Genomic DNA, 57,584 nt, shown 5'->3' with positions numbered 1-57,584 from the left:
AAACGGCCGTCCTGGGAGCGCCAGGACGCCCCTTCCAACAAAATCCTTTGCCGAGCCGATACGTCGGCAAGGGATTGCCGACCTACGTTCTTCCCGCCCGAACACGAATCCGTACACCGGGATGAAAAACGCTCTAAGTACATTCAGGGAAGTCTTGCGGCATAGGCAACCTGCAGGACAACCCCGCCAATCAAGCCAATCTGTCGAGATTCCGCAAGTATTTGCGGAATGTACTTAGCAGCAATAGGCCGTGCGGCAAATCCCGCAGTACGTTGCGGGATGCCACCCATTTATTGTGAACGCCGGGCGGGGAAGTGGGCATGCAAAGCAGTTCTTTTCAAATCAAAACTGCTTTAACGGAACCGAGAATGCATGGCCCGCCGAGAGGAGGCTATGCCGAGCTAGAAAGCCTCCCAAGCTCGGGGCGGGCAATGCCAAAGTGCAGGAAAAAAAGTCGGGGCTGATGCGATCAGTGCAGTTGTTTCGGCCACTTCAGACGCACGATTCCGCTCTGCTCGCTATCGAGCTCGCCTAGAGACTCATTCGCCAAATAAATTCCGTTTTCCGCAGGTACGGCGGAAGCTATGGAGGCAAGCGGAAGGCCCTTATACATCGCCGCATAGAGAGGCTTGCTTCCATCAGGGCTCACGACGATCACACCCGTACGCTGCGTCTGACGCAGCAGCAGTCGGGGCGGCAACCGCAAGAGCAGCGGTTTGATCCACGCGTTTTCGTGGGCCCAGGTCAGGATGGGGCTTCTCTCTGTGAACAGGGCAAGCCAGATACGCCCGGACGCATCGCGGTCCATCCCGTCGTCCATGCCCGTAAGCCCATCGAGCACAACCTCGTAGCTCCCCGCTTTCGGACCCCGAAGATAGAAACGCGCCAGACGGAAAAGAGAGGTCTGGGTGACCAAAACCGACTCCTCCCGCGGCTGGCCCGGATGCAGGTCGTATAGAACGCCGTTGATGAAGTGGAATCCCTCCGCGACAAGGCGGGTGGTTCCGGTATCCAGGTCGTGCCGCCACAGGCGCCCATTGGGAGGTAGGGCAATGGCTTCATCTACCGCGTCGTCTAGCGAAGCGTCTCTGTACGAGAACGGTTCGGAGAAATAGATGCGCCGGCCGTCCTCGGAGACTTCCAGGTTGTCGCAGACCACCAGCGGACGATGATCTCCGCCGCTGCCGTCGCGCCTCAATTCGGGCGCCTTGGGATCGTTGTCCGCATAGACGACCGGGTGATCGGGATCGATCAGCGTTGCCGGCACCTCGAGAACGATGGGCTCGATTTTCCGGGTGTCGAGCGCGAGACGGTAGAGTCCGACAGCCTCGCCCGGAAACGGCTCGCCATAGGCGTTGGAGGAGCAAAAATAAACATGGTTCGGGTCGCCGGGCGCTTCGTGTATGCCGAACGCCATCAGCGGCGCATCCACGAACGGCTCAACCGCGTGTGTGGCGAGGTCTACGCTCCAGATTTTTCCGTCCGTCGCTGTAACCAGGGCCCTGGTTCCGCCGGTGAGTAACACGACATCGTCGTAACCCGGTAGGTCGGACCGAAAATGCTCCAGACCGGCAGCGAAGTCGGCGGAATGCTCGACTGCGGTGATCGCCGCTGCCGTCTTTGGGTCGAAGGAAATCGACTCGGCGACGCAGCAGCGAATTTCCGGTCTGGGGGCTGCGGCGATCCACCAGATTACGATGAGTAACACAAGGCCTATACCGATCCATTTCTTCATGAGCCTGATCCTCAAGCATTATGAGACGTTATCTATCCAACCTTACCGGGTTATGGCGATAGCCCTTTATCGCCGGCTCAGCGGCGTTTCATCGCAGCGGCGGCAAACCGGCGTTCGGCGGCTTGTAATTGCGGTCTTTCTTGCGCCGTCTTTGTGCCGAGTCGTCGATCACCTCGTTGCCGAACCTGGCGGTACCTAAGGCGCGATAATGACGCTGTTGTGTGTGGGCATAAACCCCGTTGAGGAATTGTGCGTAGGAATCGGTAATCGCTCCGAGGTAATTATCGGCTCCCACGTCTATCGGAGTAACCCCGAGGCCCGCCGCCATGGCTTTATCTTGAATCCAACGCAACGTTAGGTCGGACAGGCGCCGATCCGGATATCCCCCGCCGACATCGCTGTGCGCACCGACAAACCAGCGCTGTTCCAGGTTTTGTTGGGGACTCGCATCGGGCGTCCATAAACAGATATCGTAATCCATTCGATGTTCGTCGATCGCGATGGCTTGGTAACCGTTTTCGACGATATGGCTCAATCTCGTGTCGTGGAACTGGTAAAAATACATGTTCAGGCGCTTCAAGATATCCAGCGGAATACCCAGTGCGCCGACCGTATCCCACACGCCGAGAAACTTAATTTTGATTTCCCGAGAAAACCTTGCCCTAAAGTCCAGAGCGGTCGAAGAATCGGGACCGTCGTCTCTGGTACGGTAGATGCCATAGGCCATGGCCATACGCAGGGAAAGCTGCTTGTTTTTCACCAGACCGCAATTGCGAATGAGTCCGGCCAAACTCCTGGCGGTATAGGCGCCGCGGCTGAAGCCGAGAATATAAACCTCGTCGCTTTCCCGATATTCCTTGGCGAGAAACTTGTAACCGTCGAGGATATTTTTCTCCAGTCCCGCTCCCGTGGAGCCGCCAATAAAGCGGTCATACCATTTTGTGCCTATGCCTTCGTCATACCATTTAACTTGCCGGATACCATCTGCCGCAGTGTCCGTGACCGATTTATAAAACCGGCAAACATTGGTCTCGATCTGCCGGTCGGCGGGCAAGCGTTCGTCGGCGGGTTTGTTCCATGTGCCGTCGAAGCAAATGACGATCCGTTTCATATCAGCCCCCTCAATAAAACTCTTTATTGATTCGATTTTTCGCCGTAATTCCGCCGCGCGCTGGACGGTAGGGGTAAGTTTCGACCCCTTGCCTTACGTGGTCACATCGAAAAGGCATTCAAGGCTATTTTTGAGAAAACAATGCGCTTGCGCCGAGCCGTTGTCAATCGATTAAAGCGGGTGGAAATGCGGCCCCGCGTACGGCAAAACCCCGGTCGACGGAAGGGTTTTAGCCGGATATGGGCATGTGTGCTGCATAGGGGGCGTTTTGTACCTTTTCAGTGGTTATCCTTGAAATGTCTTGCTGTTACGGGATTGCGTGAAACATAATGCCGGCTGCGCCATGGAAAACCTGTGTAATTCCAAATCGCTTTCAATCAGGCATTCATTTTGTAGGATGGGTAGAGCGAAGCGAAACCCATCGATGGTGGGTTAGGCCGCGAGGCCGTAACCCGCCGAGCGACTCCCAATCGGCGGGTTACGCGGAGCCTGTCCTGAGCTCCGTCGAAGGGCGTGTCCCAAGCGGAGCCGAGGGGCTAACCCACCCTACGATGAGTGTTCACGCGAAAGCCGAATGGAATAAATCGGATAGAGCGAGGCGGAAACCATAAGAGATTCAGGATTGTGGGATTATCGAGATCTTACGGCTTTCCATATCCTGAATGTATTTCGAATAGATTCTGAATTTACGTCCTCCTCCAGCGGCGCAGCCTTTTCGATATACCCGCCCGTTCCCGTAATTCCAAGAATAAGGGGGTTGTGATCGCTATGAACGAGATACTGAATGCAAAGAGCAAGGTCCTCGTCACCGGACCGACCAGCTTTCTCGGTTACCATGTCACCAAGCGTCTGAATGAAAAGGGTATCCGGCCGCGTGCGCTGATCCCGCAAGACACCGATCCGTCCACCTTGCGGGATTTGGATGTGGACATCGTCCGAGGCTCGGTCGAGGATGCGATTTCCTTGCGTGCCGCCTGCGACGGGGTGGATACGATTTTTCATCTGGCTTTTCTGGTCAGCATCGGTGGAGGGCTAGAGGAGCGTATGCAGCAAGTGAACGTGGTCGGAACGCGCAATCTCCTGGATGTGTCCGCGGACTCGGGCGTTACGCGGGTGGTCGTGACCAGCAGCGCGCTCACCGTGGGCGTCAACCGGAAGCCGGAGCCGCTCGACGAGACGGCGGACGGCACCGTTCACCGCCTGGATCTCCCGTATGCGGCAAGCCGGCGACAGGCCGAAGAGGAGGCGCTCGGACGATCGAGCCCCAGTATGTCGGTAGTCGCCGTCAATCCTTCTTTTACCATGGGGCCCGAGGATTACGTCGGCGCGCCCGCCAATAAACTTCTCAAGGCGGTCAGCGCCGGCAAGCTTCCCTTCACTGTTCCGGTCGGTTTCGGCTGTCTGGACGTTCGCGATTTCGCGGACGGAATGCTGTTGGCTGCCGAACGCGGCCGCCCCGGCCAGCGCTATCTGCTCAACGGCCACAACGTGACGGTGGACGATCTTTTGGGACAAACCGCCGCTATCGCGGGCGTGCGGCCGCCCCGTTTGCGGCTGCCGGTCTGGGCGGCCTATGCCCTGGTTACGGTGATGCAGGCCGGTTACGCCCTGCTCCGAAAACCGTTCCCGGTTACCCGCAGCGTGCTCCAAATCCTGGGCCGCTACGCTTGGTACGACACCGCCCGTGCGCGCGAGGAACTCGGCTGGACGCCGCGTCCCTTGCAGCAGACGCTCGAAGATACCCTTCGTTGGCTACGCCAGAGCGAAGCCGGATAGGAGTCAAAGTCGGGAGTACTAGGATATGGAATCAAGCATGGCAGAAGCCGAGAGCGGCCTGTCGCCAACCACGTTCGAAATCGGGTTGGTCATGGCTGGCGCGGTGTCCGCCGGCGCATACACGGCCGGAGTCATCGATTTCCTGACCGAGGCGCTGGACTCTTGGTATCGGGCGAAGCAAAGAGGAGTACCCGATACGCCCCCGCACGACGTGAAGATCTCGGTGGTAACCGGCGCCTCGGCCGGAGGCGTTACGGCGGCCGTGCTGGCGTCGGAGCTGCGCGGCGGTCTGCTGCATATGAATTCGCAAACCGGCAGCGCGCGAAACAAGCTTTACGAGACCTGGGTCGAGCGGGTCGATATCGGCCCATTGCTCGACGCTCGCGATCTGGAGCGGCCGGGTGCCAAGGTGCCTTCGCTGCTGGATTCGACCGTACTCGACGATGCGGCTAGAAACGCCCTGGCCACCGCGTGGTCCGGAGCCCCGTGGCCCGAGTACATGGCCGATCCACTGGATGTGATCCTGTGCGTCACGAATTTGAGAGGCGTGCCTTATTCCATTCGTTTCTCGGCCGAGCAGGACCGCGACTACGGCATGTCTCAGCACGCCGATTACATGCATTTTTCGCTCAGCCCGACCGACAAAGCGTCGAAGTGGAACGATTCCGTGCCGCTCGGGCGGGACGACCAGGAAGAGGGCAATTGGAGGCTCTTGAAAGAAGCCGCGCTGGCGAGCTCGGCGTTTCCCGCCGCTCTGGCGGCTCGCAGCCTGACGCGCTCGGCGGGCAACTACAACCGCCGCCGCTGGAGCATTCCCCAGGAGCCCAAGTGCGACCGGAGCCAGCGTTGCGTGTGCGAAGTCGAAAAGGAAATTCCGCCGATGTGGCCGGACGAGTTGAAGGAGACGGACATCGATCGCTGGGAGTATCGGTTCGCCAATATCGACGGAGGTCTCGCCAACAACGAACCCTTCGAGATCGCGCGCCGCTGCCTTGCCGGCTCGGCGAATCGCAGCCCGCGCGGGGCCGAGGATGCGAAGCGTGCGATTCTTATGATCGATCCGTTTCCGAATCAGTCGGTTTTGGATCTCCGCTACGACCCGGAGCCCAGTCTTCGCCTTTTCGGAACGCTGCCCGCATTGATTTCCGCAGTTTTGTCGGAGCTGCGATTCAAGAAAGATGAGTTGGAGCTGGCTCGGGATCCGAGCGTCTTCAGCCGTTTTCTCATCGCGCCTACGCGCACCGAAATCAGGGATGGCAAGGAGCAGCGCGCGCGTTATCCGCTCGCCACCGGCGGACTGGGTGGATTCGCCGGATTTCTGAGCGAGGCGTACCGGCAGCACGATTATCGCCTCGGTCGCCGCAACTGCCAGCAATTCCTCCGGCGGACGTTCGGCCTGGCGTACGACAACCCGCTGTTTCGGGATTGGCCGCAGACGCTCAAAGAAAAACTCCGGTTCAAGAACGAAGCGGGTATGGACCTCCTGCCGATTATTCCATTGACCGATTCTCTCGGCGTCGAGGAACCTTTGCCGGAATGGCCGGTGAACCGACGTCCGGACATGACCGTCCTGGAACGATTGTTAAGACGCCGGACCGACGCGGTGGTGAAGCGGCTCATCGACACCGAGCTCGAGCGTCTGTCCATGAACTGGATCGTGAGCCGCGTCGGCTGGGACGTGATCAAGCTCAACGAACGCTTGTTGAACCTGATCCGAAGTCCGCACAAAGGACCCATCGGCGCCATGCTGAAGATCGTACGGGACGATTTGAGCGAACGCGGATTATGAGGTGCGGAAGGAGGCGGACGCAGCGCATCCGCCTTTGTGGCGTCTAGCGGAATCCGATCCGTAGACTCATCGCATACAAATTCTGCTCATCCATCTCGAGCGAGCCGCGGCGTTCCAGCGAGCCCAGACGCAGCATGGCGCGCAGCGATTCGCGCATGGTTATCTCCGAGGCATAGCGTCCGAGGCATTTATGCCGTCCGTAGCCGTGCTGCAGATAGATCTGACTTTGCGGCGCCTCATGGGCGCGTTCGCGATCGCCGAGGTAGGGGACCAGCCGTTCGTCGCGGGTAATGTCGAAGGCTGACGGGTTCGGCACCGTCTCGGGATCCCGCATTGCCGCGGCATAGGCCGCGAACACGAGGGTTCCGGCGCGAAGGGGAACGCCGCCGAGTTCGGTATTGTCCTTCACGCACAGCCGCAACAAGACTTCGCCCTGCGGCTGCAGGCGCAAGGCTTCCAGGGCGTATTTGTGCAGTCCCGCGAGGCTTTCGGCATAATCCGGGCTATCCGGCTCGATGTTCGCCAAACGTACGGCCTGTTCGTAGCTGGAACCGTTCAGCACCTCGTATTCGCCATTCTTCAGGCGGAGCATGGAGTCGAGGATCCGGACTGTGGCTTCCTGGGGATTCACCACCGCGCCGACTGCCGTGCCGAACACGTTGGACCGGATCATCGAATCGGAAAGGCGTTTCGCCAGCTCGTCTTTCGTCAAGGGCGTGCCGAGGCGGGCTGCGAACTCGTCCGTCAATGTCTCGCCGTCCCGCTCGAGCTCGAGCTGCATTCGCAAGAGCCGCGTCAGCATGGTATCGGGGACTGTTTCGCCCTGCCGCAGCCGTTCCTTGTAGTGCTTGAGCAAGGCAAATACGTAGGCGCTCAGATACTCGGTCGCGATCACGCCGCGTTCGCGGAATTCGGCGAATAAGGGATGGGCCGGGCTGAAGTTGTTGAAGATGTTGCGGAATGCATCCTTGACCCAGATGAACAGGTCGTCCGCCGTGGGTACGATGCCTTCCGTAATCTTGCCGAACGAGAACACGGCTTGCAGGTCCGGGTCCAGCGGAAAGCGGTCGCCCCCGCGAAGGCCGGGCAGCACGGACGGCGTTCCGAAATCGTAATAGTGGACTCCCAGATAATCGCCGACGATCCGAAGCGGCACGAATTTCGCGAGCGTCGGTACCACGTCGATTCCGCCGATCCCCTCGGCTTGCGCCCGATGCGTCCAGCGTTCGGCCTCGTCGCGAGTCAGGCGCGAAAGCGTTTCCTCGTCGGAGCGCGACACGGCGCGGCGCAGGATCACGTCGTCCAGCCGGTAGAGATCGTCCCGGTCGGTGCCGAGCATGAAGTGGGAGTATGCTTCCGGGTGTTTGGTCTTGTCGTCCGTGGCGCGCGCCATCTCCGCCGCGTAAGGGTCCACGGTGAACAGGTCGGTACGCTCCAGGCAGCGGATGACTTCCGGATGCCGCATGACGATCACGGGACCGATGGCCGGCTTGAAGATCGGCATGGCGTCCCTAGGTTGCGCCAAGAGCTCCTGGAACATCGCATAAGGCGCGGTCACCAGCCATTTGGAGATCACCTGCGCCACGGCCCCGCCCCGTGCCTTCGCCGCCGTGGCGAAAGCCGCGGCGGCCGTCTCCGCCGCTTGCTTGTCCTTCTCGTAGGCGCCGGGATCGTCCGCGTATTTTGGATCATTCGGGTTCGGCATCGGCGGCGGCGGAGACGGCAGGGGAGTGCCTTCTTCGGCACCCGCCACTTCACGCAAAAAGCTAGTAGCCGGTGGCGGAGTCGGGGCCGGTGTCTTTCCCGGCCCGGAGTCACTCGGCGTGTTTCCCAACGCCGCCTTGATCAGTTTGATGAGCCTGCAGCCCTGTCCATAGAGCTGCTCCCGTATCGTCATCCAGTTCGATCCGGCCATGAGTCCTTCTTCCCTACAGCGTTTTCATGTACTCGATAACGGCGCGGACCTGGTCGTCCGACCATTCGCTACCGTAGGTATGGCCGGCATTCGAGTTGCCGCGGAGCGTCGTATCGTGCTCGGCGAAGTGCACCGTATCGCCGGCTCCGTATTCGTCGAGCTGCGGCGCTTTGTCCCAGACGAAGCCGACCTTGGTTTCGTCGTACTTGATGTTGCCGCGAATGAACTTCTCCGGCCGCTCGGCGGGGCGGAAAAGATGCCACAGGGTCGGTACCGAGCCGTTGTGAAAATAGGGCGCCTGGGCCCAAATACCGTGGAGGACATCGGCCTTGTAGCCCGACTTGTCGCCGCGCGGCATGCCGAAATAGGCTTCGTCGTCGCCGGCGCGGCTGCCGCGTTTCGGCCGGCACCAGTCGCTGCCGCCATTTTCCACGTACAGCTCGCAGGCTTCACGGGTCAGTTCGAGCAGCCCGAGGCGCGCCGTCGGCGTGATCTGCGTCGCCCGATTCATGTCGCTGCCGACGTTGTAAACCTTCTCGTTGCGCGCATGGTGACAGGCCGACGCGCATTTTTCCTCGAACAGCGGCTTGCCTTTGGCCGCCAGGTCGAGATCGACCGCAAAGGGATAGGGCGTAGGCGGCAGATTGTCGATGAACGGATTCATGGGTTCATGGATGCGGACATCGACTTTGGACGGATCGCCTCCCGAGGAAACCCCCGAGGCGATTACCCGGGACTCGGCGGCCTGGTTGGCGTCCCAATTGGCGGCGGCATGGTCGCGAGAGAACCACAAGCTCTTGATGTCGGATGCGCCGGGATCGTGAGGCATCCACTCGGGCGCGGTCGCGAATAGCCGCTGACCGGCCTGCTTCAGGCGCTCCTCGCGGGGCAGATTTTCCAATCCCGCGAAGAACGGGTGATCGTCGGGCAGGCGCGCAAAGAAACCTTCCCGCTTGGCATGCAGTGCGACCAATCCGGCGGCGATGCCGAAGGCGTCCATGCGGCCGGGGCGCGGGCCGAACACCCCCGGCGCCTTTTGGCCGTTCTTCTCGGTGTAGGAAAGCTTCGAGGTCAGCGCGTGATACATCAGTTCCGTTTTCTTGGCCGAAGCGATCAGTCCGGCCACGGCGCCCGGCAGATTGTCCAATACGCGCGCCACCTGCACCCTGGCGCGTTCGGCGCCGGCCGAGCGTTCCTCGGGCGTCCGTCCGCCGTAGAACCAGGCGGGGTCGGTTTCGGCCTTGGTCTTGAGGAAAGATGCGATCTTGGCGACCTGATCCGGATCGGCTTTTATCTGGCTCGGATCGGGGCTGTCGACCTTGATGAACATCTTGCCGCTTCGGTAGAGAAGCTGAGCGTAGGCTTGCGCGTCGATTTCGGTATTGGGAGCGCCGACGAGATACTGGACCCGGTCTTTGACATACACGCGCCCCGTATGACAGGCCCCGCACGAAAAGAATACGTTGTCCGTACGCTTGTCCTCGGGAACGGCGGGGTCCTGGACGGTGAAAAGCCCGTAAGGCAGGGGATGGCGCTGTTCCGGAGGAAGCAGCTGGCCGGTTGCGGGATCGTAGTCGTCCGGATGGGGACCGAATCCCAGATTTCCCAGCGAGCCTTCCCCGTTCCAGATTTCCGGATAGGTTTCGATCAGGGCGCGCAGGAAGACATAAGGTATGCCGTTGACGCTGAGAGGGTAGGCCTTGAACCACTCGTATCCCAACCGGTTGCTGTACCAGGGCGTGCGAGCGGCGTCGTCGGTCGAGATTCGCTTGACGGTGGAATCGTTCAAATAGGCCGTCTGAAGCTTTTCCCGCTCCGAGCGTTCGTCCGCCCAGCTGCGTGTTTGCTTCTCGGGCGGTTTTCCGCCCTGTCCGGATTCCGTACAGGAAATCAGCGTGGTGAGGATGATTGCGGCCGTTCCGCAGCCAAGTACCGAGCGAAGGGATGAGGTCAGTGTCTTCATGATGTCCTCGCGAGCATTATTATTCTGGCGAATGTCCGTTCATAAGGTCCGGGAAGGCAGCCCCAAGTTGCGCATTTGCCGTCGCCGAGGAAGCGAAAGCGTGTAAACCTGACTTAAAGGGCGGGTGGCATCGTCGCCATCCAAGCCGTCGTAACTTATGGCGCTTTATTGTTCTTACCAGAAGCCGACGGTGCGCACATCGAGCCGTGCGCTCGATACATTTCTGATTTGTTCGAGACTGATGGGGGACTCACCGGATCCCGCGACAATAAAAGCCCTTTGCCGATTCATTGTCAAATTTGATTAACACCGCCGATTCGAGGCGGTCCGATGGGAACGGAAATTCGGGATAAGTCCGTTTAGGAAATCGACGCGAGGTCCGGTCGACAGGAATTCGGGGCGCAATCACCCGAGGCCGGATGAGTTGCCGGGAAATGCTTTAATGCCCGGCCTGACGCAAACCGGTCGACGGAAGCTCGCACTATGGCTCGATCAGTTCCGCTTCCAATTCTCCGACCAGGCTCGCTGCCACCTTTTGCAGGGATCGCGTTTCGGAAAAGACGGCTCGCTGACGGAGGTAGCTGTGCCCGGTGTCGAGTCGGGCTTCGAGTTGATCGAGCCAGTCTTTGGTCCTCAATTCTTCGGCCGTTTCCGCCAAGCTCGCCAGCAATTCGCGCGTAAACGCCTTGATGGGACGAACATGGCCCGTCTCGTCGACGATGATCTCAGCCTCCACCCCGCGATGAGAGGCTCGGAAACAGTTTTCCTTTTCCGCCCACCAGTGTTGCGGCATCGCGGGACGAACCGGCTTTTCCTGCTCCCAACACCGCAGCAGATAAACCTGTAGGGTCTGGACCAGGGCGGCCAGCATGAATGTTTCCCGCAGGGTCGGCTGAACATCCATCACGCGAACTTCCAGCGTGCCGTAATGGGGACTGGGCCGGATATCCCAGTGGACGTCCCGGACCACGTGGACGGCGCCCGCCGTTCGGAGGTTTTCGAAACACTGGGCGAACTGGCGCCAAGACGTGAAGCTCGGCGGCAGGCCGTAGTCGCGCATCGCCGCCAGGATGCGCTGCCGGAACGAGGCGAAACCGGTATCCTGGCCCTGCCAAAACGGGGAGCTGGCCGAGAGTGCCAGAAGAACGGGCAGATAGGGCTTGAGCTGGCTCATCACGACGACCGCGGCATCGCCCGACGGCATCCCGACATGGACGTGAAGCGCATAGGTTTTCAGCGTGTGCGCCAGGTAAACCATGCGCTGCTCCATCTCGACATAATGCGGCAGCGGCGTCACCGACGCCGGACGCAGCGAGAAGGGATGCGTGCCGGCGCCGCAAAGCGTGAAATGCAATCCTTCGCAGCGGCGCTTCAGTTCTTTGACCAGGCCGGTAACGTCCGACCGCAGTTCTTCGATATCGGCACATACGCAGGAATTGATTTCCACCGTGGACTGGGTGAATTCCGGCTTGATGCGGGGTTCCTCCGGGTGGTCCCGGAGCAGGGGAAGTATGCCGTCGACCAGATCGAGCGTGTCCGGATCGAGCAGCTGAAATTCGATTTCGATTCCCACGGTGGGAGATTTCGAACCGGAGAATTCTAGCTCGTCGTCATGCATACGCCTCGATGGCATCGCGTGCCACCCGGTCGAAGAATGCCGCCCCGATTTTCAGCACCTCTTCGTCGAAATCGAAGGCAGGGCTGTGCAAGGGAATATGTTCCCATCCTTCCCGGCGTGCGCCTAGCCTTACGTAACAGCCGGGAATTTCCTGCAGATAGTAGGCGAAGTCTTCGGATCCCATGCTGGGATATTCCATGGACACGAGCCCCTTTTCGCCGACGATCTTCCCGGCTGCCCGGCGGGCGATTTCCGATTCGACGAGCGTATTCACCACCGGCGGATAGCCTTCGTTGACGATCACCTCGATCCGGGCATTGTGGAGATCCCCGATGCCCTTGGCCATGCGTTCCAGACCTTCGAGGAGATGTTTCCGCACCTCCGGCAGGGTGGTGCGTATCGAGCCCCGGAGCGTCGCCGTTTCGGCGATCACGTTGGGCGCGCTGCCGGCGCTCACCTGGCCGATGGTGATCACGGACGGATAGACCGGGTTCACCTCCCTGGATACCAGAGTCTGCATCGCCACGATCAGGAGCCCGGCGACCACCACCGCATCCACCGCTTCGTGCGGTCTCGCCCCGTGTCCGCCGCGTCCCTGGATTCGTATGAGGAAACCGTCCGACTGGGCGGTGAGCACGCCGGGCGCGACCATGATCTCGCCGACTCGGTAATGCCCGGTCACATGTCCGCCGAAAATGGCTTTGACGCCCGAGAGGGCCCCTGAACGAAGAATAACGCGCGAGCCGCCGCCGCGTTCCTCCGCCGGTTGAAAAATCAGCAAAACGTTCCCTGGAGGCGGATCGTCCTTGAGCAAGGCCGCGGCCCCGAGCACCATCGCCATGTGTCCGTCATGGCCGCAGGCGTGCATTTTGCCCGGATTCAGGGACGCGAAAGGCAGGCCGGTGGTCTCTACCCCCGGCAGACCGTCCATCTCGGCCCGCAAAGCCACGGTTGCACCTTCGCTCTTGCCCGCGATCCGGGCGACGATACCGCCTCCGATGCCGCCGTATTCGTAGGGAATGCCGAGGCGATCGAGCTCCTCCATGATCATGCGAGCCGTCTGGGCTTCCTCGAAAGCGAGTTCGGGATAGCGGTGCAGCAATCGGCGCAACTCCACCATGCGGGGATAAATCCGCTCGACATCGGAGCGCCCGACCATGGGATTATCGTTCGTCAATCTCATCGATATCCGGAAGAGAAATTCGAATGGCCGATCGCCATCGGCCCGGGAGTGGAGATCGGCCTTGGAAAAAGTACTTCCGTCGGAGGCGATGTTGCCTCGGCTGCAAGCCGCCGAACCACAGCTTCTATTAATCAGACCCGTAAATACCCTCCTGGTATTTCGGGCCGCCGCCCAGGCCGGTACACGCCCGGCCTGGGCTCACGCGGCTTGTCGCCGCGCCGGGGCATCCCTGCCCCGGATTAACCCAGCCTATATTTATAGGCCGCGTTAATAAAACGACCCAAGCATAAGGTTCTTATTCGAGCGGGCATGTTCTTCAGCTTTCCATAAAGTACTAGATAGCCGCCGTGTGTGTTAGTTCCGATCGCGTGGCAATCCCGCAATCCCTTTGTCGAAACCCGGCCACCCGTGCGTAGACCAATTCGCGGCTTGGCGGTTCTAAAAGTTGAAAGGCCGGACGTAGAATCTCATGGTGAACGGATGTCTAAGAAGGATCGGAATCATTCCTCAGGATGAAATATCATGAACGGACAGTCATTCCTTGCCACGATACTCGGCGCGGCCATCATCAATCCCGCGCTCGTCGCGGCGCATGAACCGCTACTGAACAAGCAGGACGTTCCTCAGGCAGTCCTTGCGGCCTTTCAAAAAGATCATCCCGCTGCCAAAGGCGTGAAGTACGAGGAAGAAGTCCTCGATGGCAAGGAGGCTTATGAAATCGCCTATCGCGACGACAAGGGGCAGGAACGCTCCGAGGTCTATCGCGCGGACGGCACTCTGGTTGAAACCGAAAAGGTCATTAAACTCGATGAGCTGCCTGAATCCGTACTGCAGGCGGTAAAGAGCGCCCATCCGCGAGCCACGCTGCAGCGGGCCTTTCAGGTTTCCGATACCAGCGGCACCGTGAAGAGCTATGAGGTCGAAATCAGGGAGGGCAAAAAAGAGCGCGAGGTCGAATTCGATACCGATGGAAGGATTTTATCGCGCTGCTAGTCCTTGAGGCCGAAGCAGGCAACCCGGGTTCGGTCGAGCGTTTTTCATCCACGGCTCGATTGCGAGCAGCGTTTCGGCTGGCGCAAGCGATGGCCGGTCTCGCCCACAGGTTCATCGCGGATCGAATGTCCAAGCTAATCGGAGATGTGTCCATGCCGTTCGAATCTCGGGAGAGCGGGCTCATTTTCTCCTTGCGTCTTCCGGCTCGTCATCCCAGGAAACGCCGCACCGTAAATCGTTCCTGCATCGGCGCCCGCCCTTGGGCCAGATCCGCCAACAAGAATCCGGTCAGGATAGCGAACTTGAATCCATGTCCAGAGCACGGCGAGCCGATGACCACGTTGGAATAGCCCGGATGCGTATCGATGATGAAATGTTCGTCGGGTGTCATCGTGTACAGGCATTCGCGCTTCTCGCGAATCGGGCCGTCGCCCCAGGGTAGGAAGCGCTTGACCCATGCCCGCACGGTGTCGACGGACGTGTTGTCCTGCGCGGGGCGAACGTCGTCGGGGTCGATCGCATGGCTCAGGTTGTGGACGGCGATCTTGAGTCCGGTGCCCGTATCCGGCAGCCCATAAATCCAAGGTTCCCGATGATGGATAAACACCGGGAATGTCCCCGGCAAGAACGCGGTGCGCCGGGCAGGCTCGAAAAATACCTGTTCTTGCCGGGTCACCGTCAGCGGCAAATTCAAATCCAGCGTGTGCAGCAGCTTTCCGGCCCAGGGGCCCGCGCTGACGACCACCTTCCCCGCGGTGAATCCGCCTTCTGGCGTTTCCACGTAAACCGAGTCGCTCGACGGTTCGATCTTCGTCGCCGGACATTTCGTCTTCAGCATGGCGCCAGAGATCTCTGCCATTTCCGCCAGTGTCCGCACACAGGCCGAGGCATTCAGAATTGCGGCGTCCGGCTGCAAAATGGCCGCCATATCCCGGTCGAGCCGGAACTGCGGAAAGCGCCGGGCGGTCTCGGTCGCAGAGAGCCATTCGTAGGCGATTCCCGCGGCATCCAGGCAATCGCGCGTGGCCAGCAGCGAGGGGGAATCCGCCGGACCGAAGTCGAGTCCGCCGGAGGGCGTCAGCAGGCGCTTGCCGCTGCGCTGCTCCAGATCGCGCCACATTGGGAATGCCTGTTTCGCCATGTCCACGTAGATGGAGTCCTTATAGGCGTAGCGGATGATGCGCGACTCGCCGTGAGAGCTTCCCATCGAATGATCGAGGTCGAACTGTTCCAATGCCAGGACACGCTGTCCGCGCCGGGCCAGGTGATAGGCGGCCGCCGCACCGACCGCGCCGATGCCGATCACGATCGTGTCATAGGGTTTAACGGATTTCATGGCCATTCGCTTCGCGAAGCTTCGACGGTCGTCCGTGCCCGGCGAAACGCGCCGGTCGAGTCGGACGCAGCTTAGGCAGGGCACAATTCACTAGGAAGCGATTATGTTTCACCCATTATTCAGCAAGAAACAAGTTTATTTGCTGGTCCTGGTCTTCATTTTCGCCACTGCATTCGTCGGCGGCTTCGAGATGCTCGGAACCGTACCGGATTGTTTCAGTATTTACACCTGGGGCGACTTTGCAGGCGAAATAGGACTTTTGGCGCTGATTGGATACCTGGCTTATTGCGTAGGCAGGGAAAGCCGGGATTGATGCCTAATCCCGACCGGGCGATCGACTCGCCGCCGTTAAATCTTTGCAAACTTGGAATAAACGGGGTGCTTGGTCGCCATTAAAAATAATATCGTCGCCGCCGATTCCGATCGATTATCGGTGCATCAATCCCAAAACGCCGACGACGATCAAATAAATCGCCACGAGATAATTTAATAACCTAGGCACGAGCAAGATCAATATTCCGGTCACCAGCGCTAGAACCGGCTGCAAAGGCACGTACATGAGAATTCTCCTGTCTTGAATTTACGGGAATGAGTGTAGCTCGTCTTAATTCCAAATCGCTTTCAATAAGAATTAATTTTTGCCGGGCGGGATAGGCCGCGAGGCCGTAACCCACCGAGCGACCTCGGACCTGTCCTGAGCCAAGTCGAAGGGTCGGCGGGTTGCGCGGAGCCTGTCCTGAGCCCTTCGACGATGCTCAGGACAGGCTTGTCGAAGGGCCTGTCCTGAGCCAGTCGAAGGGCCTGTCCCGAGCGGAGCCGAGGGGCTAATCCGCCATCGATGGGTTTCGCTTCGCTCTACCCATCCTACGATTAATATTCATTCGAATGCCGAATGGAATAGGTCAGGCAACGCCGGAGGGGCCGTCCGCTCGCCTTTCACGATCGCTCGGCTTCACGCGGGATCGCCTGCACCTGAAACTCGCCGCCGCTGCTCCACACATCGAACAGCGCATCGAATCCTTCCTCCCAGGAGGGCGGCTGCCAGCGCCGAAACGCGGCGCGGACGGCTTTTTCCGGAACTCTGCGACGAGTATTGCGCAAAGCATTCCGGACCAAGGCTTCATCGAGTTCGACCCGGAAGGCATAGCCGATCACGCGAAACCCGGCCCGCTTGGCGGATGGGATGTAACGCGCGCGCTCTTCTCGAGTCAGATTGGTATTTTCCACCACATAAGGCTGCCTCGCTTGAAGACAGGCGTCGATCAGCAGCTTTTCCCGGTGTCGGGTACGCAGCATGTCGAGGTTGATCCGTATGTGAGTATCGACGAAGCATGCCTTGAAAAAGGTCGACTTCCCGGCTGCCTGAATTCCTGTGAACACTATGGTTTCCATAAAACGCCAGACTGACTCTCGGCATGAATGTCAGAGTGCTGCAGTCAAGCAACGGCGTTCATCGAAACCCATACACGTCGGAAACGGCGCGCTCGCGAAGCCGAGTCGACAGCCTTACTGCATTCGACATTTGCGCTTCCGCATGCTGTCTACGGCAGCGGCCCAGATGATGGCACAGTGATCGGACCGACCTCGTCGGGCGCCAGGATTTTCAAGCCCTCGTATTCCTCGGGGCTGAGCTTGCCATCGCTGTTCTGGTCCAAGGTCGTCAGATATACCGGTAAACCGGGCACAGCCTTGGATTCATCGGCGGAAATGTATCCGTCCCTGTTCTTATCGATCTCGGAGAAGGCGGGAGGCGATGTCGATTCTGCCGCTTGCACCAAGGCACTCGAGCCGATCGTCATCGCCAGCACCCGGAAAATCGGGATCGGTTTAGTTTTCATTGGGCCTCCTTACCCTATCCAGACAGGATAAATCACCGAATCCAAGCCCATATGTGTTCAGAGTTGGCGCACGAACCGGAACAGGGTGACTTTTATCGATGTTATGCATGCGCAGCTGGCGACACATCTTCGAATCCGGTAACACCGGAACGCGCCGAGCGCGGCGGTGTTACCGTTCGGAGCCGGCTAACCCGCCTTCAGCCAGGAGCTGCACCAGCCGTTAACGTTCACGAGTTTGCCGCCGAAGATGCTGCAAGGGCGCCATTCCCCTTCGCCGGCCTGGAGAAACTTGCAGTTGTGGCAGAATTGCTGCTCGCCGGGTACGCCTTCTCTCGGGGGACGGGTAGCCTTGGTTGCATCCTCCACATAACGGAGCGATTTGGCCATCGGATCGTCCGGCGACAGCTTGGGGGCGCCCGCAGGAGACGGCTCCTGCGCTTGTCCCCGCCGTAGAAATCCGCTCAGCGAAACAGTCATCACCGTAGCGACCACTGTCTTGAGGGCTTGACGTCGGCCTGGATGAAACCTTGAATCTGACATGGCACTCTCCTTGAACCAGGTTGTACGGATGCTTATCGAAACTCGCCCTAGCGAGTTATTAACCCGGCCTATAAATATAGGCCGGGTTAATCCGGGGCAGGGATGCCCCGGCGCGGCGACAAGCCGCGTGAGCCCCGGCCGGGCGTGTACCGGCTTGGGCGGCGGCCCGAAATACCAGGAGGGAATTTACGGGCCTGATTAATAATGGAGGATCGAACTTCAAGTCAACTTCCGGGTGAACAATGCCCTTGCGGAAAGTCGCCGTCAAGCGATAGAGCGAACGGCAATAAACAATTAGACGGTCTCGGCATTTCGTAGTTTGGTGCGGCGGGCTATCCGCTTCGCAACCGGCGCAATACGCTTTAAGCCAAATGGAGAGACATTTGGTCTAGAGCGTTTTCCGAGTCGGTAAGGGATTCGGATATGTAGGTCGGCAATCCCTTGCCAATCGCAAACGGCATCTCTGGGAGCGCCAGAGCTGCCCTTCAAATCGCAAACGGTCGCTTTAGTCGCGACCCTTCCAATCGCAAACGGCCGTCCTGGGAGCGCCAGGACGCCCCTTCCGACAAAGCCCTTCGCCGAGCCGATACGTCGGCAAAGGATTGCCGACCTACGAATGCTTGAATCCATTCACCCGAGCCGAAGGCGCCAACGACTTCCGCCAAGCCTGTTTTGCCCTACGAGCGAGATGAAAACGCTCTAGAGATGGCGTTCGCAACGTAGCCCGCGTGCGGGGCGGCTCCCCGCTCTAAATTAAGCACCGCGCTCAGCCGCTCATTGGTAGAGTTTTGGGACAAACGACCCGCTAAACGGAAATGAAAAATGCTCTATTCGGTCTTCGAGGGCTCTCGATCGTTTTGCGGCTCCGTGCTCGCCCTGTGGTCGAAGGTCCGCGCGTAGGCTTTCAGCATGGCTTCGCTGAATAGACGGAAAGCCTCCACTTTGTCGCTCGTTTTGTTTTCGCTCCTGGGTTTTTCCTCCGCCTCTTTGCCGAAACTGGCGGTATAGGCGTCCAGCAACGCCTTGCTCAGGATGTAAAACGCCATCAATCTTTCTTCCCGTTCGGGCGGAGCGATTTTCTTTTCGGCGGCTGCTTTCTTAAGCGCTCTCTCGACTCTCCTGCCGAAAATCCGGTCAAGACTTTTTTCCGCCGTCACGCTCAGCAGGAGAAAAGCGGCAAAAGCGATGCCGATCCACTGCCAGTCGCCCGGCGCAAGCGTTGCCACCTCGAAGAGCTCGTTCGCGGGCGTATAAAGGACTATCGCCTGCAGGGCCAGGCTCGATGCCACGGCGGCGACCAGCCACCGGTTCGAGAGTATCGGCAGGGCGTAACGCGCCCGGATGACCTGGATTCGGACCATCTCGGCCACGACGATGAAGGTGAAGAGCTGGGTCTGCGCCCGGGCCAGGTCGCCGGTGTTCCAAAGGCCGTGGAAAAACAAAGGCAATCCGGTGGCGGCCATGATCAGGCCGATGCCGAGAATCGAGGCGACGATGCGCCGATCGAGCACCGGTTCGCCGGAACCGCGCGGCGGCTGCTTCATGATGCCTTCCGTCTTGGGATCGGTACTCAAGGCCAGCGCAGGAAGCCCGTCGGTGATCAAATTGATCCACAGGAGCATCACCGGCGTGAGGATCAAGGCTTCGCTCTGGCCTTCGAAAAGGCGGGGAAACAGCGCGGCGCCCGCCAATACGCCGAGGAACACGATCAGGATCTCGCCGGCGTTCGCCGACAGCAGAAAATTGACGAACTTGCGGATGTTGTCGAAGATGCCCCGGCCTTCGGCGATGGCATTGCGCAAAGTCACGAAATTGTCGTCCTGCAGCACCATGTCCGAAGCTTCCTTGGCCACGTCGGTTCCGCGCCGGCCCATGGCCACGCCCACGTGAGCATTGCGCAGGGCCGGGGCGTCGTTCACCCCGTCGCCGGTCATGGCCACCCGATGACCGCTCTCTTGTAGCGCCTTCAAGAGCGCGACCTTGTGGTGGGGCGAAACGCGGGCAAAGACCTCGGCTTTCTCCGCGACTCGCGGCAGCTCTTGCTCGGAGAGGCGGTCGAGCTCCGTTCCGGTCATGGCCCCTTCCGGGCTGAAACCGATCTGCGCCCCGATGGCCTTGGCCGTCGCCAGGTTGTCGCCGGTGACCATGATGACCCGGATACCCGCGTTTCGGCAGTCCTGAACGGCCTCCTTCACCTCGGCGCGGGGCGGATCGATCATGGCCTGCAATCCAAGAAACACCATTCCGCTTTCGATCTCGTCCTCGTTTCCCTCCGTATCGTGCATTTCCTTGTGGGCAAAGGCCAAAACGCGGAAGGCACTGCCGGCGAACTCTTTGTTTTTATCGACGATGGCCTGTCGCGCCTCCTCGTCGAGGGGCTTGGCTTCCCCGTCCTCCCATAGCGAGCTGCATCGCTCCAGCACCACTTCGGGAGCGCCCTTCATGTACGCCATCGGCGGTTCTTCCTTGGCGATCACCGTCATCCGCTTGCGCTCGGACGAGAATGGAATTTCGCGCAGCCGTTCCGGCTTGGCTTCGATCCCCGCCTTGGCGGCCGAGACCAGGAGGGCGACTTCCGTGGGATCGCCGGAATAATCCGCGGCGTCCCCCGTCTTTTCCGCATCGTTGACGATGGCCCCGCATTTTAGGAGCGGCTCCAGCGTCCCGGCGGGCACGGGTTCGCCATTCCGACGGAACTCGCCGTCCGGCTTGGCGCCTTCGCCCGTGACCTCGTAGGTTCGGCCGGCGAAATATAGCCTTTTGACCGTCATCTGATTTTCGGTCAGCGTTCCCGTCTTGTCGGTCACGATCACGTCTACGGAGCCGAGGCTTTCCACGACCGACAGCCGGCGAACCAAGGCGTTCTGCTTGATCAGCCTCTGGGAGCCAAGAGCCAGGGCGAGGGTCACCACGGCCGGCAGGCCCTCCGGCACGGCGGCCACGGCCAGGGTAACGGCCACCAGGATGATGGTGACGATGCCGGTTTCGGTAGCAAAGTACTGGATCACGGCAACTACCAGAATCAACCCGAGGATGCCGTAGCCGATTTGCTTGCCCAGGCGGTCGACCTCTTCCTGGAACGGCGTTTTGTGCTGCTCGGCGCTCTCGATCTCCGAGGCGATGGCGCCCACTTCCGTGTTCATGCCCGTGGCCACCACCACCGCCTTGCCCCGTCCTCTCACCGCATCGGTGTTCATGAACAGCATATTGCTGCGCTGGGCCAAAGGCGTGTCTTCATCCACGGGTTCCGCCTCTTTGGGGACCGTTGCGCTCTCCCCGGTCAGCGAAGCTTCCATCGTCTCCAGACTGTGGGATTCGAGCATGCGGGCATCCGCCGGAATCCGGTTCCCCTGGTCGATCACGATCACATCGCCCGGCACCAGCTCGGTAGCCGGCACCGTGATCTTTGTTCCGTCCCTGAACACCCGCGCCTGCGGCGTGGAAAGCTCCCGGAGCGATTGCATCGCTTTTTCCGCTCGATAATCCTGAACGAAGCCGAACAGCCCGTTGGCCAGCACGATGACCAGAATGAGAATGGCCTCGGTGTATTCCGGGTCCGATCCCGGCAGAAAGCCCACGCCGACCGAAAGGATCGCCGCCGCGAGCAGAAGGTAGATGAGAAAATCGTTGAACTGGGCCAGCAAGATCCTGAGCGGAGAGATCTCCTGTCCTTTCCGGATCTCGTTGGGGCCGTGTTCCTCGATGCGCCGCCTCGCCTCGTCGGCGGAAAGGCCTTCGGCCTTGGTCTTCAGTTCTTGAAGAATCCGGTCTGCGGGTTGACTGTGCCAATTCATGTTTGAGGTCCTTCTCCCATCTTCGACCGCCGAAAAAGCGCCGGGTGCGTAACGATCTGAACGGATCTATCCGGGTATGGACTAAGAGCCTTACCAGAATCGTAGGGTGGGTTAGCGCAGCGTAACCCACCGATCCGAGGCCGCTCGGCTGGTTACGGCCTCGCGGCCTAACCCGCCTAACCCGCCCTACAAACTGTCGAAGGGCCTACTGGGATAAGCATCCAAGGGATGCCCGTTCGATTGCACCCCTCGCCAGCTGAGAACTTACGCTATACCGCCGGGTCTCCTTTAGTAAGCTTATTGCGGAAAGGAATCGCCATGCGGCTCGGGATCGAGAACACCGTTACCGTGATTACCGGAGCATCGAGCGGCATCGGTCGGGCCACGGCTTTGGCGTTCGCAGCGGCGGGAGGAACCGTGGTGGTGGCCGCCCGCCGTGGAGCGGCCCTCGATGAACTGGCGCAGGAGTGCGAAACCTCCGGCGGAAAGGCTTTGGCCGTGCCGGTCGATGTGACCGACGGACCAGCGGTCGAAGCGCTGGCGCGCCGAACCATCGAAACCTTCGGGCGGTTGGATACCTGGATCAACAACGCGGCGGTGACTCTGTTCGGCCGGTTCGAGGAAACCCCGATTGCGGATTTCCGCCGGGTAATCGACACCAATCTATTGGGCTACGTTCACGGTGCTCGGGCCATCCTGCCGTGGTTCCGGGAGCACGGGAGGGGCGTCCTCATTAATGTCTCCTCGGGGGTCGGAAAAATCCCTCAGCCTTTCGCCGCCGCTTATGTCATCAGCAAATACGGCATCGTCGCGCTATCCGATTGCCTGCGGCAGGAGCTTTGGGATGTGCCGGACATTCACGTGGTCACCGTGCTTCCGCCGGCGACCGATACGCCCTTGTTCCAGCAGGGGGGCAATTACATGGGGCGCGCGGCCAGACCCATGTGGCCGATCTATGATCCGGAAAAAATCGCCCGAGCCATCCTGTCCGCCGCGCTCACACCGCGCCGCGAGGTGATCGTGGGCGCCAACATCCGGGCGGCGATCGTCGCCCAGCGCATCGTGCCGGGGCTGTTCGACCGATGGGCGGCTCGGGTGGTCGAAGCGAAGCACTTTCAAGAGCGCGCCATACCGCCGACTTCGGGCAATCTGTTCGAACCCATGCCCGGATACGGCAGGGTGCGCGGCGGCTGGAAAAGACCCCGGCAAAGGCTGCCCGTTTCCTGGATGGCGCTGGCCGGGGTACTGGGCATCGGCATGGGGTTCGGGTTCGCCGGACTCGGAAGAAGATCGTGAGTCCACCCTGATCCTCGTCATTTGTCTCGCAAGGAGTAAGCCTATGCTGTTTCGAACGGCTATCGATATCGAGAGCACCCTCAGGGGAGTAGTGGAAATCAAGGGCAACGAAGTCGAAGTCGTCGATGCCGACAGGCTCCGGGAAGCGTGCATCGACCGGCTGGTCTACAACGCCATCTTCCATGAATCGGAAGAATTCAGATATTTCCTGCAATGGTTGATTCGGGAAGTAGCCGCCAAGCTGGTGGTTTATCCGACCTCCATCCAGGGGCTGCATGAAGCGGCAGTCCTGGGCGTGGCTCCGGTTTTCACGGCTCCGGTGCTGAGTCTGCATGCGCTGAGCTACGATGTGGCGAGGGCCTGTTTTCGCGCGGCTGGGGAGACCGGCGCAGGCGCTTTCAGTTTCGGCTACACCGATGAAGTCTCCGGTTACGGGTTCCAGTCGCCGGCCGAGTATGCCACCTGCATTCTGGCGGCGGCGATTCGCGAGGGATATCAGCGAGCCGTCTTCCTCCAAAGCGATCATATTCGCATAGGACGCGCCAGTTATCAGGTCAGCCGGGACGATGAGATCGACAGGCTGAAAGAACGGATCGAAGAGGCGATTACGGCCGGATTCTTCAATATCGATCTCGATACCTCGAGCCTGGCGGATTTCTCCCGCCCGAGCTTTCCGGAACAGCATCAGCAAAGCGGCCGGGAATGCGCCGAACTGGTCGCGTTCATCCGCGAGATCGAGCCGGAGGAGCTGTCCGTCGACATCGGTGCCGAAATCAAGGCGATGGGCGATGGAAACCTGACCGCGGATCAGTTTCGCGCCTTCATGGAGAGCTTTTACGTCCAGCTCAATCTTCCGGGCGGTAAGAAGGACCTTTCCAAGGTTGTCGTCCTGGTGGGCGAGGCGGACGTCGATCTCAATTTGGTCCGGGATCTCGGCGAGATCGCTCGCCGGGAGTATGGCCTCAGCCTGGCGGTGCGCAGCGGGATAACGCCCATTCCGGAAACGCTGTTCCCGCAGTTTCCGGGGAATAACGTCAGCGAACTGCATCTCGTCGCGCCGTTCGAGGACCTGATCTTCGACCACGAGGCGTTTCCCGTGGAGTTGAAAAAGGACATCTACCGCTGGATCGATAGCGAATGGCCCGGAGAGCGGCAGCCCGGCATGAGCGACGAAGCGTTTTACCGCGCCACCCGCAAGCGGGCGCTGCTGCCTTTCAAGCAAGCCCTATGGGACTTGCCGCCGGCGCAGCGCGACCGAATCACGGCCGATGTGCAGGGCAAGGCGGTCTCTTATTTCGACACTCTGAAGGCGAGCAATACCACAGGACTCGTCCGCGACACCGTCGATATCGAAAGAGTGGGATTGCCGGCACCGGTTTCCGGGTATAGCCATACGGCGGAGATCACGTTCAAGACCCTGCTGGACCGAATGGGCGGTACCCGGCCGGTCACTGTAGGACCTCGTTAGCGCGGGAGCGGGTTGGCAGAGGGGCATGGACACTGCCGTGTTCTGTCGAGTGATGTATTCGAATCGGCCGCCGATAACATCCGGTCGTATCTCAAAACGATCGTAGGGTGGGTTAGGCGCGCACTGTCACGAACCATGCTGCGACCGCAGGACTTTCCGCGCGCCGTAACCCACCGGTTCCCGCAGCCTTGCCTGGTGGGTTACGGCGCGCGGAAACACCAAAGGAACTTTGCAGGTTCCGTTGATGCGCGCCTAACCCACCCTACGAAAGATGTGCCGCATGAAAACCCGAGCGATCCTGCCGGAACCGAGCCAGTTAAACCCCGGTCCTACTTTTTTGCGGACTGGTTTTATCGCCATTCGGTCCGACAAAAAACCGGTCTCAAACCGGAGAGAAGCCTTCCAGTAAATGGAACAGGCGGAGACGAACGAAATATACATGGCAAGGAATACAGGAGGCACATCATGAACGCGATTCAGGAAATGCTCAAAGCGCATCCGCACCCGGCCGTAATGGGACGTGGAGTGGACATGGGATTGTTGTCACAAACGGCAAGCGAACTGTTCGATTGCGCGCAAGCGTGTACCGCATGCGCTGACGCCTGCGTCGGAGAGGACCAGGTGCAGAATCTCAAACGATGTATTCGGATGTGCATGGATTGCGCGGACATCTGCGAGGCGACGGGCCGGCTGGTTTCGCGCGAGACCGAATCGGACATGAGGATGATGCGCAGCCAGTTGCAGGCCTGCGCGACGGCCTGCGGAATCTGCGCCGAGGAGTGCGAGCGGCATGCCTCTCGTCACGAACACTGCCGCATTTGCGGTGAGTCGTGTCGCCGTTGCGAGCAAGCCTGCAACAAGCTGGCGGGTGCGATCACGATGTAACCGGCATGGGTTCCGTTAAGAAACGAGCGGTTCGGCGCCGGGAATAGGCCGGACCGTTCGTGAGAAATCTGTGTAGCGGTGCGCTCCGCTCTTGGGAGGCCGGAGCGCACTTCCCATCGAGCTCTTCCGGTATGAAAATGAACACGCATAGCCCAGAACCGGAATCCGCTACCAACTAACCCCGCCCACCGCTTGGCGGCTGGAACGATCCCACGGAGCGCCGCCATGACACACCATACCCATTCCGAGCCGCAAGCCGCTCCCGCTCGCCACGTTCCGGCCGATCGCCGCGAAGGCCATCATGCGGAACATCACGATCATACGGCGATGGTCGAGGACTTCCGCCGCCGCTTTTGGTTTTCGCTGGTTCTGACCGGCCCCATCCTGGCGCTTTCGCCCATGATTCAGGAGTGGCTGGGGCTCGAGGAACGCCTCGCCTTTCCGGGGGACACCTACGTCCTTTTCGGTCTCTCGACGGCTGTCTATCTCTATGGCGGCTGGCCGTTTATCCGCGGATTGTTCGACGAGCTCCGGCAGCTTCAGCCGGGCATGATGACGCTGATCTCGCTGGCCATCAGTGTGGCCTATTTCTATTCGAGCGCCGTGGTGTTCGGCCTCTCGGGCCAGGTGTTCTTCTGGGAGCTGGCGACCCTGATCGACGTCATGCTGCTCGGTCACTGGATCGAGATGAAGTCCGTGATGGGCGCCTCGGGCGCTTTGGATGCCCTGGTGCGGCTGATGCCCACCGAAGCGCATAGGCTGCGGGAAAACGGCGAAGTCGAGGAAGTCCCGGTCACCGAACTTCACCCCGGCGACCGGGTGCTGGTCAAGCCGGGCGAAAAAATCCCGACCGACGGCCTCATCGTCGAAGGCCGCTCGAGCTTGAACGAGTCCATGCTGACCGGCGAATCCAAGCCCGTCACTCGCCGCGAAGGCGACGAGGCCATCGGCGGGGCGGTCAACGGCGAAGGGGCGCTGGTGCTGGAAATCCGGAAGACCGGGGCGGAAACCTATCTTGCGCAGGTCGTCGAAATGGTGCGGCAGGCGCAAGCCTCCCGTTCGCGGGCGCAGGATTTGGCGAACCGCGCCGCCCAATGGCTGACCTATATCGCCTTATCCGTGGGAACGCTGACCCTGATCGTGTGGCTTTTGCTGGGCGAACCCTTCGAATTCGCGCTGGAGCGCAGCGTGACCGTAATGGTCATCACCTGTCCGCATGCTCTGGGGCTCGCCGTGCCGCTGGTGGTGGCGGTGAGCACCTCGCTGGCCGCCCTGAGCGGTCTTCTCATCCGGAACCGGGCCGCTTTCGAGCGCGCCCGGAACCTGCAAGCGATCGTGTTCGACAAGACCGGTACCCTAACCGAAGGCCGCTTCGGAGTATCCGACGTTCTGCCGCTGGCGGATATCGACGAGGCGGAGCTGCTGCGGCTGGCTGCCTCGCTGGAGCAGCAATCGGAACACCCGATCGCCCTGGGCATCGTCCGGGCGGCCGAGGAGCGCGGCATCCGCCTGGCCAAGGCGGAGGAATTCCGGAACCTGACCGGCCGCGGCGCCGAGGCCCGGATCGAAGGACGGCTGATCAGGGTCGTAAGTCCGGGGTTTGTCGAGGAGCAGGGATTCGGCGTTCGCGACGAGCGATTGAGCGAACTGGCGGGGCAGGGCAAGACGGTGGTCTACGTGACGGACGGCGACCGGGTTCTCGGGGCCATCGCGCTGGCCGACGTGGTCCGTCCGGAATCCTTCGAAGCGATCGCACGGCTCAAGGCCATGAACATCCGCTGCCTCATGCTCACCGGCGACAGCCGGGCGGTCGCGGCGCACGTGGCCGGACAGCTCGGGCTCGACGATTACTTCGCCGAGGTCCTGCCCCACGAGAAGGCGGCGAAAATCCGCGAGGTAAAGTCGGAGGGCGTGACCGTCGCCATGGTGGGCGACGGGGTCAACGACGCGCCGGCTCTGGTCGAGGCCGATCTCGGCATCGCCATCGGCGCTGGCACCGACGTGGCTATCGAATCGGCCGACATCGTTCTGGTGCACAGCAATCCGCTCGACGTGGCCGCGACGCTTGGCCTGTCCCGCGCCACCTACGGCAAGATGGTCCAGAATCTTTTGTGGGCCACCGGCTACAACGCCGTGGCCATTCCCCTCGCGGCCGGCGTCGCCGCGCCGTTCGGCTGGGTGCTGTCGCCGGCAGTGGGGGCGGCGCTCATGTCCCTCAGCACCATCATCGTCGCGATCAACGCGAAGCTCTTGGAGCGTTATCGCAGCCGGCTGTAAGCTGTGTCCAGCTTCGAAGAATCGCCAGGACGCCGAGGGTGTTGTTTTTCCGCTTTTCCTGATGAAAGGATTCCGCTGCGTCTTTCGGGAACACCGGGCTGAACGTGTCGCCCGATGCCTCGTACCCGGCATCTGAACCAAAGCTTCGACCCGTGCCGAAAGCGGAAAATGAGGCGGGAGACAAACGCACCCTTATTGCGGCGACAATGGCCAAAACAACAGTCAATCGAGAGAATGCCTCGCCGATTCCCGAGCACGCCTGAGCTTAATCAATTCTATACCGCTCGCGCTTATTTCTTTTTTAAGCACCTAAATCCGGAGTCCGGTGTCGTAATGGGAGCGGTGGCTGGTCGCATTATCGGTAAAAGACCGTATTGAACATCTCCCCCGGCGATCTAGTCTTGTGGTATCTTTCCCTGGCTTTTCTTGCTTTCGGCCTGATGTAGTGTTCGGCAAGACTCCCAACGTGGACGGCAACGTATTGACGTATCTTCGTAAACACTCCGCTCCAACCCGCGCTCTGATTCCGTTCTTTCTGATCGCGTGGCTGGCGTTGCCGGCGGCTATTGTCTGCGAGACGGTTTTCAAGCAGTTGCACAACGCTTTCCTGTCGGAGTGCGAGCAGGGGAACCTCAGTCACCCGTCCCATCATGAGCCATCTCTTCCCGACGACTGCAACCTAGGGTTGTGTCTCGACGCCAAGACTTTTGAACACAGCAACCACGGCCTCTTCGATCAGAAGCTGGAGATTTTCTTCGCCTGGGTGGTCTGTTGGCTGGTCCTGCTGATCCCGCCTGGAGAGACCGCTCGTCCGATCTCACCCCCGCCGCGTCTTCAACGAAGGCGGCGCGTCCCTCTCATCTATCGATTCTGCACGCTACTGAATTAGCAGTCCTTTCCTAGCGACGCTGTGGAAAACTCCGGAGCCGTGATATCGCACGGGGCCGGGGTTTTCGGTATGGCCTGAATCTTGGGACTCAGAGACCTGAACTTCGTCAAGGGAGAACTACTGTGCTCCGCTTACGCAAAATGCATCGGCTGCATCGCCGGCCTTTTGCCTTCATTCTGATACTGATTGGCCTAGGTTGTTTTTCATCGTCCCCTCGGGCGCAGGAAAAAACGGCCTCGCTAAGCCTCGATGCGGCCGTTTCCCAGGCTCTCGCCAATAATCCGAGCCTCGCCGAAATCAACGCCCGCGCCGAAGCGATGGCGACGGTTCCGTCGCAGGCGGGCAGCCTGCCGGACCCTACCTTGAGCGTCGAAATGCTGAACCTTCCCGCCGACAGCTTCGATGTCCGGGAGGACTTCATGACCATGGTGGATGTGGGCCTCAGCCAGACCGTTCCGTTTCCGGGCAAGCTGGCGCTCAAGGAACAGGCGGCCGGATTCGAGGCAGAGGCTGCCGCGCAAACGGTCGAAGAAGCCTGTCTGCGATTGGTGCGGGACGTGAAACTCCGCTGGTGGCAACTGTTTTACCTGGAGCGGACGCTGCAAATTCTCACCGAAACCGAAACCACTCTGCGTGACGTGATCCGAGCCGTTCAGGCGCGTTACCGGGTCGGCGAAGCCCTCCAACAGGATGTGCTCCAGGCGCAACTGGAACTGTCCAAATTGGGCGAGGAGCGGCTGATTCACACCGCCATGCACCACCGCGAAGTTGCCCGCCTCAACGCCCTGCTCGACCGCCCGCCGACGAGCTTATTCGATCTGGCCTACGATGAGCCGGAGGAGCTTCCGGAGATGCTCGCCGAGGAGCAGCTGGACGAAGCCGCGGAACAGGGGCGGCCGCTGCTGAATCAAAAACGGCGCAGCGTCGACGCTGCTCAAAGCCGGGTGGAGCTGGCGAAGAAAGACTATTACCCAGACCTCACCTTCAGCGCCGGCTATGCTTTTCGCGACCGCGCCCCCAACGGCGAGAACCGCAGCGATTTCGTCCGCTTCGGAGTCAGCCTCAATCTTCCCGTCTATGCCGGACGTAAGCAGGCGAAGGCGGTGGATCAGCAGCAAAGCGAATGGCTGCGCGAAAAATATGCGCTGCAGGACGCATTCAGAAAGGTTCAGGCGGACATCGCTGCGACGCTGTCCGATTACCGGCGCGCCAAGGACCACCACGCCTTGCTGCGCCACGAAATCGTCCCCTTGGCCGAGCAGACCGTCGCATCCTTGAGAGCGAACTTCGAGGTCGGCAAGGCCGCCATGGCCGATCTGCTCCGCGCCACGGCCAATCTCCGCAACGCCGAAATCCAGGCCTGGCAAGCTTACGCCCAGGCGCAGCAGGCTTTGGCCAGGCTTTCCGCCGCGGCCGGCAAGGAGGCCTTATGAACCGATCGGCCGTGTTTTTGATATTGGCGGCGCTGATCGTCGGCCTGGCTTCGGGCTATTGGCTGGCCGGGTTCCGCGAGGGCTCGGAGCCGTCGACTCCCGCCGAGAAAAGAGCCCTGTATTACCGCCACCCCATGAATCCCTCGGTCACCTCGCCGGTCCCGGCGAAGGACGAAATGGGTATGGATTACGTTCCGGTCTACGAGGATCAGGCACCGGAAACCGGGCAAGCGGAACCGCATCCGAGCGCCGAAACGCCCAAGAAACGCAGAATCCTTCATTACCGGAACCCGATGGGACTTCCCGATACCTCGCCCGTACCGAAAAAGGATTCCATGGGAATGGATTACATTCCCGTCTACGCCGACGAAGAAACGCCCGGCGAAGGCAATATCGTCAAAATCAGTCCCGACAAGGTCCAGAAGCTCGGCGTCCGGACGGCGGTGGCGGAGCAGCGGGATCTGGTCCGCACCGTCCGCGCGGTCGGTCTCATCGAGGCGGACGAACGGCGGCTCCACACGATGGCGCTCAAGTTCGACGCTTACATCGAAAAGCTCCACGTCAACGCCACCGGCCAATCGGTTAAGAAAGGGCAGCCGCTGTTCGAACTGTACAGCCCCGATCTGGTATCCGCGCAGAACGACTACCTGATCGCCAAAAACAGCCGATCCGCGCTGAAAAACGCCGCGCCGCACACTCAAGCCGAGATGGAAAGTCTGGTGCAAAGCAGCCTGGAGCGGCTGCGTTACTGGGGCGTCTCGGAGGCCGAAATCCGGCAGTTGGAACGAGAGGAGATCGTCCGGCGCAATCTGGTCATCCGCTCGCCGGTATCCGGCGTTGTCATGGAAAAAACGGCCATTGCCGGCATGCGAGCGATGGCAGGCGACACCTTGTTCAAAATCGCCGATTTGTCCTCGGTATGGATCATCGCCGAGGTCTTCGAGCAGGAGCTCGGTCTGATATCGAGCGGGCAGGCCGTCCGGGTCGGACTCGACGCCTATCCGGGCCGAACCTTCGACGGCAAGGTGACTTTCGTCTATCCGACCCTGAATCCCGAAACCCGGACGGCCCGTGTTCGGATCGAGCTGCCCAATCCTAAAGGGCTCCTGAAGCCCATGATGTACGCCCATGTCGAGTTGGCCGGCACCGTCCGGCCAGCCTTGGCCATTCCAGAGTCCTCGGTGCTGGAAGGCGGCAAGCGCCCTCGGGTTCTGGTGGATCGCGGCGAGGGCCGTTTCGAGCCTCGCCTGGTCCGGCTGGGTACGCGAGGCGATGAGTGGGTGGAAGTCTTGGAAGGCCTGAAGGCCGGCGAAAACGTGGTGATCAGCGCCAATTTCCTGATCGACGCCGAAAGTAACCTGAAATCGGCCTTGGACAGCTTCGGCGCTCCGGAGCCGCCGGCGCCGGGTAATCACGCCGATCATGGGGGAATGTGATGCTGGCACGAATCATCGAATGGTCGGCGCGCAACGTCTTTCTGGTGCTGCTGGCGACGGTGTTCGCCGTCTTCGCCGGCATTTATTCCGTGGTGAAGACCCCGCTCGACGCGCTGCCCGATCTCTCCGACGCACAAGTCATCGTTTACACCGAATATCCCGGCCAGGCCCCGCAAGTGGTGGAGGATCAGGTCACTTATCCCTTGACCACCGCCATGCTGAGCGTGCCCCGCTCCAAGGTCGTGCGCGGTTTCTCGTTCTTCGGCGCATCGTTCGTCTACATCATTTTCGAAGACGGTACCGACATTTATTGGGCGCGCTCGCGGGTTCTGGAATATCTGAACTTTGCCGCCAAGCGGCTGCCGATGGGCCTGACGCCCACACTGGGACCCGACGCCACCGGCGTCGGCTGGGTTTACCAATATGTCGTGCAAGGCGCCCGGCACACTTTGGCGGAACTCCGCAGTCTCCAGGACTGGTTCATCCGCTATCAGCTCGCCAAGGCGCACGGTGTGGCGGAAGTCGCCAGCGTCGGCGGCTTCGTCCGGCAGTACCAGGTCGTCGTCGATCCGCGCCGGCTCCAGGCTTACGGAATTCCATTGAGCACGGTCAGCGAGACGATCCGGGCGAGCAACCGTGATGTCGGCGGGCGGGTCGTCGAAATGAGCGAAACCGAATACATGGTACGCGGCAAAGGGTATCTACGAGGCATCGGCGATCTGGAGAAACTGGTGCTCAAGGCCGAAAACGGTACGCCGGTGCTGCTCAGGGACGTGGCTCGGGTGGAACTGGGGCCGGACGAGCGGCGCGGGCTCACCGAACTGAACGGCGAAGGCGAGGCGGTTTCCGGCATCGCCATGGCCCGCTACGGCCAGAATGCGCTGGACGTGATCCGGAACGTCAAGGAGAAACTGGCCGAAATCAGCAGCGGCCTGCCCGAGGGCGTCTCGGTCGAAGCGGTTTACGACCGCTCGGGTTTGATTTTGAGGGCCATAGCCAATCTGCGCGAAAAGCTCGTCGAAGAAACCCTCGTCGTGGCCGCAGTCTGCATCGTCTTCCTGCTCCATATTCGAAGCGCCCTGGTGGCCATCGTCATGCTGCCGATCGGGGTGCTGATCGCCTTCATCGTCATGCATCTTCTAGGCATCAACTCCAATATCATGAGTCTCGGCGGCATCGCCATCGCCATCGGCGCCATGGTGGACGCCGCCATCGTGATGATCGAAAACGCCCACAAGCATCTGGAACGGGCGGAGCCTCATGAAAACCGGCTCGCCATCATGATCAAGGCGGCCCGTGAGGTCGGCCCCGCCCTGTTCTTCAGCCTGCTGATCATTACCGTCTCCTTCCTGCCGGTGTTCGCGCTGGAAGACCAGGAAGGCCGCTTGTTCAAGCCGCTGGCCTACACCAAGACCTTCGCCATGGCGGGCTCGGCGCTGTTGTCGGTGACGCTGGTACCGGTGCTGATGCTCTTGTTCATCCGGGGGCGGATCGTGCCGGAGCACAAGAACCCGGTCAGCCGAGTGCTGATCTGGCTATACCGCCCGGTCATCGCCTTCGTGCTGCGCTGGAAGAAGCTGACCATCGCTTTTGCCCTGCTGGTCCTGGCGGTGACGGCCTATCCCCTGTCCAAGCTCGGCAGCGAGTTCATGCCCACCTTGAACGAAGGCACGCTGCTGTTCATGCCCATGAGTCTTCCGGGGCTTTCGCTGACGAAGGCGGCGGAGATCATGCAGATTCACAACCGTATCCTCAAGACCTTTCCCGAAGTCGAGTCGGTGTTCGGGAAGGCCGGCCGCGCCGCCACCGCCACCGACCCGGCTCCGCTCGAGATGTTCGAAACCGTCGTCAACCTCAAGCCGGAGGACCGGTGGCGGCCGGGCATGACCACCGAAAAGCTGATCGCCGAAATGGACCGTGCCACCCAGATGCCCGGCGTTACCATCGCCTGGACCATGCCCATCAAGAACCGCATCGACATGCTGTCCACCGGCATCCGAACGCCCATCGGCATCAAAGTGTTCGGTAATGATCTGACAGAAATCGAACGGCTCGCGACCGAAATCGAATCGGTCGTCAGAACCGTCCCCGGCACGACCAGCGCCTATGCGGAACGGATCACCGGCGGCTATTACCTGATCATCGAGCCGAATCGCCTGGCTCTGCCGCGCTACGGATTGAGCATCGGCGCCTTACAGGACGTGGTCGCGTCCGCGCTGGGGGGCGAGACGGTCACGACCACGGTGGAAGGACGGGAGCGCTACGGCGTGATCGTGCGTTATCCCAGGGAGTTCCGCGATTCGCCCGAGGCCATCGCCACCCAGGTGCTGGTGCCGGTGCCGTCCGGCGCCATGATTCCCTTGGGGCAAGTGGCGCGCATCGGACTGAACAAGGGCCCCGCGTCCATCCGTACCGAAAACGCCCTGCTGTCCGCCTATATCTACGTGGACCTCCGCGACCGAGACATCGGCGGTTACGTGACCGACGCCCAGAGAGCCGTGCGCGAGCGGGTGAAATTCCCGCCCGGCTATTACGTCACGTGGAGCGGCCAGTTCGAGTACATGGAACGCGCCAAGGCCAAGCTCCGCATCGTGGTGCCGATGACGCTCCTGATCATCGTCGTTCTGCTGTATCTCAACTTCAAACGTGTCACGGAGACGGTCATCGTCCTCCTGTCGCTGCCTTTTTCGCTGGTGGGCGGCATCTGGCTGATGCACTGGCTGGGCTATAACCTCAGCGTGGCGGTCGCGATCGGCTTCATCGCCTTGGCCGGCGTCGCGGCGGAAACCGGGGTGGTCATGCTGATTTATCTGGATCAGGCGCTGAACAAGCTGAAGGAACGACGAGCGGCGGCCGGCGAACGATTCAGTTTCTCCGACCTTCACGCCGCGATTATGGAAGGGGCGGTAGAACGGGGCAGGCCGAAGGTGATGACGGTCGTCGCCATCATGGGGGGACTCTTACCCATCATGTGGGGCTCGGGCACGGGCTCCGAAATCATGCGCCGCATCGCCGCGCCCATGGTGGGCGGAATGGTGTCGTCCACTTTATTGACCCTGATCGTGATTCCGGCGATTTACGCGCAAGTCAAAGGTTTATCCGTCGAAAAACACCCGCTGAGGCAAGGAGGTGCGGCCGGAAATAGCGCCAATTTTGTTCGAAATACTTCGCAGTTTGGTAATCGAAAACCTTTGAAAGGAAAAAAACCATGAGAACCAAAATCGTAATTGCTGTTTTAGCCTTGTTCGGACTATTGGTTTCCTGCGCCGAAAGGAGCCCTCACCCGATGGACATGTCTGTGGCGCTTCAAAGCGCCAAGACTTCCGCCGATCATCAAGCCTTGGCCGATCATTACGAGGCGGTCGCCAGGGACATGGAGCAAAAGGCCGAGGAGCATAGGCAAATCCTCGCGCAATTCCGGAAAGATCCCCATGACTATCCTCGGGAGTACAAAGGTGGGAGTTTCGAGGCTCATTGCAAAAGGCTGATCGATATCTACGAGCGTGCCGCCGAGGCCAATCGAGACATGGCGGAAGACCATCGACGGATGGCGGGCGGGCCCAGGTAAGGCCAATCGGTTCGGGGACATGGAGGTCTCAATCCATGTCCCTAGCCCCGATCGAGCGTAACCGTTCACACCCGACCTTCGGAACGGGAGTGAATACCCCGTCCCGCCCAGGAAATTTAGTGGGAGAGCATCATGCCGATCATAACAACACCATCCGATCATCGGTTTCCGTGGTACGTGCGGCTTTTCTTTTGGAACCAGAGGCGCCGCTATCGCAGCTTGCTGGAATCCGCTCGCCTGTGGGGACGAACGCCGAAGGCATTTGCCGCCCTGGCATTGCTTTACGGTGCGCTCGACCGCCGTACGTCGCCCATCGAACCGACACTGCGCTCTCTTGTCACCGTCCTGGTTTCACAGATCAACGGCTGCCGTTTTTGCGTCGATCTCAACTTTTTTCTCGTCCTCCGGCGTGGACTCGATCCCGAAAAGCTGGCGGCGATTGGCGATTTCGACACGAGTCCTTTGTTCAGCGAGCGGGAAACGGCCGCGCTGGCTTACGCGGAGGCCGTGACCGACTCGGGCCGCCGCCCCGCGTCGAAGCACTTCGAGCAACTGCGCCGCCATTTCGATGACGATGCGATCGTCGAATTGACTGCTCTGATCGCCTTTCAAAACTTGTCGAGCAAGTTCGATGCGGCCTTGGGTGTAGAACCGCAGGGATTCTGCACCGTGATTCCGAAACCAAAGGCCGAAGAGGACACGCCATGAGTTCAGTCCGTTTGAGCGTCCCTTCAAAATCCGGTGTCACGGCTCTGACGATCATTCAATCGCATCCCAGGAGAGGTTCATGCTGAAACCCAATAGAAGCCGATGCCGTTTTGGCATCCTCTTGGCGGTCGCACTTTGGAGCCTAGCGGCCGCCGGAGAACAGGCAGAACCTCGCCTGGACTTGGAACGCCTCGTTCAAGAAACCCTGGAGAACAATCCGGACATCCAGTCCGCGCGGCAGCGTTTCGAGGCCGCCCGAGCGGTGATCCCGCAAGTCCGGACCTTGCCCGACCCCAAGATCAATCTGGGCTATCGGGAGGTCGTCGAGCGGGAAGCGATGTATGGGGTCAGTCAGGAAATTCCCTTTCCCGGCAAGCTCGGCCTCAGGGGCGAGGTGGCCGCGAGCGAGGCCGATCGGATCGAACAGGAATACCTGGCGGTGCAACTGAATGTGGTGGCGCAACTCAAACAAGTCTTTTACGACCTGCATCTGGTGCACAAATCCCTCGAGATCGTGCGGAAGAACCTGGTTCTGCTGCAAAACTTCGAGAAGACGGCGAAAGCCCGCTATATGGTGGGACAAGGAACGCAGCAGGACGTGTTCCGCGCCCAGACCGAAATCTCGCGGGTGCTGCAGCGCCTAGCCATTCTGGAACAGCAGGGCGTATCGTTGCGGGCAGAGATCAACCAAATTCTCCGGTATCCGCCCACCCACCCTTTGGGCGTGCCTCAGGAGATCCAGGTCACGCCCCTCGAACACAACCCGGCAGAAATCCAGGCTCTGGTCGAGCAGGCGGCACCTCTGCTGAGGGCGCAAATGAAAGACATCGAACGGAGCGAAAATGCCATCGCTTTGGCGAAACGCGAGTATTTCCCCGATTTCGAGCTGAGCGCGCTGGGTCTTCGCAACGAAACGATGCGGCGGGACGGCTATCAAGTGATGCTGGGTGTCCGGGTACCGCTGTATTACGCCACCAAACAACGTTACGGCGTGAAGGAGGCGGTGGCGAGACGGGAGGCCGCCCTGCAGGACTGGTGGGCGGTAAAACAAGCGCTTTCGGCCCGGGTGCAGGACAACCTCGCTCGCACGCAGAGGGCGGAAGAATTAGTCAAACTGCTGGCGGAGGCCCTCATTCCGCAAGCGCGCCTGACCCTGGCTTCGGCGCAGGCGAGCTATGCGGTCGGCAAGGTGGATTTTTTGACCCTGCTCAACAGTCTCTTGACCTTACAGGAAAACGAAATCGAACTGCACGGCGAGATGACCGAACACGAGAAAGCGCTGGCCCGGCTCGAGGAAATTATCGGAGAGAGACCATGACAAAACGACAGGATTGGCGTTTTGCACGCACGGCAGTGCGCCCGGAGGGTGGAGCACAAGGATGTGCGCCATGATAAACGGATGGCACCCGCCGCGATCTAGAACGCTGTGGGCGGTAGGACTGATTACTTCGTTGCTGCTTGTAGGGTGCGGAAACGAGGGGCCCGCACCCGCTACCCCGCCGCCAGCGGATCACGCCGGCCACGGGGCGGCTCCGGGCGGAAAAGAAGCTGCACCGCCCGTCGCGGTCCCGGGTGGCACCAACACCATGACCATCAGCCCGGAACGGCTACAGGAGATCGGGGTCCGGTTCGAGATTGCGGAACAGCGGCCTCTGACCCGAACGATCCGGACTGTGGGCCGGGTCGAGATCGACGAGCGCAAACTCGCCAACGTCAACATCAAGATCGAAGGCTGGATCGATCGGCTGTACGTGAGCGCCACCGGGGATCGCGTCAAGCAGGGCCAAATATTGTTCACTTTGTACAGCCCTGATCTGGTCGCCACCCAGCAGGAATACCTGCTCGCTCTGCAAAGCGTCCGAGACCTCGGAACGAGCGAATTCCCGGAAGTGGCGCAGGGCGCCCGGTCCTTGCTGGAGGTGACGCGCCGGCGCTTGGCTCTGTGGGACATCACCGAAGACCACATCGAGGACCTCGAGCGCACCGGCGAAGTGCTCAAGACCCTGCCCATCCATGCACCGATCAGCGGCACCGTCATCGAAAGAAAGGCTCTGGCCGGCATGTACATCAAACCGGGCGAGCCTCTGTATACCATCGCCGATCTGACCTCGATCTGGATTCTGGGCGATATTTACGAATACGAACTGCCTTTGATCAAGGTCGGGCAGACTGCCGATGTGACGCTTTCGTACGATCCCAAAACCCATTTCGAAGCACGCGTCGACTTCATTTATCCCACCCTTGATCCGCAGACGCGCACCGCCAAAGTCCGCTTCACGCTGGCCAATCCCGAGGAACGGCTCAAGCCGGACATGTACGCCAACGTCGAGCTGAACATCCCGTTAGGCATGCGGCTCGCGGTGCCGAAAGATGCGGTGCTCGAAACCGGGGAGCGGAAAATCATCTTCATCCACCATGGCGGCGGCAAGCTCGAATGGCGCAACGTGGCAACGGGGGTGCGAGGCGCGGAATGGGTCGAGATCACCGAAGGCATCGAGCCGGGCGACCACGTCGTTACCTCGGCGAACTTTCTGATCGATTCGGAAAGCCAGTTGAAAGCCGCCGTAGGCGGCATGGCCGGCATGAAACATTGAGGCACATACCATAAGTCCAAGGGAAATCGAAATATGCTCACATACAACTCCGGGCTGAAACAGTACTCTCGCCGCTTGCGTAAGGGCATGACCGATGCCGAGCAAAAACTGTGGAGATATCTGCGCGGAAAGCAGATTGGGAATGCGCAGTTCTACCGGCAAAAACCCATTGGAAACTTCATCGTCGACTTTTACTCGTCCAAAGCCGGGTTGGTCATCGAAGTGGATGGTGCCCAGCATCTGGGCGTTGACTATCGAAACAAGGATGCGCACCGAGATGCCTATCTCAACGGACTCGGACTCAAGGTGTTGCGCTTTAACGATCTTCAGGTATTGCTGGAATTGGATGCCGTGCTGGAGGCGATCCATCGGGAAGTTATGGAGCGGATTCGTGGAAATCCCCCCTAGCCCCCCTTTTTCAAAGGGGGGAACAAAAGTTCGCCCCTATTGATCGAGGGGGGAAAAGCAACTCGCCCCGGTTGACCCATCAGGGAACAAAAGCTTATCTCCTGTTGATCGCGGGATGATTGTTGGTAAAGAGAACCGAACTCACCCCCCTTTGAAAAAGGGGGGCTAGGGGGGATTTCCATGGTCGAAAACATCATCGAGTTCTGCGCCAAAAACCGCTTCATCGTGTTCCTGCTGGTGTTCGGCCTGGCCTCGGCGGGTTTTTGGAGTCTGAAGAACACCCCGATCGATGCCCTGCCGGACCTGTCCGATACCCAAGTCATCGTCTATGCCAAATGGCCGGGACGTTCGCCGGACCTGGTGGAAGACCAGATTACCTATCCCATCGTCACCGCCTTGATCTCGGCGCCCAATGTCACCGTAGTGCGCGGCTTTTCGGACTTCGGCTATTCCTACGTTTACGTGCTGTTCAAGGACGGCACCGACATCTATTGGGCCCGTTCGCGCGTCCTGGAATACATGAGCCAGTTGGCCGGACGGTTGCCTGAGGGGGTGACGCCTCAGCTCGGGCCGGACGCCACGGCGGTGGGCTGGGTATTTCAGTACGCCCTCGTCGACGAGACCGGACAGCAGGACCTCGCGAGTTTACGCTCCTTCCAGGACTGGTATCTCCGGTATTGGCTGGCCAGCGTGGACGGAGTGGCGGAAGTGGCGAGCGTGGGCGGCTTCGTGCGCCAATACCAGATCAACCTGGATCCGACCAAACTGTTGGGGTATCGGCTGTCGGTATCGGACATCGTGGACAAGGTGCGAATGAGCAATTTGGACGTGGGCGGCCGGGTGGTGGAACTCTCCGGCGCCGAATACATGGTGCGCGGCCGCGGCTATATTAAATCCGTTGCGGATATCGAGAGTATCGCGGTGGGGGTGAATCCCGGCGGAACACCGATCTTGCTGCGGGATGTCGCGACGGTGACGCTCGGGCCGGACATGCGGCGGGGTCTGGTGGAACTCGACGGTCGGGGCGAAGTGGTGGGCGGCGTCGTGATCATGCGCTACGGCGAAGACGCCCCCAAGGTCATCGACCGCATCAAGGCGAAACTCGAGCAAATCGAGCCTTCGCTGCCACCGGGCGTCAAGATCGTGACGGTTTACGACCGCAGCGACCTGATCCGGCAGTCCATCGCCACGGCCACCGAGAATCTGATCGAGGAACTGATCGTCGTCAGCGTCCTGATCGCAGGCTTCCTGCTTCACTTCCGCTCGGCCCTGATCCCCATCATCACCCTGCCGCTCGCGGTGCTGATCGCCTTCATCCCCATTTATTTCATGGGGCTCGGCCTGAACATCATGTCCATCGGCGGCATCATCGTCGCCATCGGCGATATGGTGGACGCCGCCATCGTGATGGTCGACAACGCCCATAAGCGCCTGGAGGAATGGGACCGGGGCGGTCGACGGGGCAGCCGAGAGCGGGTGCTCATCGATTCCGCCAAGGAAGTGGGCCCCGCGATTTTCGCATCGCTCCTGGTCATTGCCGTGGCGTTCATGCCGGTGTTCACCCTGGAGGCCCAGGAAGGCCGGCTGTTCAAACCATTGGCCTGGACCAAGAACCTGTCCATCGCCATGAGCGCGGTGCTGGCGGTGACCTTGATTCCGGCCCTGCTGTCGCTCCTGATCCGGGGGCGCATCCGGCCCGAGGCGCGCCATCCGGTGAGCCGTCTTTTGCAGCGGGCCTATGCGCCGCTGCTCAGGCTCGCGCTGCGCTACCGCGTGTCCCTCATGGTCTTGTCCGTTTTGCTCGTCGTCAGCATCATTCCGGTCTATCAGCGGATGGGCTCGGAGTTCATGCCCCCCCTCTACGAGGGCACCATCCTGTACATGCCCACCACCTTGCCCGGCATTTCGGTGACGGAAGCCGGCAAGCTCCTGCAGCAAATGGACCGGAAGCTCATGGGCTTCCCCGAGGTGGCGCACGTGTTCGGCAAAGCCGGGCGCGCCGAAACCTCCACCGACCCGGCGCCGTTTTCCATGATGGAGGTGATCGTCGAACTCAAGCCCAAAGAAGAGTGGCGGCCGGGAATCACTTATGACCGTCTGGTCGATGAGATGGATCGGACCCTGCAGTTTCCGGGCGTCACCAATGCCTGGACCATGCCGATCAAGGCGCGCGTCGACATGCTGACCACCGGCGTGCGCACGCCGGTCGGGATCAAGATCTTCGGCCCCGACCTGAACAGGATCGAGGCTATAGGCAAATCGATCGAAATGATCGCGAAAGAGGTGCCGGGCACCCGGAGCGTCTATGCCGAACGGGTTTCCGGCGGTTATTTCCTGGATTTCGCCATCAATCGCGAGGAGATCGCCCGCTACGGTCTTTCCGTGATGGACGTGAACCGATACATCGAATCGGCCATCGGCGGGGAGAACATCGACATCACCATCGAAGGCCGGGAGCGCTATCCCATTAACGTACGTTATCTCCGGGAGCTTCGGGACGACCCGGACAAGCTAAGGCGGGTGCTGGTCGATACGCCCAGCGGCGCCCAAGTGCCGCTGGCGCAGCTGGCCTCCCTGCGCATGGTCAGCGGTCCGGCCATGATCCGGGACGAGGACGGCATGCTGTCGGGCTACGTCTACGTGGATATGGCCGAACGGGACGTGGGCGGTTATGTTGAGGAGCTCAAACGGCGCGTGGCGGAGAACATCGAGCTGCCGCCCGGCTATACCCTCACCTGGTCGGGGCAGTACGAATTCATGGCGCGCGTCAAGGAACGGCTCAAGCTTTTCATTCCCTTGACTATCGCCATCATCTTCGTGCTGTATTACTTCACCTTCCGCTCCGTCACAAAGACCCTCATGGTCATGCTGGGCGTCCCTTTGTCCTTGGTTGGCGGAATCTGGTACCTGGCCTTGCTCGGCTACAACATGAGCATCGCGGTCTGGGTGGGGCTGATCGCCCTGGCGGGCGTTGCCGCCGAGACCAGCGCGGTGATGCTGGCTTATCTCGACGAGGCGGTCAAACGGCGCCAGGCAGCGGGTCGACTGAAGTCCCTCGAGGATCTCACGGAGACGGTATTTTCCGGGGCGGTGGAACGCATCCGCCCCATGGCTATGGCCGGGGGCGCCAACATCATAGGGCTCATTCCCGTCATGCTGGCCAGCGGTACCGGTGCGGATGTGATGAAGCGTCTGGCAGCCCCCATGATCGGCGGCGTCGGTTCCGCCATGCTGCTCACACTGTTCGTCATCCCGGCCGTTTACTTGATTTGGCGCTGGCACAAGGATGTCAAATACCAAGTGCCGGACCAAGGGCCATGAAGCTTTCCGGCCCGGTAAGCCGTCGAAGTCTCCTAGGTTAGGATTAGGCATCGCTTAAACGATGGACGCATGCTGCACTGAAAAAGCCGGTGCGCTTGAGCTACTCCGCGGGCGCCAAGCCAAGACCCTCCGGATCGTCTTGGCTCTGAACGCGATGATGTTCATCGTCGAACTTGTTTCCGGCCTGATCGCCGGCTCGGTCGCTCTCCTCGCCGACGCCCTCGATATGCTGGGCGATGCGTTGGTCTATGGCTTCAGTCTCTACGACGGCATTGTGAAGTATTACGAATCGACGCTTTTATCTTCCGCCGTTTCCTCTCTTCCTCCGATTGAGAAACAACGGATAAAAATTCCGGCTTGGCGGATCAGATCATGAAACCTAGCCCCTAAGAATGAATATCTCCCGTTTCATTATCTTTTGAGTGAGCTGCGGTCAAACCCCGCATGAAGGCATGAGCGGCCCGAAATGACGGCTGCCGATTCCCACATATGAACTAGGAGAGGAGATCGATATGAAGCATTCCCAAGTTCTCGGCATCGTGCTGTGCTATGTCCTAGGAGTCGTTAACGTGTTGAGCGCGGCCGAATCCAAGGCGGCCGGCGGCAAAGTTTACGCTACCGCCTGGTTCGGGGGTGAAGTTGGGGTCGTTGATTTGAACACCGGCAAAACGATTCGGACGGTCAAGGTCGGTGTCCATGACCACAATGTTTTTTTGAGCCCGGATCAAAAAACGGCCTGGGTTACCAATAATAACGACGGTACGGTTTCCATCATCGACACGGCTACGGATCAAGTGAGCCGGACATTCCGGGTCGGTAACGGCCCTCGCCACACCTTCATCAGTTCCGACGGCAAGGAAGCTTACGTCACCACCGAGTTCGATGACGCCGTCGCGGTGATCGATCCCGGAACCTATGCTCCGCTGGCCACCATCAAGGTCGGCCGCATGCCGCACTTCGCGCTCATAGCGGGCGACCGGGTGTTTGTCAGCAATTTCGGCAGCGGCGACGTGTCGGTTATCGACAGGACCAACCGGAACGTAATGGGCACCATACCGGTCGGGCTCGGCCCTTTGGGGGCCGGTTTCGCCAAGGACACTCAGCGCGTTTATATCGCCTGTCATGCCGCCAACCATGTTGCCGTTATCGACGGCAACAGTCTCCAGGTCATTACCCGTATCCCCACGGATGCGGGGCCGGTGCAGGTGACGGTAACGCCCGATCAGAAACATGCTTACGTGGCCAACGACGGCGCCGGCACCGTGCAGAAGATCGACCTGGCCAACAATGCGATCGTCAAGACCGTCGCGATTGCGCCGAATGCCGGCACCCATGGCATCGGCTTTGCGGCCGATGGAAAACTGCTGCTCTTGACCAATACGGGAAATAACACGATCTCCGTGATCGACGCCACGAAGGATCGTATCACCAAGACCATCAAAGTCGGCACGGCACCGGAAGGCATCGCTTTCAAGCGCCCTTGAGCAGGAGCTGAAAGAGTTCCGATAGCTGGTTCGGGCTAGTAGGCCATTGCCGAATTCGGGATTGGTGGCCTCGATCCGCCGGGTTCAGCCATGTTTCATCCGGGCTGCTTGCCCATCGTGGCGCAAGTACGTTCGGGTAGACCACTCGATGCGGCTTCCGGACCGCTTTGGGTTTAGAGCAGTTTCCATTCGTATGTAGGGATTGATTGCAAATGGCCTTAGAGCGTTTTCATCGCGCTCGTACGGCAAAACCAGCTTGGCGGACGTCGTTGGCGCCTTCGGCTCGGGTGAATGGATTCAAGCATTCGTAGGTCGGCAATCCTTTCCCAATCGCAAACGGTCGCTTTAGTCGCGACCCTTCCGACGAAGACGCTCGGCCGGGACGTGGCGTCGGGAAAGGATTCCCGACCTACGGGGGGATGCACGGTCGTAGGTCGGCAATCCCTTGCCGACGAAGACGCTCGGCCGGAGCATGGCGTCGGGAAAGGATTCCCGACCTACGCGCGAGTGCCCGTACAGTAGATATGAAAATGCTCTAAGTACATTCCGCAAATATTTGCGGAATCTCGACAGATTGGCTAGATTGGCATGGTTGTCGTGCAGGTTGCCTATGCCGCAAGACTTCCCTGAATGTACTTAGTGTGGGAGCGGGCTTTAGCCCGCGATAATCGCTCGATCGCGGGCTAAAGCCCGCTCCCACAAGCCGTAAACCAATCCGACAGCCGCTCTAAGTGTAAGAAATTGGACGCGAGGCCAAATAGAACCGGGATAATGTGCCGGACCAATCGGCCTGGAGCCGATTTGCACGCGAAGCGCGGCCTACAAAAAGCGTGGTGTGCTACGGCGGTGAAAAAGCGCTCCAACGCGCGTCAGGGCAGCACGATCGGCTCGTCGTCCAGCGAGAGCAGAAACGCCATCAGGTCGTCCTGGTCTCGCAGGGTATAGCCGCCTTCTTTATCCACCCAAACCTCATGGCCGCTGCCGTCCACATTGGCTTTTTGGAGGCGCGGATCGGCTCGGTTGGCCGCGACGACAGAGGCGCGCAAATCCCGGTCGAGCAACGCCCGCAAACTATTGCGAGGGTCTGGGGCCATACCGCGAAAGAGAAAGCTCATGCCGAGTTGGTCGGTCTTGGCGACGACCATGCGGTCGCCCTCGCGGCGAAATGCCTCGGGTCCCGCGGCGACGCCGCCGTCGTGCAGATAAGGCGCGCTGACCCGAATGCCGACGAGCTTGGGCACTTTATAACCGCCGGCGGGATTGCCCTGGGCATAGGCCAATCGCTGATCTTCCTCCGGAGTGATATCGGTCGGCACGGGCAGCATCTCGGGATTCGCCGGCAGGGGCACCGGCACGTCGGCGGGATAGGTCTTTGGCGGTACGAAGCTCCACCAGAATGCGGCCAGCGCCTTGGCGCGCGACGGGTGCGTGCCGAGGGTCGGCTGAGGAAGGACGCGATTGTTGGTGAAGTTTGGAGCGCTATGGCAGTTGATACAGCCAGCCTTCGAAAATAGTCGTGCGCCGCGCCGTATCGCCTCCTTATCGTCGGATGGACTGGGCGGCGGCGACAAGGTGTTCTGCCAGGCCGACATGCCGTTGAGTTGCGCCGCAACGGGCATTCCCGGCGTGTTGGGCATCAGCCCATCCAAAATGAAAATCGAGCCTTTCGGATAGCCCGGCATGGTAACGGCCTGATTCATTCCGGGCGTTCCGGGCGTCGGATCGATGCGCTTGAAGAACAGCGAGGGCTGTTCGCCTTCGGACAGCCGGAAGCCCTCGTTCGCGGAGCGCTGCAGGATGACGCCCAGATAGGTTTCCTTGTCGATGCCCAGCAAGGACTCGCTAGAATCCGCGCCGGTGGTCATGTCCGAATTGGTGCCGTGGACATTGGCGTTCAGCGTGGTCAGCCCATGGAACCAGCCGGTCGAGGCGAAACCGCTCCAACCGTAGGGCCAGGCGCCGAAGGTGTAGGATGTCGGAATCTGAGTCGGATTGTTTTGAAGATCGCCGGTGGAATCGAAGTTGCCGGGCGGCCATGCCAGCAGGGCAGCGTCCACGGCGTCCTCGACCGCCCGCGGGTCGGGCAGACGGGCGTTTCGGTCGTCGGTCTTGAGATAAATATGATCGCCGGGGGGCAGGCGCATCGGGTTGACGTCGGTCTGGCGAAAGAAGGCGGCCGAATTGGTGGCGAAAGCCAGTAACAAGCCGGGATTCACATCCGCATTCGGCGCGCCTTCGATGATGGCGCCGGTGGATGGATCGACCGTCGCGTGACACGCGGCGCAGGTCATGCCGACCCGGATCTGTCCCTGCTGCAGAAAAACCCGCATGCCGAGCGGAATGAGTCCGCCCGCCGGCACATCCAGGCCGGTATTGACCCACGTGCCCCGCCTGAAGGTCCGCCCTCCGATCGTTACGTCGCGGTCCAGCTGAACCTGGAGGTTGGTGGTCGGCTCTCCGCCCAGCGCCATCGTGGCCTTTGCCAGTTTCCACAGGTTGATTGGCCCGTCGATGACGCCGACGACATCCGTCAAGAAGACTTCGTTGCCGTAAGTCTCCTCGTAGAAGGCCCGACGCCCGAGCTCCAACAACTCACGGGTGATCTCCACGGCTCCATTCGCCGGCGCGAGGTTGCGTTTTCCGTCGGCCGTCTGCAGGAGTCTGGCCGCCTCGGCTTTGCCGACGGTTCGGCCCAATACGTCGTAGGAGCCGATTTCCTGCGGAGTCGCGCTGGCTTTCGGGGTTAGCGTTTGGCTCGTCTCCGGTGTACCGGGAATGGCCAGATCCGCGAAAAAGAAGACATAGACCAGGCCATCGCTGATGAAGAGCGCGGAAAGCAGCATAACGAGCCAAACTTCTGGTCGTAATCGCATAGAAACCATCCTTGGCTGGGTCTGCCTGATTTAGATTTTAGATTCGAGGCCGCAGCATCTACTCCGTATCGCGGAGAACGCCGTGAATTTACTTATACCATCAAAAGTCCCATCTTACGCCGCCTTCCAGGGTATGGTTGGTGGCGCCGCTGATGATCAGGCTGGTGTAGTTCACGAATGCCGAAACCGAGTTGGGCATCACAAACTGTGCGCCAAAGCCCACGATGGTCCAATTGCGTATGGGATCGGGCGTCACGAATGACGTCGCGAACCCGCCGCGCCCGAGGGTGTTCGTGATAGCCTGGCTGCTGTTGCGGTATTCGTGGACCCACTCTCCGAAAACGCGGGGCAGAACCACGCCATACGGGGTGCTCCAGACGTAGTTGAGCTCGGTTCCCACGGTGGTGGTTACCGAATCCCGATATTGCTTCCCCATGGTGATTCCGACGCCGCTGTCGCTTCGTTCGCGGAACCGGTTGATTTCGGTCGAAATCCCCGCCGCCTGGACGTACGGGATGACGTTCAAGCCGCCCCAATTGAAGTTATATCCCGCCCCCAATGCGGCGCTGTACTCGTCGCCGGTGTAGTTGGCCTCGTAGTTCACGCCGAACGACCGGCGTTCCGACCGGTTGTCGTGAAGGGCATAGCCGATGGTCAAGTCGACATAGGCGTTCTCGAAGGGGACGAAGGTCAGGAATGGCGTAAACCGGAAGCTATCGGCCCTAAAAGTGCCTAGCCCCTGAACCAAGTCCGAACTGGTGCTGACATAGTTGAACAGCAGGCCCGTCCGTAGCCAATCGGTCACCTGGTAATCGGGACCGACGGTTACCGTGCGTCGATTGATGGCATAGCCGGGCAAGGATTGGCGCGTGTTGACGTCGCCGAAGCTTCCGCCGGCGGAAAAGAACAGTCCGAGGTTGCCCAGCATCAGATACTGGTCGCCGCTCGCCCCGCCGTTCGTGCCCTGAATCTCTTCATCGGCTTTTTGTTGCGCCATACGCATTCCGCGCATCAGGTTGAGGCTGCGGGCCATTTCGGACGTCGGACGGTTGAACTGGAAATCCACGAAATTCAGCTGATTGATCTGCTGCGCGGCGGGCAGGGCGCCTTGCGCCGCGCCGAACAGACAGTGATAAATCGCCAGGGCCGAATCGTAGCTGCCGCCCAGTCCGGTGCTGCCGCAGAACAGCGAATCCACCGCGCCGTTGTAGCTCACGCTGTTCCCGGTGATCTGCGAACGTATGGCATCAAACGAGGAAAACCGGTACAGCGCGCCATTGCTCGGGACGTTTCCCAAATTTGCCGCGAGGGCATCGTAGGTGTTGATGTAGTCGCTCATCGATTGAGCGCTGTCGAAGGAAACGATGGAGCCATCCGGACGGATGAACTGCATGGGCGACAGGCCCACTTCCGGGGCGATTCCCGCGCTCTCGGCGAACGACTGGAACGCCTCGACGTCTACCGACCACATGTGCAACTGGTTCAGGCCGGCGGGAGAGAAGACGTCCGCCGTGCCTTCCACCGGCCGCATAACGGGCACATAGCTGGCGAAATCGTAACCGAACTGTTCCTCGGGCGTTGCCGGCACGAACGAAGTCGTCTCTAAGGTCTCCGCTTGCGAGACATTGCCGGCGACCAAGGTGAGCGCGGAGCACATCAGCGCGATCCGACCGCCGGGAAATCTCGATATGGACAGAATCCGGCCGCTATAGCCGGGGCGGCAAAAGTCATTAAGAACCCGTAACGGCGGACGGATTGGGACGTTGGCAATGCTCACGAGCTTGTGCTCCTCTTATTGGTTTAATTGTTCGATAAGCCCTCCATGAACGGATGAGATTCCTATGCGCCCGTGGCCGGTGTTGAGCGAACCATGAGCCCCCCATTTGGATCTTGAGTCAGCCGCAAATTTAAGCACAAAACTTCGTTTCGGGTCTGCCGACGATTTCGGCCGATCTCGGGGAGTTTTCGTGAAGTGTCCGGGTCGATATCGGGAAGGGGCGATTCTTTAGGTTGTTGTCCATGGACGATGATGTGACGGATGATTTTGCGACCCGTCAGGGGTTCTATCCGAATCTGGACACGTGGTTATTCGAACCGATCGATCGGTTCCGCCGCGATCTCGGCCTGTGGTTCGATCTGACCGGCTTCGGGCGGGAGGAGACGCCGTTCCGGACAGTGATGTCCGCGCCCGGTCTCACGCTCAGACGCTATGGTCCCGAACCCGAGCCCGAGCCCGAGCCCGAGGCCGGGCCGGTCCTGCTGATCGTTCCGGCACCGATCAAGCGCGCCTACATTTGGGACCTGGTGCCCTGGGCCAGCGTGGTCCGGCGCGGACTGGAGAGCGGCCTGTCGGTTTATCTGGTGTGCTGGGAGCGTCCCGGCCGTATCGGCCAATCCTTCGGTCTGGCCGACTATGCCGACCGTCTGATTCTCGACAGTGTCAGGGCCATCGGAAAAGAACGAGGAAACGGGCCGGTTTTCCTGGCCGGGCATTCGTTGGGGGGAACCTTGGCCACTTTTTTTGCGGCCTTGCATCCGGAGTGCGTCAAAGGATTGATTCTTTTGGGTGCTCCGCTGCATTTCGGGCGGGATGTGGGACTGATCGACCGCTGGATCGCCACGGCTCCGCCGGCGCAATACTTGACCGTGGTCGTAGCCCCTGTGGCCGGTTCGCTGCTTAGCGGGTGCTCGTTCCTCGCGGATCCTTTGACCTTCGGTTGGCGCCGCTTATTGAACGGGTTTCGAAGCCTCGGCGACCCGCAGGCTCAGCGAACCTATCTGGCCGTGGAGCGTTGGGCATGCGACGAAATGTCCATGGCACCGGCGCTTTTCGAGGAAATCGTCGAGTGGCTGTATCGCGAGGATCGCTTCATGCGGGGGAATCTTTCGATCAACGGCCATAAAGTCGCCCCGCGGCTCGTCGAGGCTCCGGTTCTCAGCGCCGTGGACCCGAACTGCCGTATTGTCCCGCCTCAAGCGGTGTTGCCTTTCCATCGCGCGGTGCGGAGCCGGGATACCACGGTGCTTTGGTATGGCGGGGATGTCGGCGTCTCGCTCCAGCACGTCGGCATGCTGGTAGGGCAGGAGGCCCACCGCAGCCTGTGGCCGAAAGTCATGAGTTGGGTTCATGCCCGCGCGCGCTGATCCCGCTCGGAAGCGAAGCGAACCGAATGTCGTTGCCTGGTTATCCCTTTACGAACAATTACCTACGGAGTCGGGCGTATATCGGAAAGCGTCAGAGTCGGGTTTAATAAACTTCACTTCCATGCAGACGGTGCATGTGAGCCCGAAACAAGAAGGTTTCGGTTGGGACAGTGGGATGCTGCGAAGGGACAGCGGAACTCGCCGGGAAAAGCATCCCAATAGTCGACGGACAAGGCTATAACTGGATCGCCAAGGCACGGCTTCTGCGTTCACGGGACCGTGATCGCAACGGACAAGGATGTCCGGATCCAGTTTCCTCTTCTCATGTCGGTTTCCGCCAAGACCGCGGATTGCAGGAATCAGGGCGAAAATCCGGGGAACACCCTACCGCGAGCCTTTGCCCGAGCTTTGATTCGATACTGCGCCGATGGTTCAGCCTCTCAACCGCATTCATCCGGTTTCGGGGCGATTCCCCTGGATATCAGCAACTCCCGAACGGCGAGCGTGACGGGATAGACTTCCTGGTTTCGATCTCTCCCCAGTTCGTCATAAGCCCGCTGTTCCGCTTCCACCGCCATGCGGTCCTCGGCGAACACCGCTTCCGCAAAATGGCGGAGGAGCGGCCATAGCACATGAATCAAGCCGGGAATCCGGGGTTTTCGGATCATCAGAATGCCGAAGCTTTGATTGGTTTTTTGGTCCGGGTCTTTCGGCACGTAGACGCACCACAAACCGACGCTCGGAAATTCGGAGTCGCGTCCCGCGATCGTTAGGGTTTGGTAGGGATACTCGGTCCGGATGGTCATGACGTCGTATTCCTTTTCCGCGTGGTCGCCACCGAACGAGAGAAGATCGGACCCTGAATGCCGGCGCCCGCCCAGATGATGGAAGTGATACCTCGCTTCGACCCATCCGTCGCCCCTGGCTGTACCGAGCAGCTCCGGTCTGATCTTGCCCATCAACCGCCGATGCAGGAATTGATGATTCATATCCATCAGGTTCTCGTGCATGAACGAATAATGACAATCGACCTGCCGGGAAAAGCACATGGGCTTGTAATCGGGGGAATCGCGAAGCGCAATCTCGGGCAGCGGAACCTGGTCCGCCAAATCCGGATGGCCCGGAAACACGAAGATCGCTCCATAGGCCTCTCGGCAGGGATAGGAGCGAACGCCGGGCGGCGGTACGGTATCGGGTCCGGCGTAAGGAATCGCCGAGATCCGCCCGTGTTGGTCATATCGCCAGGCGTGGTATCCGCATTGAAGATGGTCGCCGCAGACAACCCCCAGGCTAAGCGGAAACTGGCGATGGGCGCAGCGGTCTTCCAAGGCGAATATCTTGCCCGATTGGGTCCGGGCGATGGCGATAGGCCGGCCGGCGAATACGGCTCCGAGAACCTTGGCTTTTCCGACTTGATGCGCCCAGGCGAGCGGATACCAATAGTCGGGATTGATTCTCACCTTGCGCAGATCCGGTATGGTTTGGGAATTTCTGAGCTGGCTCATCGTGCACCGTGATTCCTTTCAGGATGAACTGGAGCGATCGCTGGCTGTAAAAAGCCACAACTTTAGGACTGTTTTACGGCCGCTTCGTTCGGGCATTCGGCGGGGCCACTTTCCATGACGGCACGAAACGTTCGAGACGAGCGTAACAGAGTCGGGACATGCCGGCGCCGAGATGTCGACGGTCGCTACCGGCACGATTTTCCGAGGTTTCTCGAATCACGGCAACGGGAACGTACCCGCGGCCTGGTTTTTCTAAGGATTACCGGGCAGTTTGCCCGATGAGGGACGGAGCCGTGGCGATAGACACCTTGCAGCAATTGATCCGGGCGCTCGAAGGGCAGGGCGGCAAGCCGGCGATTGTGGCGTTTCTGAAAAAACGCACCGAAACCTGGTCTTACGGGAAGCTCGCCCGCTCCGTGCAGCGCTTGGGGGCCGGGCTAGTCGAATCGGGGTTGCGGCCGGGCGATGCCGTGGGCCTTTTTGCGCCCAATAGTCCGGAATGGGTGGTGGCCTGTCTCGGCTCGATCGCGGCGGGGATCGTGCCGGTTCTGATCGATGCCCAGATGGGCGACGAGGACCTCCGGCACGTGCTGGCCGACAGCGGGGTCGGCTGGTTGTTCACCACGCGCCGTCAGCTCCAGCGCCTCGATCGCTTAGGTCTCAAACGCGATCTCCGTCCGATCCTGCTGGATGCGGAACGGGGTGACGAGTTCGATTGGCGGCGCCATTGCTCCGATGCGGAAAAGCCGGGTACTCCGGCCGCACCGGAGGACATCGCCGTGCTTTTCTACACCTCCGGGACGACCGGTCCACCGAAAGGGGTGCCGCTCAGCCATCGGAACCTCGCAAGCAATCTCCAGGCCATACTCGATCTTCACGTGGTCGGAGAACAGGAACGCTTTCTGCTGCCGCTGCCTCTGCATCACGTCTATCCCTTCACCATAGGCTTGCTGACGCCGCTTGCCGCAGGAGTTCCCTTCATCTTTCCGCTGTCGCTGACCGGGCCCGAACTGTTGCGGGCGCTCCGGGAAGGGAAGGCCACATTCCTGGTCGGGGTTCCGCGCATGTACGAGGCGCTGTTCGGAGCGATCGAAACCCAAGTCCGGCAGCACGGAATTTTGGCGGACAAGCTGTTTCATCTCGGCCTGGATCTCGCGAGCGCGCTGCGCCGGCATTCGGACCTTACCATCGGCCGCGGGTTATTCCTTTCGCTGCACCGTCAGTTCGCCCCGAATCTGCGCATGATGCTGTGCGGCGGCGCGATGCTCGCGCCGGACCTGGCGTTCAAGCTGGTAGGCCTGGGTTTTGACATGGCAACGGGTTACGGCCTGACCGAAACCTCGCCGGTGCTGACGTTCAACGTGCCCGGCCGGAGCCGTCTCGATACCGCCGGGACGCCGCTGCCCGGCGTCGAAATCCGCATCGCGGAACCCGAGCCTCCGGCCGAACACGGCGAGGTGCTGGCCAGAGGCACCAACGTCTTCTCGGGCTACCGAAATCTGCCCGACAAGACACGGGAGGCGTTCACCCCCGACGGTTTTTTCCGTACCGGCGATCTCGGCTATTTGGATGGCGGATACCTGCGCCTCGTCGGGCGCGCCTCGGAAATGATCGTGCTGCCCGGCGGCGAAAACATCCGTCCCGAGTACGTCGAGGAGATTCTGGGCCAGGGCCCGCACATCAAGGAAGTCGCCGTGCTGGAGAAAAAGGGCCGGCTGGTGGCCCTGATCGTGCCGGCACCGGCCGCGACCCGCGAGGGCGGGGACCTCGAAGCGCTGATCCGCAAGGACGTCGAGGCGCAGTCCGGTCGATTGCCCTCGCACAATCGAATCGGCGATTACGTCATCACGCCGGACCCGCTGCCCCGGACGCACCTCGGCAAGCTTAGGCGGCATGAGCTCGACGAAATTTACGAGAAGGCCAAACAGAAGGGAAAGGCGGCGGCCGGGGAGACGGGTCCCTTGCCCTTCGAACGGATGGCGCCCGAAGACCAGCAATTGCTGGAGGCACCGAACGCCCGCCAAATCTGGCAATGGCTGGCCGAGCGCTTTCCCGACGTGCGGCTGATGCCGGATACGAATCTCCAGCTCGATCTGGGCGTGGATTCGCTCGAATGGCTGACGCTGACCCTCGAAATGGGCGCGGCCACCGGGGTCGATCTCGACGAGGAAACCATCAGCCGCGTGCAAACCGTCCGCGACCTGTTGCGGGAAGGCGCCGAAGCGGGCGGCGGCCTGGCGGGCGAAGTCAAGGACCCGTTGGCCCGGCTGTCTCAGCCGGAAGCCTTGGTGGGCGCGGACCAACGCGCCTGGGTCGAGCCGCCGGGAACCTGGTCGAGCGCTCTGGGCGTTCTTTTGTTCGGCTTCGACCGCTGGCTGATGGAACGGGCGTTCGACGTCAAGGCCGAAGGACAGGAGCACCTGCCGAAGAATGGGCCGTTCATTCTGGCGCCGAACCATGTCAGCTATCTCGACCCCATGGCCATTGCCGCGGTCCTGCCCCGTGAACAACTCCCGAGAACCTGTTGGGCGGGTTATACCGGGGTCATGTTTCGGAACGCGTTGATGCGGCAGGCCAGCCGTTCGACCGGCACGCTGCCTGTCGATCCCCGGCGGGGTCCTTTAGCCAGTCTCGCCCTGGCCGTATTGGCGCTCAAGCGGGGCAACAATCTGGTGTGGTTCGCCGAGAGCGGCCGTTCCGAAAGCGGAAAGCTCCGGCCGTTCGAGACCGGGATCGGTCTGCTGCTCCGGGCGGCGCGCGTGCCGGCCGTCCCGGTCTGGATCGGCGGAAGTTACATGGCGCTGCCGGTGGGGAGCTGGGTGCCACGTTTCCGGCCGATCGAGGTGCGCTTCGGTCCGCCGGCGACGGCGGACGAACTGGAGCGGGAGGGCCGGGGCGAGCGTCCGGAGCAGCGCATCGCCGCAGCGCTGCATGACCGCGTCGCGCGGCTGGATTCGGACGCAAGCGCCGGTTGAACGGGACGATGTGTCGTGGCTCGGGATAGGGGAGTCGCGAATGATGCGCTTCACTTCGTTCAGCACATCCTATGAGCTAGGCACTGATGGAAGCGCCGGTTGAATGGGCCGGGATGTTGCGGCTCGGGATAGGAGATCGTAGTTCGGCAATCCCTTGCCGACGAAGCCGATTATCCACCGGCTGACGTCGACAAAGGATTCCCGACCTACTCGGCTCGGCATAGGGCAGTGGAGAAAGGCTTATGGCCAAGGTCATGAACGTGGAGAAGCAGATCTGGGATGTCGAGGGATTCGCGGTGCGTATTCTCCACCTGGACGGGCGGGACGTGCGCGGCGACCGCATGGGCCTGCCGCCGTATCCCTTCGAATCGCCGGCGAAGAACGACCTGAGCGTGGAGAAATGGAAGGCGACGCGTTTCCGCCAGACCTATCCGGGCTTTCAGGTGGAAGTTGTCGATTCGGACGGCGCGGCGGTACACGGCAATACCCGGCTCGGAACCGTCCGCGATACGTATTTGGACGAGGAATGGCCGGCCGTCTCGCCATCGGAAGAACAGGCTCACGCCGATTAGGAGGCAATCATGTTTCTGGAAACGATCAAGTCGGAAGGGCTTTCCCATTTGTCCTATATGCTGGGCGACGAGAGCGCCGGCGTTTGCGCCGTCGTCGACCCGCGTCGGGACATTCAAATCTATTTGGAAATCGCCAAGGACCGCGACGTTCGTATCAGCCATATCCTGGAAACCCATGTCCACGAAGATTTCGTATCGGGCAGCCGGGAGCTCGCGGCGCAGACCGGCGCGACGATTTACGCAGGCGAATCGAACGAACGCACCTTTGACCACGAAGCCGTCAAGGACGGCGACACGATACGGATAGGAAATCTCTCATTGCAGGCGCTTCACACGCCGGGGCATACGCCCGAACATGTGTGTTACCGAGTAAGCGGCGGCAAGGGCGCCGAGGCGCCCTGGGGAGTCTTTACCGGCGATACGCTGTTCTGCGGGGATATCGGCCGTACCGATCTGCTCGGGAAGGAAGAGGCCGACGGAATGACCCGCCGACTCTATCACTCGCTCTTCGATAAGCTCCTCCCGCTGGGCGACGAGTTGACGATCTACCCGGCACACGGCAAAGGATCGCCGTGCGGCGGCAATATCGGCGACCGGCTGATCAGCACGCTGGGTTACGAGCGGCGGCATAATCCCAAGCTTCTAGCCGATAACGAGGACGAGTTCGTGAAGAACCAGCTCGGCTCGCTGCAACCTGCGCCGTTCTATTACGCTCATCTCAAGGACGTGAATACCCACGGGCCTCGGGTGCTGGCCTGCGTGCCGCCGATTCCGATGCTCGAGCCGCACGTGTTCCAAATCGAGATGGGCAAGCCCGACACGGTGGTCCTCGATACCCGCGAAATCGAAGCCTTCGGCGGGGGGCATATCCAGGGTGCATTGAACATCGCCTTGCGCGAGGAGTTTCCGACGTGGGCCGGCTGGACGCTTAGGCCTAACCAGCGGATTTTGTTGGTTCTGGCGGAAGAGGACGATCTCGAAACGGTTCAGCGTCACCTGCTGCGCATCGGATTCGAGAAAATCGATGGCTATCTGGGCAAAGGCATGCGCGGCTGGTTCGAAGCGGGCTTGCCTTTCGATCGTATGCCGGAAATGAGCGTACACCAGTTGAAAGGACGGATAGACAGCGGCAGGAGCGATCTCCAGGTCCTGGATGTGCGAAGCCCTGCCGAGTGGAACCAGGGCCATATTCCGGGCGCTCTGCATCTCTATGCGCCTTTTTTGCCGGACCATCTCCACTCCTTCGATCGCACCAAACCGATCGTCACTTATTGCGGGAGCGGTTATCGGTCGAGCATCGCGGCGAGTCTGCTGAAACGCGGCGGATTCAAGGAGGTATACAACATTCCGGGGAGCATGAAAGCGTGGAAGGCGGCGGGTTATCCGCTCGAATGAGTACGCCTTTTCGGAAACAGGCTACGCGGCAGCAGTTCCGGCGATAACCCGCGGCGGCAAAGGTCGTTGCATTGATTATTAATCAGGCCCGTAAATACCCTCCTGGTATTTCGGGCCGCCGCCCAGGCCGGTACACGCCCGGCCTGGGCTCACGCGGCTTGTCGCCGCGCCGGGGCATCCCTGCCCCGGATTAACCCGGCCTATATTTATAGGCCGGGTTAATATCTTTAGGACAGGAACAAATCCGTTATCTCGAGCTAGAGCATTTTTCACCTGAGAAAATTCGTAGGTCGGCAATCCTTTGCCGACACGCGGGGTCGGTGAGGGGCTTTGTCGGAAGGGGCGTCCTGGCGCTCCCAGGACGGCCGTTTGCGATTGGGAAAGGATTGCCGACCTACTGCACCTTGAAGGTTCTACACCGAACCCGAAAATGCTCGAATCCTGACTATAGCTCTAATTTATCATGGACACGAGTAGTTAAGCTGTCCCTCAACAAACACACTATAGCGGCATGTATTACTCCCACTGTCGTAAGTGCCGCCGATATGCAAAACATAAGATCCAGTTTTCGAGCCCGCAACAATGATACCGTTACATACCATATTTTCTTCGCCAACTTTCTTGCTGACCATTTTGAATGGATCGGTAAAGTGACCGTCGGTGAAAATTACATCATAGGTTATGTTGCCGAGTGTAACTTGATGCCAGTGTCCATCATGAGGAACGTTCTGTTTATCATTGATTGCGCTTTTCATATCGTCCTTGAGCTTGCCGACATGAATATGCAGTTGATGTTTGCTCCGCTTCGGCAGTGGATTAATCGCGAGCGCAATGTCCTCGGTGGAAATGTTTTCAGCCTTAGCCACATCCCACGCCAGACTCCAAGATCTCGGGTCCCGGTGAGCATGATCCTCGATACCAATAACGGGATAGTTCGGCACAACTAGCCAGTGACCAGGTCCTTTCGAAGTATCGCAGCTGTCGTATACTGCGTTAAACACAGTATGGTAAGAGTGGGCCTGTATCGTTCCGACATGTTTAATATATGGTGCATGATGTGGACAAGAATCACCCGGTTGAACATCTTTGCATTCGTCAACGCTGATCCAAAGACTACATGCGTCACTGGCATGGTTCGCTGGATCGGTACAATCTTTGTCCAAGTTTGGCGCATCATCGCCCAAAGCAGAAGCGCTGAACTGAGTGAGTAAGGTGAAAGGTATCAGCCGCCGAGCTAAATATGATTTGTTCATCCGATTTCCTCCTCGTCCAGTGAAATGGGCGTTACATTTTCCTTAAGTAAAACCATTTCTTGATGGTTTGAATCAGTCGAACTTAGCTCTCTGACCCTATAACGGGATGGATTCCAAAAAGATTCATCGCCTGATTCAAACCGCCAAACGATTCGATAACATCCAATTCTTGAAATACGAATTTCTATTTACTCACACCGCCGGACGGCATATTCATCCCGTCCGCAACGTTTGTGAAGGTATATACCCGTATGCGTCAACGCCAATCGAATGGTGCTGGAGCAGTTTGGTTTTCACTTCGCCATAAGCCGAAAAGCGAACGGAGGAGATGATGCCGTCCCATTTAACGCTTCCGGGGTGTGCTGGAGAATGAATTGATCCATTGCCATCGGGCTTGCTGCCTGGCGGCAAGCCCTAATACTACAGTCGCAGTTATGGTGGACGACCACGACAGCGGCGTCGGTAATGGCACTGCCTGGCGCGCCACTGATGACGGCGCCGCCAGAGTG

The 57,584-nt window shown here is 60.2% G+C and carries 40 protein-coding genes; 24 read left to right on the top strand and 16 right to left on the bottom strand.

Translation table 11 applies throughout. From position 1 onward, the window contains the following. Positions 1 to 469: 469 nt before the first annotated feature. Together JOD69_RS20840 and JOD69_RS20835 are read right to left on the bottom strand one after the other, a co-directional pair. Entirely contained in the window at positions 470 to 1,735 is a 1,266-nt protein-coding gene (locus JOD69_RS20840) for a hypothetical protein (RefSeq protein WP_077730511.1), read from the bottom strand. Positions 1,736 to 1,823: 88 nt separating this feature from the next. After that, positions 1,824 to 2,846, bottom strand: coding sequence for a DUF2235 domain-containing protein (locus JOD69_RS20835; RefSeq protein WP_086134523.1), 1,023 nt, complete (start codon positions 2,844 to 2,846; stop codon positions 1,824 to 1,826). Positions 2,847 to 3,614: 768 nt separating this feature from the next. On the opposite strand from JOD69_RS20835, the gene JOD69_RS20830 reads away from it, so the two are divergent. Next, positions 3,615 to 4,622 carry an NAD-dependent epimerase/dehydratase family protein gene (locus JOD69_RS20830; RefSeq protein WP_086134522.1) on the top strand — a complete coding sequence of 336 codons (1,008 nt, stop codon included), beginning with the start codon at positions 3,615 to 3,617 and terminating at the stop codon, positions 4,620 to 4,622. Between the two features lie 37 nt (positions 4,623 to 4,659). Further along, positions 4,660 to 6,411, top strand: a complete 1,752-nt coding sequence (locus tag JOD69_RS20825) for a patatin-like phospholipase family protein (protein ID WP_168183840.1) — start codon at positions 4,660 to 4,662, stop codon at positions 6,409 to 6,411. Between the two features lie 43 nt (positions 6,412 to 6,454). Here JOD69_RS20825 and JOD69_RS20820 read toward each other — a convergent pair whose 3' ends face one another. From JOD69_RS20820 to JOD69_RS20805, 4 genes are all read right to left on the bottom strand, one after another. Continuing rightward, positions 6,455 to 8,326, bottom strand: a complete 1,872-nt coding sequence (locus JOD69_RS20820; RefSeq protein ID WP_210024217.1) for a cytochrome P450 — start codon at positions 8,324 to 8,326, stop codon at positions 6,455 to 6,457. A gap of 13 nt (positions 8,327 to 8,339) precedes the next feature. Then, a complete protein-coding gene (locus tag JOD69_RS20815; protein WP_086134519.1) occupies positions 8,340 to 10,289 on the bottom strand; it encodes a hypothetical protein in 1,950 nt (649 codons plus the stop codon). A 481-nt stretch (positions 10,290 to 10,770) separates the two neighbouring features. Further along, a complete protein-coding gene (locus JOD69_RS20810) occupies positions 10,771 to 11,862 on the bottom strand; it encodes a YbdK family carboxylate-amine ligase (RefSeq protein ID WP_348529974.1) in 1,092 nt (363 codons plus the stop codon). A gap of 37 nt (positions 11,863 to 11,899) precedes the next feature. After that, a complete protein-coding gene (locus JOD69_RS20805) occupies positions 11,900 to 13,090 on the bottom strand; it encodes a M20 family metallopeptidase (protein WP_240507013.1) in 1,191 nt (396 codons plus the stop codon). A 522-nt stretch (positions 13,091 to 13,612) separates the two neighbouring features. On the opposite strand from JOD69_RS20805, the gene JOD69_RS20800 reads away from it, so the two are divergent. Beyond that, positions 13,613 to 14,083 (top strand): PepSY-like domain-containing protein, encoded by a 471-nt coding sequence (locus tag JOD69_RS20800; RefSeq protein ID WP_086134515.1) that lies wholly within the window; start codon positions 13,613 to 13,615, stop codon positions 14,081 to 14,083. 208 nt (positions 14,084 to 14,291) lie between these two features. On the opposite strand, the gene solA is transcribed toward JOD69_RS20800, so the two are convergent. Next, the gene (gene solA / locus JOD69_RS20795) at positions 14,292 to 15,419 is read right to left on the bottom strand and encodes an N-methyl-L-tryptophan oxidase (protein ID WP_168183839.1); all 1,128 of its coding nucleotides are present in this window, start codon (positions 15,417 to 15,419) and stop codon (positions 14,292 to 14,294) included. A gap of 103 nt (positions 15,420 to 15,522) precedes the next feature. Here solA and JOD69_RS20790 point away from each other — a divergent pair, with 103 nt between their 5' ends. Next, a complete protein-coding gene (locus JOD69_RS20790; RefSeq protein ID WP_077732779.1) occupies positions 15,523 to 15,732 on the top strand; it encodes a hypothetical protein in 210 nt (69 codons plus the stop codon). Between the two features lie 114 nt (positions 15,733 to 15,846). Here JOD69_RS20790 and JOD69_RS20785 read toward each other — a convergent pair whose 3' ends face one another. From JOD69_RS20785 to JOD69_RS20765, 5 genes are all read right to left on the bottom strand, one after another. Then, positions 15,847 to 15,978, bottom strand: coding sequence for a DUF3096 domain-containing protein (locus tag JOD69_RS20785; RefSeq protein ID WP_156880007.1), 132 nt, complete (start codon positions 15,976 to 15,978; stop codon positions 15,847 to 15,849). A gap of 377 nt (positions 15,979 to 16,355) precedes the next feature. Beyond that, positions 16,356 to 16,799 (bottom strand): AAA family ATPase, encoded by a 444-nt coding sequence (locus JOD69_RS20780; protein ID WP_205780903.1) that lies wholly within the window; start codon positions 16,797 to 16,799, stop codon positions 16,356 to 16,358. 161 nt (positions 16,800 to 16,960) lie between these two features. Then, positions 16,961 to 17,257: a hypothetical protein gene (locus tag JOD69_RS20775; RefSeq protein WP_210024218.1), complete on the bottom strand. Its 297-nt coding sequence runs from the start codon at positions 17,255 to 17,257 to the stop codon at positions 16,961 to 16,963. A 186-nt stretch (positions 17,258 to 17,443) separates the two neighbouring features. Further along, complete coding sequence (locus JOD69_RS20770; protein ID WP_077732775.1) at positions 17,444 to 17,797, bottom strand: high-potential iron-sulfur protein; 354 nt, start codon at positions 17,795 to 17,797, stop codon at positions 17,444 to 17,446. An 827-nt stretch (positions 17,798 to 18,624) separates the two neighbouring features. Further along, a complete protein-coding gene (locus JOD69_RS20765; RefSeq protein ID WP_210024216.1) occupies positions 18,625 to 21,591 on the bottom strand; it encodes a cation-transporting P-type ATPase in 2,967 nt (988 codons plus the stop codon). 318 nt (positions 21,592 to 21,909) lie between these two features. Here JOD69_RS20765 and JOD69_RS20760 point away from each other — a divergent pair, with 318 nt between their 5' ends. The 16 genes from JOD69_RS20760 to JOD69_RS20685 all read left to right on the top strand — a co-directional run bounded on the left by JOD69_RS20760 (position 21,910) and on the right by JOD69_RS20685 (position 43,358). Beyond that, complete coding sequence (locus JOD69_RS20760) at positions 21,910 to 22,887, top strand: SDR family oxidoreductase (RefSeq protein WP_168183838.1); 978 nt, start codon at positions 21,910 to 21,912, stop codon at positions 22,885 to 22,887. 43 nt (positions 22,888 to 22,930) lie between these two features. Then, positions 22,931 to 24,355: a hypothetical protein gene (locus JOD69_RS20755; protein ID WP_086134510.1), complete on the top strand. Its 1,425-nt coding sequence runs from the start codon at positions 22,931 to 22,933 to the stop codon at positions 24,353 to 24,355. A gap of 465 nt (positions 24,356 to 24,820) precedes the next feature. Further along, complete coding sequence (locus JOD69_RS20750; RefSeq protein WP_077731128.1) at positions 24,821 to 25,240, top strand: four-helix bundle copper-binding protein; 420 nt, start codon at positions 24,821 to 24,823, stop codon at positions 25,238 to 25,240. A 225-nt stretch (positions 25,241 to 25,465) separates the two neighbouring features. Continuing rightward, a complete protein-coding gene (locus JOD69_RS20745; RefSeq protein ID WP_086134509.1) occupies positions 25,466 to 27,517 on the top strand; it encodes a heavy metal translocating P-type ATPase in 2,052 nt (683 codons plus the stop codon). Between the two features lie 445 nt (positions 27,518 to 27,962). Further along, the gene (locus tag JOD69_RS20740; protein WP_139841093.1) at positions 27,963 to 28,406 is read left to right on the top strand and encodes a hypothetical protein; all 444 of its coding nucleotides are present in this window, start codon (positions 27,963 to 27,965) and stop codon (positions 28,404 to 28,406) included. Positions 28,407 to 28,528: 122 nt separating this feature from the next. Further along, positions 28,529 to 29,839 carry a TolC family protein gene (locus JOD69_RS20735; RefSeq protein WP_139841092.1) on the top strand — a complete coding sequence of 437 codons (1,311 nt, stop codon included), beginning with the start codon at positions 28,529 to 28,531 and terminating at the stop codon, positions 29,837 to 29,839. Next, positions 29,836 to 31,275: an efflux RND transporter periplasmic adaptor subunit gene (locus JOD69_RS20730; protein WP_086134506.1), complete on the top strand. Its 1,440-nt coding sequence runs from the start codon at positions 29,836 to 29,838 to the stop codon at positions 31,273 to 31,275. The genes JOD69_RS20735 and JOD69_RS20730 overlap by 4 nt, the downstream gene beginning before the upstream one ends. Continuing rightward, positions 31,275 to 34,487 carry an efflux RND transporter permease subunit gene (locus tag JOD69_RS20725; RefSeq protein ID WP_086134505.1) on the top strand — a complete coding sequence of 1,071 codons (3,213 nt, stop codon included), beginning with the start codon at positions 31,275 to 31,277 and terminating at the stop codon, positions 34,485 to 34,487. The genes JOD69_RS20730 and JOD69_RS20725 overlap by 1 nt, the downstream gene beginning before the upstream one ends. Then, entirely contained in the window at positions 34,484 to 34,843 is a 360-nt protein-coding gene (locus JOD69_RS20720; RefSeq protein WP_086134504.1) for a hypothetical protein, read from the top strand. Before JOD69_RS20725 ends, JOD69_RS20720 begins: the two co-directional genes overlap by 4 nt. A 132-nt stretch (positions 34,844 to 34,975) precedes the next feature. Beyond that, positions 34,976 to 35,551, top strand: coding sequence for a carboxymuconolactone decarboxylase family protein (locus JOD69_RS20715; protein ID WP_086134503.1), 576 nt, complete (start codon positions 34,976 to 34,978; stop codon positions 35,549 to 35,551). Positions 35,552 to 35,630: 79 nt separating this feature from the next. Next, positions 35,631 to 36,869: a TolC family protein gene (locus tag JOD69_RS20710; RefSeq protein ID WP_086134502.1), complete on the top strand. Its 1,239-nt coding sequence runs from the start codon at positions 35,631 to 35,633 to the stop codon at positions 36,867 to 36,869. A 268-nt stretch (positions 36,870 to 37,137) separates the two neighbouring features. Then, complete coding sequence (locus JOD69_RS20705; protein WP_086134501.1) at positions 37,138 to 38,145, top strand: efflux RND transporter periplasmic adaptor subunit; 1,008 nt, start codon at positions 37,138 to 37,140, stop codon at positions 38,143 to 38,145. A 33-nt stretch (positions 38,146 to 38,178) separates the two neighbouring features. Further along, positions 38,179 to 38,553 carry an endonuclease domain-containing protein gene (locus tag JOD69_RS20700; protein ID WP_077731118.1) on the top strand — a complete coding sequence of 125 codons (375 nt, stop codon included), beginning with the start codon at positions 38,179 to 38,181 and terminating at the stop codon, positions 38,551 to 38,553. A 180-nt stretch (positions 38,554 to 38,733) separates the two neighbouring features. Continuing rightward, positions 38,734 to 41,874, top strand: coding sequence for a CusA/CzcA family heavy metal efflux RND transporter (locus JOD69_RS20695; protein ID WP_086134500.1), 3,141 nt, complete (start codon positions 38,734 to 38,736; stop codon positions 41,872 to 41,874). A 139-nt stretch (positions 41,875 to 42,013) separates the two neighbouring features. Continuing rightward, complete coding sequence (locus JOD69_RS20690) at positions 42,014 to 42,250, top strand: cation transporter (RefSeq protein WP_205780810.1); 237 nt, start codon at positions 42,014 to 42,016, stop codon at positions 42,248 to 42,250. Positions 42,251 to 42,386: 136 nt separating this feature from the next. Then, entirely contained in the window at positions 42,387 to 43,358 is a 972-nt protein-coding gene (locus tag JOD69_RS20685; protein ID WP_077731115.1) for a beta-propeller fold lactonase family protein, read from the top strand. An 869-nt stretch (positions 43,359 to 44,227) separates the two neighbouring features. On the opposite strand, the gene JOD69_RS20680 is transcribed toward JOD69_RS20685, so the two are convergent. Then, positions 44,228 to 46,231, bottom strand: coding sequence for a hypothetical protein (locus JOD69_RS20680; protein WP_086134499.1), 2,004 nt, complete (start codon positions 46,229 to 46,231; stop codon positions 44,228 to 44,230). 100 nt (positions 46,232 to 46,331) lie between these two features. Further along, positions 46,332 to 48,008, bottom strand: coding sequence for an autotransporter outer membrane beta-barrel domain-containing protein (locus JOD69_RS25295; RefSeq protein ID WP_139841091.1), 1,677 nt, complete (start codon positions 48,006 to 48,008; stop codon positions 46,332 to 46,334). Between the two features lie 242 nt (positions 48,009 to 48,250). On the opposite strand from JOD69_RS25295, the gene JOD69_RS20670 reads away from it, so the two are divergent. Beyond that, positions 48,251 to 49,375, top strand: a complete 1,125-nt coding sequence (locus JOD69_RS20670; RefSeq protein WP_086134497.1) for an alpha/beta fold hydrolase — start codon at positions 48,251 to 48,253, stop codon at positions 49,373 to 49,375. A 440-nt stretch (positions 49,376 to 49,815) separates the two neighbouring features. Here JOD69_RS20670 and JOD69_RS20665 read toward each other — a convergent pair whose 3' ends face one another. Beyond that, entirely contained in the window at positions 49,816 to 50,880 is a 1,065-nt protein-coding gene (locus JOD69_RS20665; RefSeq protein ID WP_086134496.1) for an aromatic ring-hydroxylating dioxygenase subunit alpha, read from the bottom strand. Between the two features lie 293 nt (positions 50,881 to 51,173). Between JOD69_RS20665 and JOD69_RS20660 the strand changes: the two genes are divergently transcribed. The 3 genes from JOD69_RS20660 to JOD69_RS20650 all read left to right on the top strand — a co-directional run bounded on the left by JOD69_RS20660 (position 51,174) and on the right by JOD69_RS20650 (position 55,822). After that, on the top strand, positions 51,174 to 53,855 hold the full coding sequence (locus tag JOD69_RS20660; RefSeq protein ID WP_210024215.1) for an AMP-binding protein: 2,682 nt from the start codon (positions 51,174 to 51,176) through the stop codon (positions 53,853 to 53,855). Positions 53,856 to 54,097: 242 nt separating this feature from the next. Continuing rightward, on the top strand, positions 54,098 to 54,427 hold the full coding sequence (locus tag JOD69_RS20655; RefSeq protein ID WP_205780809.1) for a hypothetical protein: 330 nt from the start codon (positions 54,098 to 54,100) through the stop codon (positions 54,425 to 54,427). A gap of 9 nt (positions 54,428 to 54,436) precedes the next feature. Further along, positions 54,437 to 55,822, top strand: coding sequence for an MBL fold metallo-hydrolase (locus JOD69_RS20650; protein WP_086134494.1), 1,386 nt, complete (start codon positions 54,437 to 54,439; stop codon positions 55,820 to 55,822). A 461-nt stretch (positions 55,823 to 56,283) separates the two neighbouring features. On the opposite strand, the gene JOD69_RS20645 is transcribed toward JOD69_RS20650, so the two are convergent. Further along, on the bottom strand, positions 56,284 to 57,075 hold the full coding sequence (locus JOD69_RS20645; RefSeq protein WP_086134493.1) for a CDP-diacylglycerol diphosphatase: 792 nt from the start codon (positions 57,073 to 57,075) through the stop codon (positions 56,284 to 56,286). Between the last annotated feature and the right edge of the window lie 509 nt (positions 57,076 to 57,584).

It is taken from the genome of Methylocaldum sp. RMAD-M (assembly GCF_017832375.1).
In the GTDB taxonomy this organism is placed as follows: Bacteria; Pseudomonadota; Gammaproteobacteria; order Methylococcales; family Methylococcaceae; genus Methylocaldum.
Note: the sequence above shows the minus strand (reverse complement) of the source record. Positions and strands in the feature narration are given on the sequence as shown.

Coding starts and splice junctions, on each gene's coding strand:
- JOD69_RS20840 (WP_077730511.1), bottom strand. CDS start 1,735: ATGAAGAAATGGATCGGTATAGGCCTTGTGTTACTCATCGTAATCTGG.
- JOD69_RS20835 (WP_086134523.1), bottom strand. CDS start 2,846: ATGAAACGGATCGTCATTTGCTTCGACGGCACATGGAACAAACCCGCC.
- JOD69_RS20830 (WP_086134522.1), top strand. CDS start 3,615: ATGAACGAGATACTGAATGCAAAGAGCAAGGTCCTCGTCACCGGACCG.
- JOD69_RS20825 (WP_168183840.1), top strand. CDS start 4,660: ATGGCAGAAGCCGAGAGCGGCCTGTCGCCAACCACGTTCGAAATCGGG.
- JOD69_RS20820 (WP_210024217.1), bottom strand. CDS start 8,326: ATGGCCGGATCGAACTGGATGACGATACGGGAGCAGCTCTATGGACAG.
- JOD69_RS20815 (WP_086134519.1), bottom strand. CDS start 10,289: ATGAAGACACTGACCTCATCCCTTCGCTCGGTACTTGGCTGCGGAACG.
- JOD69_RS20805 (WP_240507013.1), bottom strand. CDS start 13,090: ATGAGATTGACGAACGATAATCCCATGGTCGGGCGCTCCGATGTCGAG.
- JOD69_RS20800 (WP_086134515.1), top strand. CDS start 13,613: ATGAACGGACAGTCATTCCTTGCCACGATACTCGGCGCGGCCATCATC.
- solA (WP_168183839.1), bottom strand. CDS start 15,419: ATGAAATCCGTTAAACCCTATGACACGATCGTGATCGGCATCGGCGCG.
- JOD69_RS20790 (WP_077732779.1), top strand. CDS start 15,523: ATGTTTCACCCATTATTCAGCAAGAAACAAGTTTATTTGCTGGTCCTG.
- JOD69_RS20785 (WP_156880007.1), bottom strand. CDS start 15,978: ATGTACGTGCCTTTGCAGCCGGTTCTAGCGCTGGTGACCGGAATATTG.
- JOD69_RS20775 (WP_210024218.1), bottom strand. CDS start 17,257: ATGAAAACTAAACCGATCCCGATTTTCCGGGTGCTGGCGATGACGATC.
- JOD69_RS20770 (WP_077732775.1), bottom strand. CDS start 17,797: ATGTCAGATTCAAGGTTTCATCCAGGCCGACGTCAAGCCCTCAAGACA.
- JOD69_RS20765 (WP_210024216.1), bottom strand. CDS start 21,591: ATGAATTGGCACAGTCAACCCGCAGACCGGATTCTTCAAGAACTGAAG.
- JOD69_RS20760 (WP_168183838.1), top strand. CDS start 21,910: ATGCGGCTCGGGATCGAGAACACCGTTACCGTGATTACCGGAGCATCG.
- JOD69_RS20755 (WP_086134510.1), top strand. CDS start 22,931: ATGCTGTTTCGAACGGCTATCGATATCGAGAGCACCCTCAGGGGAGTA.
- JOD69_RS20750 (WP_077731128.1), top strand. CDS start 24,821: ATGAACGCGATTCAGGAAATGCTCAAAGCGCATCCGCACCCGGCCGTA.
- JOD69_RS20745 (WP_086134509.1), top strand. CDS start 25,466: ATGACACACCATACCCATTCCGAGCCGCAAGCCGCTCCCGCTCGCCAC.
- JOD69_RS20730 (WP_086134506.1), top strand. CDS start 29,836: ATGAACCGATCGGCCGTGTTTTTGATATTGGCGGCGCTGATCGTCGGC.
- JOD69_RS20725 (WP_086134505.1), top strand. CDS start 31,275: ATGCTGGCACGAATCATCGAATGGTCGGCGCGCAACGTCTTTCTGGTG.
- JOD69_RS20720 (WP_086134504.1), top strand. CDS start 34,484: ATGAGAACCAAAATCGTAATTGCTGTTTTAGCCTTGTTCGGACTATTG.
- JOD69_RS20715 (WP_086134503.1), top strand. CDS start 34,976: ATGCCGATCATAACAACACCATCCGATCATCGGTTTCCGTGGTACGTG.
- JOD69_RS20710 (WP_086134502.1), top strand. CDS start 35,631: ATGCTGAAACCCAATAGAAGCCGATGCCGTTTTGGCATCCTCTTGGCG.
- JOD69_RS20705 (WP_086134501.1), top strand. CDS start 37,138: ATGACCATCAGCCCGGAACGGCTACAGGAGATCGGGGTCCGGTTCGAG.
- JOD69_RS20700 (WP_077731118.1), top strand. CDS start 38,179: ATGCTCACATACAACTCCGGGCTGAAACAGTACTCTCGCCGCTTGCGT.
- JOD69_RS20695 (WP_086134500.1), top strand. CDS start 38,734: ATGGTCGAAAACATCATCGAGTTCTGCGCCAAAAACCGCTTCATCGTG.
- JOD69_RS20685 (WP_077731115.1), top strand. CDS start 42,387: ATGAAGCATTCCCAAGTTCTCGGCATCGTGCTGTGCTATGTCCTAGGA.
- JOD69_RS20680 (WP_086134499.1), bottom strand. CDS start 46,231: ATGCGATTACGACCAGAAGTTTGGCTCGTTATGCTGCTTTCCGCGCTC.
- JOD69_RS20670 (WP_086134497.1), top strand. CDS start 48,251: ATGGACGATGATGTGACGGATGATTTTGCGACCCGTCAGGGGTTCTAT.
- JOD69_RS20665 (WP_086134496.1), bottom strand. CDS start 50,880: ATGAGCCAGCTCAGAAATTCCCAAACCATACCGGATCTGCGCAAGGTG.
- JOD69_RS20655 (WP_205780809.1), top strand. CDS start 54,098: ATGGCCAAGGTCATGAACGTGGAGAAGCAGATCTGGGATGTCGAGGGA.
- JOD69_RS20650 (WP_086134494.1), top strand. CDS start 54,437: ATGTTTCTGGAAACGATCAAGTCGGAAGGGCTTTCCCATTTGTCCTAT.
- JOD69_RS20645 (WP_086134493.1), bottom strand. CDS start 57,075: ATGAACAAATCATATTTAGCTCGGCGGCTGATACCTTTCACCTTACTC.